59 protein-coding genes (2 of these 59 only partly in view) are annotated in these 54,949 nt (G+C 60.4%); 39 read left to right on the forward strand and 20 right to left on the reverse strand.

The window, feature by feature from the left end:
• A protein-coding gene (locus SC318_RS04505; protein WP_320429821.1) for an acyl-CoA dehydrogenase family protein crosses the window boundary here: on the forward strand, positions 1-738 show its 3' portion. It extends 399 nt beyond the left edge of the window; the window shows 738 of its 1,137 coding nt (coding positions 400-1,137); its start codon lies off the left edge, out of view; the stop codon is at positions 736-738.
• A 112-nt stretch (positions 739-850) separates the two neighbouring features.
• On the opposite strand, the gene SC318_RS04510 is transcribed toward SC318_RS04505, so the two are convergent.
• Positions 851-1,891 carry an NADP(H)-dependent aldo-keto reductase gene (locus tag SC318_RS04510; RefSeq protein WP_320429822.1) on the reverse strand — a complete coding sequence of 347 codons (1,041 nt, stop codon included), beginning with the start codon at positions 1,889-1,891 and terminating at the stop codon, positions 851-853.
• Between the two features lie 250 nt (positions 1,892-2,141).
• Here SC318_RS04510 and rplM point away from each other — a divergent pair, with 250 nt between their 5' ends.
• From rplM to SC318_RS04550, 8 genes are all read left to right on the forward strand, one after another.
• Entirely contained in the window at positions 2,142-2,570 is a 429-nt protein-coding gene (gene rplM, locus SC318_RS04515) for a 50S ribosomal protein L13 (protein ID WP_003188508.1), read from the forward strand.
• A gap of 14 nt (positions 2,571-2,584) precedes the next feature.
• Complete coding sequence (gene rpsI / locus SC318_RS04520; protein WP_002555064.1) at positions 2,585-2,977, forward strand: 30S ribosomal protein S9; 393 nt, start codon at positions 2,585-2,587, stop codon at positions 2,975-2,977.
• Positions 2,978-3,244: 267 nt separating this feature from the next.
• Positions 3,245-3,838, forward strand: coding sequence for a ubiquinol-cytochrome c reductase iron-sulfur subunit (petA, locus tag SC318_RS04525; RefSeq protein ID WP_034118089.1), 594 nt, complete (start codon positions 3,245-3,247; stop codon positions 3,836-3,838).
• Positions 3,838-5,049 carry a cytochrome b gene (locus tag SC318_RS04530; protein WP_003171746.1) on the forward strand — a complete coding sequence of 404 codons (1,212 nt, stop codon included), beginning with the start codon at positions 3,838-3,840 and terminating at the stop codon, positions 5,047-5,049. Before petA ends, SC318_RS04530 begins: the two co-directional genes overlap by 1 nt.
• Positions 5,049-5,828, forward strand: coding sequence for a cytochrome c1 (locus SC318_RS04535; protein ID WP_124422374.1), 780 nt, complete (start codon positions 5,049-5,051; stop codon positions 5,826-5,828). The genes SC318_RS04530 and SC318_RS04535 overlap by 1 nt, the downstream gene beginning before the upstream one ends.
• A 147-nt stretch (positions 5,829-5,975) precedes the next feature.
• Complete coding sequence (locus tag SC318_RS04540; RefSeq protein WP_320429829.1) at positions 5,976-6,593, forward strand: glutathione S-transferase N-terminal domain-containing protein; 618 nt, start codon at positions 5,976-5,978, stop codon at positions 6,591-6,593.
• Between the two features lie 17 nt (positions 6,594-6,610).
• Entirely contained in the window at positions 6,611-7,027 is a 417-nt protein-coding gene (locus SC318_RS04545; RefSeq protein WP_320429830.1) for a ClpXP protease specificity-enhancing factor, read from the forward strand.
• A gap of 158 nt (positions 7,028-7,185) precedes the next feature.
• On the forward strand, positions 7,186-7,935 hold the full coding sequence (locus SC318_RS04550; protein ID WP_320429831.1) for a FadR/GntR family transcriptional regulator: 750 nt from the start codon (positions 7,186-7,188) through the stop codon (positions 7,933-7,935).
• A 52-nt stretch (positions 7,936-7,987) separates the two neighbouring features.
• Here the strand turns inward: SC318_RS04550 and SC318_RS04555 are convergent, their stop codons facing one another.
• Positions 7,988-9,145: a phospholipase gene (locus SC318_RS04555; protein WP_320429832.1), complete on the reverse strand. Its 1,158-nt coding sequence runs from the start codon at positions 9,143-9,145 to the stop codon at positions 7,988-7,990.
• A gap of 235 nt (positions 9,146-9,380) precedes the next feature.
• Between SC318_RS04555 and kdgD the strand changes: the two genes are divergently transcribed.
• The 5 genes from kdgD (at position 9,381) to SC318_RS04580 (ending at position 16,008) form a co-directional block, all read left to right on the forward strand.
• Positions 9,381-10,292 (forward strand): 5-dehydro-4-deoxyglucarate dehydratase, encoded by a 912-nt coding sequence (gene kdgD, locus SC318_RS04560; RefSeq protein WP_104501658.1) that lies wholly within the window; start codon positions 9,381-9,383, stop codon positions 10,290-10,292.
• Positions 10,293-10,346: 54 nt separating this feature from the next.
• Entirely contained in the window at positions 10,347-11,792 is a 1,446-nt protein-coding gene (locus SC318_RS04565) for an aldehyde dehydrogenase family protein (RefSeq protein WP_320429833.1), read from the forward strand.
• A 168-nt stretch (positions 11,793-11,960) separates the two neighbouring features.
• A complete protein-coding gene (locus SC318_RS04570) occupies positions 11,961-13,325 on the forward strand; it encodes an MFS transporter (RefSeq protein ID WP_306491616.1) in 1,365 nt (454 codons plus the stop codon).
• 10 nt (positions 13,326-13,335) lie between these two features.
• The gene (garD, locus tag SC318_RS04575) at positions 13,336-14,889 is read left to right on the forward strand and encodes a galactarate dehydratase (RefSeq protein WP_320429834.1); all 1,554 of its coding nucleotides are present in this window, start codon (positions 13,336-13,338) and stop codon (positions 14,887-14,889) included.
• Positions 14,890-15,066: 177 nt separating this feature from the next.
• Positions 15,067-16,008: an AEC family transporter gene (locus tag SC318_RS04580; protein WP_124385143.1), complete on the forward strand. Its 942-nt coding sequence runs from the start codon at positions 15,067-15,069 to the stop codon at positions 16,006-16,008.
• Here SC318_RS04580 and SC318_RS04585 read toward each other — a convergent pair.
• From SC318_RS04585 to gatC, 6 genes are all read right to left on the reverse strand, one after another.
• On the reverse strand, positions 16,005-16,385 hold the full coding sequence (locus tag SC318_RS04585) for a carboxymuconolactone decarboxylase family protein (protein ID WP_320429836.1): 381 nt from the start codon (positions 16,383-16,385) through the stop codon (positions 16,005-16,007). The two genes, SC318_RS04580 and SC318_RS04585, sit on opposite strands and share 4 nt — an antisense overlap.
• The gene (locus SC318_RS04590) at positions 16,382-17,428 is read right to left on the reverse strand and encodes a calcium/sodium antiporter (RefSeq protein WP_320431190.1); all 1,047 of its coding nucleotides are present in this window, start codon (positions 17,426-17,428) and stop codon (positions 16,382-16,384) included. Before SC318_RS04590 ends, SC318_RS04585 begins: the two co-directional genes overlap by 4 nt.
• Positions 17,429-17,487: 59 nt before the next feature.
• On the reverse strand, positions 17,488-17,859 hold the full coding sequence (locus SC318_RS04595) for a septal ring lytic transglycosylase RlpA family protein (RefSeq protein WP_124385145.1): 372 nt from the start codon (positions 17,857-17,859) through the stop codon (positions 17,488-17,490).
• 158 nt (positions 17,860-18,017) lie between these two features.
• Positions 18,018-19,463 carry an Asp-tRNA(Asn)/Glu-tRNA(Gln) amidotransferase subunit GatB gene (gene gatB, locus SC318_RS04600; protein WP_320429837.1) on the reverse strand — a complete coding sequence of 482 codons (1,446 nt, stop codon included), beginning with the start codon at positions 19,461-19,463 and terminating at the stop codon, positions 18,018-18,020.
• 10 nt (positions 19,464-19,473) lie between these two features.
• Complete coding sequence (gene gatA / locus SC318_RS04605) at positions 19,474-20,925, reverse strand: Asp-tRNA(Asn)/Glu-tRNA(Gln) amidotransferase subunit GatA (RefSeq protein WP_320429838.1); 1,452 nt, start codon at positions 20,923-20,925, stop codon at positions 19,474-19,476.
• Between the two features lie 16 nt (positions 20,926-20,941).
• Positions 20,942-21,229: an Asp-tRNA(Asn)/Glu-tRNA(Gln) amidotransferase subunit GatC gene (gene gatC, locus SC318_RS04610; RefSeq protein ID WP_005784804.1), complete on the reverse strand. Its 288-nt coding sequence runs from the start codon at positions 21,227-21,229 to the stop codon at positions 20,942-20,944.
• A 210-nt stretch (positions 21,230-21,439) separates the two neighbouring features.
• Between gatC and mreB the strand changes: the two genes are divergently transcribed.
• From mreB to tldD, 8 genes are all read left to right on the forward strand, one after another.
• Positions 21,440-22,477, forward strand: a complete 1,038-nt coding sequence (gene mreB, locus SC318_RS04615; protein WP_002555108.1) for a rod shape-determining protein MreB — start codon at positions 21,440-21,442, stop codon at positions 22,475-22,477.
• A 139-nt stretch (positions 22,478-22,616) separates the two neighbouring features.
• On the forward strand, positions 22,617-23,711 hold the full coding sequence (mreC, locus tag SC318_RS04620) for a rod shape-determining protein MreC (RefSeq protein WP_320431191.1): 1,095 nt from the start codon (positions 22,617-22,619) through the stop codon (positions 23,709-23,711).
• On the forward strand, positions 23,711-24,199 hold the full coding sequence (gene mreD / locus SC318_RS04625) for a rod shape-determining protein MreD (protein WP_320429840.1): 489 nt from the start codon (positions 23,711-23,713) through the stop codon (positions 24,197-24,199). Before mreC ends, mreD begins: the two co-directional genes overlap by 1 nt.
• A gap of 50 nt (positions 24,200-24,249) precedes the next feature.
• Positions 24,250-24,846 carry a Maf family protein gene (locus tag SC318_RS04630; protein ID WP_320429841.1) on the forward strand — a complete coding sequence of 199 codons (597 nt, stop codon included), beginning with the start codon at positions 24,250-24,252 and terminating at the stop codon, positions 24,844-24,846.
• Between the two features lie 71 nt (positions 24,847-24,917).
• Positions 24,918-26,375 carry a ribonuclease G gene (gene rng / locus SC318_RS04635; protein ID WP_065885774.1) on the forward strand — a complete coding sequence of 486 codons (1,458 nt, stop codon included), beginning with the start codon at positions 24,918-24,920 and terminating at the stop codon, positions 26,373-26,375.
• A gap of 75 nt (positions 26,376-26,450) precedes the next feature.
• Positions 26,451-30,266, forward strand: coding sequence for a YhdP family protein (locus tag SC318_RS04640; protein WP_320429842.1), 3,816 nt, complete (start codon positions 26,451-26,453; stop codon positions 30,264-30,266).
• Between the two features lie 48 nt (positions 30,267-30,314).
• Complete coding sequence (locus SC318_RS04645; protein WP_320429843.1) at positions 30,315-31,163, forward strand: carbon-nitrogen hydrolase family protein; 849 nt, start codon at positions 30,315-30,317, stop codon at positions 31,161-31,163.
• A 16-nt stretch (positions 31,164-31,179) separates the two neighbouring features.
• Positions 31,180-32,622, forward strand: coding sequence for a metalloprotease TldD (gene tldD / locus SC318_RS04650; RefSeq protein WP_320429844.1), 1,443 nt, complete (start codon positions 31,180-31,182; stop codon positions 32,620-32,622).
• Positions 32,623-32,667: 45 nt separating this feature from the next.
• On the opposite strand, the gene yjgA is transcribed toward tldD, so the two are convergent.
• Entirely contained in the window at positions 32,668-33,189 is a 522-nt protein-coding gene (yjgA, locus tag SC318_RS04655) for a ribosome biogenesis factor YjgA (protein ID WP_025856302.1), read from the reverse strand.
• A gap of 108 nt (positions 33,190-33,297) precedes the next feature.
• Between yjgA and pmbA the strand changes: the two genes are divergently transcribed.
• From pmbA to SC318_RS04685, 6 genes are all read left to right on the forward strand, one after another.
• On the forward strand, positions 33,298-34,644 hold the full coding sequence (gene pmbA / locus SC318_RS04660) for a metalloprotease PmbA (RefSeq protein ID WP_320429846.1): 1,347 nt from the start codon (positions 33,298-33,300) through the stop codon (positions 34,642-34,644).
• A 148-nt stretch (positions 34,645-34,792) separates the two neighbouring features.
• On the forward strand, positions 34,793-35,188 hold the full coding sequence (locus SC318_RS04665; RefSeq protein WP_320429847.1) for a FagA protein: 396 nt from the start codon (positions 34,793-34,795) through the stop codon (positions 35,186-35,188).
• Positions 35,181-36,557, forward strand: a complete 1,377-nt coding sequence (locus tag SC318_RS04670) for a class II fumarate hydratase (RefSeq protein ID WP_320429848.1) — start codon at positions 35,181-35,183, stop codon at positions 36,555-36,557. Before SC318_RS04665 ends, SC318_RS04670 begins: the two co-directional genes overlap by 8 nt.
• Before the next feature lie 27 nt (positions 36,558-36,584).
• A complete protein-coding gene (locus SC318_RS04675) occupies positions 36,585-37,013 on the forward strand; it encodes a DUF2753 family protein (protein ID WP_320429849.1) in 429 nt (142 codons plus the stop codon).
• Position 37,014: 1 nt separating this feature from the next.
• Complete coding sequence (locus SC318_RS04680; protein WP_320429850.1) at positions 37,015-37,626, forward strand: superoxide dismutase; 612 nt, start codon at positions 37,015-37,017, stop codon at positions 37,624-37,626.
• Positions 37,627-37,658: 32 nt separating this feature from the next.
• Positions 37,659-38,552 (forward strand): ZIP family metal transporter, encoded by an 894-nt coding sequence (locus tag SC318_RS04685; RefSeq protein WP_320429851.1) that lies wholly within the window; start codon positions 37,659-37,661, stop codon positions 38,550-38,552.
• Between the two features lie 25 nt (positions 38,553-38,577).
• On the opposite strand, the gene SC318_RS04690 is transcribed toward SC318_RS04685, so the two are convergent.
• From SC318_RS04690 to SC318_RS04735, 10 genes are all read right to left on the reverse strand, one after another.
• Complete coding sequence (locus SC318_RS04690) at positions 38,578-38,850, reverse strand: HPr family phosphocarrier protein (RefSeq protein ID WP_306491632.1); 273 nt, start codon at positions 38,848-38,850, stop codon at positions 38,578-38,580.
• Between the two features lie 16 nt (positions 38,851-38,866).
• Positions 38,867-39,724: an RNase adapter RapZ gene (rapZ, locus tag SC318_RS04695; protein WP_320429852.1), complete on the reverse strand. Its 858-nt coding sequence runs from the start codon at positions 39,722-39,724 to the stop codon at positions 38,867-38,869.
• A gap of 2 nt (positions 39,725-39,726) precedes the next feature.
• A complete protein-coding gene (gene ptsN, locus SC318_RS04700) occupies positions 39,727-40,191 on the reverse strand; it encodes a PTS IIA-like nitrogen regulatory protein PtsN (RefSeq protein ID WP_320429853.1) in 465 nt (154 codons plus the stop codon).
• 10 nt (positions 40,192-40,201) lie between these two features.
• On the reverse strand, positions 40,202-40,507 hold the full coding sequence (gene hpf, locus SC318_RS04705) for a ribosome hibernation-promoting factor, HPF/YfiA family (protein WP_003171804.1): 306 nt from the start codon (positions 40,505-40,507) through the stop codon (positions 40,202-40,204).
• 75 nt (positions 40,508-40,582) lie between these two features.
• Positions 40,583-42,076 carry an RNA polymerase factor sigma-54 gene (locus SC318_RS04710; RefSeq protein ID WP_320429854.1) on the reverse strand — a complete coding sequence of 498 codons (1,494 nt, stop codon included), beginning with the start codon at positions 42,074-42,076 and terminating at the stop codon, positions 40,583-40,585.
• A 184-nt stretch (positions 42,077-42,260) separates the two neighbouring features.
• Positions 42,261-42,986 carry an LPS export ABC transporter ATP-binding protein gene (gene lptB, locus SC318_RS04715; protein ID WP_003171806.1) on the reverse strand — a complete coding sequence of 242 codons (726 nt, stop codon included), beginning with the start codon at positions 42,984-42,986 and terminating at the stop codon, positions 42,261-42,263.
• On the reverse strand, positions 42,986-43,519 hold the full coding sequence (gene lptA / locus SC318_RS04720; protein ID WP_320429855.1) for a lipopolysaccharide transport periplasmic protein LptA: 534 nt from the start codon (positions 43,517-43,519) through the stop codon (positions 42,986-42,988). The genes lptB and lptA overlap by 1 nt, the downstream gene beginning before the upstream one ends.
• A complete protein-coding gene (gene lptC / locus SC318_RS04725) occupies positions 43,506-44,078 on the reverse strand; it encodes an LPS export ABC transporter periplasmic protein LptC (RefSeq protein ID WP_320429856.1) in 573 nt (190 codons plus the stop codon). The genes lptA and lptC overlap by 14 nt, the downstream gene beginning before the upstream one ends.
• Positions 44,079-44,086: 8 nt before the next feature.
• A complete protein-coding gene (locus SC318_RS04730) occupies positions 44,087-44,611 on the reverse strand; it encodes a KdsC family phosphatase (protein WP_306491637.1) in 525 nt (174 codons plus the stop codon).
• The gene (locus SC318_RS04735; RefSeq protein ID WP_306491638.1) at positions 44,611-45,585 is read right to left on the reverse strand and encodes a KpsF/GutQ family sugar-phosphate isomerase; all 975 of its coding nucleotides are present in this window, start codon (positions 45,583-45,585) and stop codon (positions 44,611-44,613) included. Before SC318_RS04735 ends, SC318_RS04730 begins: the two co-directional genes overlap by 1 nt.
• Before the next feature lie 310 nt (positions 45,586-45,895).
• Here SC318_RS04735 and SC318_RS04740 point away from each other — a divergent pair, with 310 nt between their 5' ends.
• From SC318_RS04740 to hisC, 11 genes are all read left to right on the forward strand, one after another.
• Positions 45,896-46,705, forward strand: coding sequence for an ATP-binding cassette domain-containing protein (locus SC318_RS04740; RefSeq protein WP_320429857.1), 810 nt, complete (start codon positions 45,896-45,898; stop codon positions 46,703-46,705).
• Positions 46,705-47,502, forward strand: coding sequence for a lipid asymmetry maintenance ABC transporter permease subunit MlaE (gene mlaE, locus SC318_RS04745; RefSeq protein WP_124385165.1), 798 nt, complete (start codon positions 46,705-46,707; stop codon positions 47,500-47,502). Before SC318_RS04740 ends, mlaE begins: the two co-directional genes overlap by 1 nt.
• Positions 47,502-47,969 (forward strand): outer membrane lipid asymmetry maintenance protein MlaD, encoded by a 468-nt coding sequence (mlaD, locus tag SC318_RS04750; protein ID WP_003171814.1) that lies wholly within the window; start codon positions 47,502-47,504, stop codon positions 47,967-47,969. The genes mlaE and mlaD overlap by 1 nt, the downstream gene beginning before the upstream one ends.
• An 11-nt stretch (positions 47,970-47,980) precedes the next feature.
• Entirely contained in the window at positions 47,981-48,628 is a 648-nt protein-coding gene (locus tag SC318_RS04755; RefSeq protein ID WP_306491640.1) for an MlaC/ttg2D family ABC transporter substrate-binding protein, read from the forward strand.
• Positions 48,625-48,930, forward strand: a complete 306-nt coding sequence (locus tag SC318_RS04760) for an STAS domain-containing protein (protein ID WP_320429858.1) — start codon at positions 48,625-48,627, stop codon at positions 48,928-48,930. The genes SC318_RS04755 and SC318_RS04760 overlap by 4 nt, the downstream gene beginning before the upstream one ends.
• Before the next feature lie 115 nt (positions 48,931-49,045).
• A complete protein-coding gene (locus SC318_RS04765; protein ID WP_016974279.1) occupies positions 49,046-49,285 on the forward strand; it encodes a BolA family protein in 240 nt (79 codons plus the stop codon).
• A gap of 23 nt (positions 49,286-49,308) precedes the next feature.
• The gene (murA, locus tag SC318_RS04770) at positions 49,309-50,574 is read left to right on the forward strand and encodes a UDP-N-acetylglucosamine 1-carboxyvinyltransferase (RefSeq protein WP_320429859.1); all 1,266 of its coding nucleotides are present in this window, start codon (positions 49,309-49,311) and stop codon (positions 50,572-50,574) included.
• Between the two features lie 25 nt (positions 50,575-50,599).
• Positions 50,600-50,779: a hypothetical protein gene (locus SC318_RS04775; RefSeq protein WP_320429860.1), complete on the forward strand. Its 180-nt coding sequence runs from the start codon at positions 50,600-50,602 to the stop codon at positions 50,777-50,779.
• 8 nt (positions 50,780-50,787) lie between these two features.
• Complete coding sequence (gene hisG, locus SC318_RS04780) at positions 50,788-51,423, forward strand: ATP phosphoribosyltransferase (protein ID WP_083360118.1); 636 nt, start codon at positions 50,788-50,790, stop codon at positions 51,421-51,423.
• A gap of 379 nt (positions 51,424-51,802) precedes the next feature.
• Positions 51,803-53,122, forward strand: a complete 1,320-nt coding sequence (hisD, locus tag SC318_RS04785; protein ID WP_320429861.1) for a histidinol dehydrogenase — start codon at positions 51,803-51,805, stop codon at positions 53,120-53,122.
• A 3-nt stretch (positions 53,123-53,125) separates the two neighbouring features.
• Positions 53,126-54,178, forward strand: a complete 1,053-nt coding sequence (hisC, locus tag SC318_RS04790) for a histidinol-phosphate transaminase (protein ID WP_320429862.1) — start codon at positions 53,126-53,128, stop codon at positions 54,176-54,178.
• Positions 54,179-54,647: 469 nt separating this feature from the next.
• On the opposite strand, the gene SC318_RS04795 is transcribed toward hisC, so the two are convergent.
• On the reverse strand, positions 54,648-54,949 hold the 3' portion of the coding sequence (locus SC318_RS04795; protein ID WP_017138224.1) for a uracil-xanthine permease family protein. Its footprint extends 973 nt past the window's final position; 302 of the gene's 1,275 nt are visible here — the last part of the coding sequence; its start codon lies off the right edge, out of view; its stop codon occupies positions 54,648-54,650.

The raw sequence follows: 54,949 nt of genomic DNA on the forward strand, positions 1-54,949 counted from the left end.
GACCTGCAAGGGGTGAAAACCACGGCGGTCCTGGACGGTGACGAGTATGTGATCAACGGCTCCAAGACGTTTATCACCAACGGTTACCTGGCCGAGTTGGTCATCGTGGTGGCCAAGACCGATCCCAAGGCCGGCGCCAAGGGCACCAGCCTGTTCCTGGTCGAGGCGGCCACGCCGGGCTTCGACAAAGGCAAGCGCCTGGAGAAGGTCGGCATGAAGGCTCAGGACACCTCGGAGTTGTTCTTCCAGGATGTGCGCGTGCCCAAGGAAAACCTGCTGGGCCAGGCGGGTATGGGCTTTGCGTACCTGATGCAGGAACTGCCCCAGGAGCGGCTGACCGTGGCGATTGGCGCGCTGTCTTCGGCTGAAGCGGCGTTGCAATGGACGCTGGATTACACCCGCGAGCGCAAGGCGTTTGGCAAGGCAATTGCCGACTTCCAGAACACCCGGTTCAAGCTGGCCGAGATGGCCACCGAGATTCAGATTGGCCGTGTGTTCGTGGATAAATGCATGGCGCTGCACCTGGAAGGCAAGCTGGATGTGCCCACTGCGGCAATGGCCAAGTACTGGGCTACAGACCTGCAATGCAAGGTGCTCGATGAGTGCGTGCAGCTGCACGGCGGTTACGGATTCATGTGGGAATACCCGATTGCTCGGGCGTGGGCGGATGCGCGGGTGCAGCGCATTTACGCGGGAACCAATGAGATCATGAAGGAGATCATTGCGCGGGCGCTTTGATCTTTGCTGCTGCCGAGGGCCTCATCGGGGGCAAGCCCCCTCCCGCATTTGACTGTGTTCACAAGTCCAAGTGTGGGAGGGGGCTTGCCCCCGATAGCGGCTTAAGGATCAATCAAGGCGCCGGATTCGGATGATCCTTCTGAATCGCCTCGATCCCATCCAGCACTTCCTTGGACAGTTTCAGATCAGCACTGGCAATGTTGCTGTCCAACTGCTCAAGAGACGTGGCGCCAATGATATTGCTGGTCACGAACGGCTGTTGCGTCACGAAGGCCAACGCCATCTGCGCCGGGTCCAGGCCATGTTCTCGCGCCAACGCGACATAACGGCTGCAGGCTGCTTCCGACTGCGGGTTGAAGTAGCGACTGAAACGGCTGTATTGCGTCAGGCGCGCCTTGGCCGGGCGTGCACCGCCCTCGTACTTGCCGCTGAGCATGCCGAACGCCAGTGGCGAGTAGGCCAGCAAGCCGCATTGTTCGCGAATCGCGATTTCTGCCAGGCCCACTTCAAAGCTGCGGTTGAGCAGGTTGTAGGGATTCTGGATAGACACCGCGCGGGTCCAGCCACGGGCTTCGGCCAGGGCGAGGAATTTCATGGTGCCCCACGGCGTTTCATTGGACAGGCCGATGTGGCGGATCTTGCCGGCCTTGACCTGTTCGTCCAGCGCTTGGAGGGTTTCTTCAAGTGGCGTGAGGTCGTCTTCGTCCTTGTGCTTGTAGCTCAATTGGCCAAAGAAGTTGGTGCTGCGCTCGGGCCAATGCAACTGGTAAAGGTCGATCCAGTCGGTCTGCAGGCGCTTGAGGCTGGCGTCCAGGGCCTGAACGATGTGCTTGCGGTTATGACGCAGGTAGCCATCGCGGATGTAATCGATGGTGTTGCCCGGGCCTGCGATCTTGCTGGCCAGGATCCAGTCGGCGCGGTCGCCACGGCTCTTGAAGTAATTGCCGATATATCGCTCGGTGGTGGCGTAGGTGTCGGCCTTGGGCGGTACCGGGTACATTTCCGCCGTGTCGAGGAAGTTGATCCCCGCGGCCTTGGCCCGTTCGATCTGTGCGAAGGCCTCTGCCTCGCTGTTTTGCTCACCCCAGGTCATGGTGCCCAAGGCAATCGCGCTTACGTTCAGATCGGTCCGGCCCAGCTGTCGATAATCCATCGGGTACTCCTTCAGGGGAAAACAATCATAAAAGCAGGTTGAATTTTTTTTCGCAATCTGCATAATTGCCCACCTCTTTCTGCAGTGGAAGTGATGCGCCGCCTGCCGAAGAATCTTGCCGTTGAACGGACGCGCTGACCCGAGCCCCCGATAGCGTCTGTATCCGGCTGCCTTTGACCTTGTCAAAGTACGCACTATTCAGTAAGATCCGCCGTCTAAATTTACAGGCGGCCCCTGAGGCTATTAAAGAATGACAACTTTTACTGCAAAACCGGAAACAGTTCAGCGCGACTGGTTTGTCGTCGACGCCGCTGGTCAGACCCTGGGTCGTCTGGCCACTGAAGTCGCCAGCCGTCTGCGTGGCAAGCACAAGCCTGAATACACCCCGCACGTTGATACCGGTGACTACATTGTCATCATCAACGCTGAGCAGGTTCGTGTGACCGGCAACAAAGCAAGCGACAAAATGTACTACCGTCACTCCGGTTTCCCAGGCGGTATCAAGTCTTCCAACTTCGAAGGCCTGATTGCCAAGAAGCCTGAAGCCCCGATCGAAATCGCGGTCAAAGGCATGCTGCCTAAGGGCCCACTGGGTCGCGATATGTTTCGCAAGCTGAAAGTCTATGCGGGCGCTGTACACCCTCATGCTGCTCAGCAGCCCCAAGAACTGAAGTTTTAACGGAATAGTTCATTATGTCGGCGACTCAAAATTACGGCACTGGCCGTCGCAAAACCGCAACCGCACGCGTTTTCCTGCGTCCGGGCACTGGTAACATCTCGATCAACAACCGCTCCCTGGACAACTTCTTCGGCCGCGAAACTGCCCGCATGGTAGTTCGTCAGCCGCTGGAATTGACCGAGACCGTTGAAAAGTTCGACATCTACGTCACCGTTATCGGTGGCGGTGTAAGTGGTCAAGCTGGCGCAATCCGCCACGGTATCACTCGCGCTCTGATGCAGTACGACGAAACCCTGCGTGGCGCTCTGCGCAAAGCTGGCTTCGTAACTCGCGATGCTCGTGAAGTTGAACGTAAGAAAGTCGGTCTGCGTAAAGCGCGTAAGCGTCCGCAGTACTCGAAGCGTTAATTCGCTTTACGTTCCACAAAAACGCCCAGCCTCCTCACGGAGCTGGGCGTTTTTTATTGCCTGCGATTTATGCACATTTTTCGCCGTGACAACTTGCCACATCCGTAGACCCCCTATACTACAAGGGCTAGGGGTGGAGGCCCGGGCAATTCCCTTGTCATACGTGGGGCTTTTCATTACCATCCGGTCAAAATTTTTATAAGTAAAGATTCAATACTTAGTAGACGCCTGATTTAACAGGCCAAAAAGCTGATGGGAGAGGACTGAATGAGCAATGACGGCGTGAATGCAGGCCGGCGTCGCTTCTTGGTAGCAGCCACATCCGTGGTGGGTGCTGCAGGAGCGGTGGGGGCTGCGGTCCCGTTCGTGGGGTCATGGTTTCCCAGTGCCAAGGCGAAAGCCGCAGGTGCACCGGTGAAGGTGAATGTCAGCAAGATCGAGCCAGGGCAGCAGATGATTGCTGAATGGCGCGGCCAGCCAGTATTCATTGTTCGTCGTACCGAGGAAATCCTGGGGAATCTGAAGAAGATCGAAGGCCAGTTGTCTGACCCGAAATCCGAAAATTCCGACCAGCCCGCCTACGCCAAGAACGAAGTGCGCTCCATCAAACCAGAGATTCTGCTGCTGGTTGGCCTCTGTACCCACCTGGGTTGTTCTCCGACCTTTCGCCCGGAAGTCGCGCCCGTCGACTTGGGCAAGGATTGGGTCGGCGGTTATTTCTGCCCGTGCCACGGTTCTCATTACGACCTCGCCGGCCGTGTCTACAAATCCCAGCCCGCGCCCCTGAACCTGCCGGTTCCTCCGCATACCTACGAAACTGACGACCTTATTGTCATTGGCCTCGATAAGGAGAACGCGTGATGAGCAAGTTCATGGATTGGGTGGATGCGCGCTTCCCCGCGACCAAAATGTGGGAAGACCATCTCAGCAAATATTACGCGCCAAAAAACTTCAATTTCTTCTACTTCTTCGGTTCCCTGGCGCTGCTGGTGCTGGTCAACCAGATCGTCACCGGTGTGTGGCTGACGATGAGCTACACGCCGTCGGCGGAAGAGGCGTTCGCCTCCGTCGAATACATCATGCGTGACGTCGAATACGGTTCGATCCTGCGCCTGCTGCACTCCACCGGCGCGTCGGCGTTCTTCATCGTCGTCTACCTGCACATGTTCCGTGGTCTGCTCTACGGCTCCTACCAGAAGCCCCGCGAGCTGGTGTGGGTGTTCGGCATGCTGATCTACCTGGCGCTGATGGCCGAAGCGTTCATGGGGTATCTGCTGCCCTGGGGCCAGATGTCGTACTGGGGCGCGCAGGTGATCATCTCGCTGTTCGGTGCAATCCCGGTGATCGGCAATGACCTGACGCAGTGGATCCGCGGTGACTACCTGATCTCCGGCATCACCCTGAACCGCTTCTTCGCCTTGCACGTGGTCGCGTTGCCGATCGTGATTCTGGGCCTGGTGGTGTTGCACATCCTGGCGCTGCACGAAGTGGGTTCCAACAACCCGGATGGTGTGGATATCAAGAAGCACAAGGATGAGAACGGCATCCCATTGGATGGCATTCCCTTCCACCCTTACTACACCGTGAAAGACATTGTCGGCGTGGTGGTGTTCCTGTTCGTGTTCTGCTCGATCGTGTTCTTTTTCCCGGAGATGGGTGGGTATTTCCTGGAGAAGCCTAACTTCGAACAAGCCAACGCCTTCAAGACCCCCGAGCATATTGCGCCAGTGTGGTACTTCACACCGTTCTACGCGATCCTGCGGGCGATCCCCGACAAACTCATGGGCGTGATCGCCATGGGCGCGGCGATTGCGGTGCTGTTCGTGCTGCCTTGGCTGGACCGCAGCCCAGTCAAGTCCATGCGCTACAAGGGCTGGCTGAGCAAGATCTGGCTATGGGTGTTCTGCATCGCCTTCGTGATCCTGGGTGTGCTGGGCGTCTTGGCGCCGACCCCTGAGCGTACGTTGCTGTCGCAGGTCTGCACCTTCCTGTACTTCGCCTACTTCATTCTGATGCCGTTCTACACCCGGCTCGAGAAGACCAAACCGGTTCCGGAAAGGGTGACTGGCTGATGAAAAAATTATTTGTTGCACTCGTGCTTGCGGCGCTGCCGCTACTGTCCCTGGCTGCCGAGCATGGCGCCGAACTGGAAAAAGTCGACATCGACGTCTCCGATAAAGCCGCTCTGCAAGATGGCGCACGCACCTTCGCCAACTACTGCATGGGCTGCCACAGCGCCAAGTTCCAGCGCTATGAGCGGGTTGCCGATGACCTGGGTATCCCCCATGAGTTGATGCTGGAAAAACTGGTGTTCACCGGGGCCAAGATCGGCGACCACATGAACATCGGCATGAAACCGGCGGACGCCAAGGCCTGGTTCGGTGCAGCACCGCCTGATCTAACCCTGGTGGCGCGCGTGCGTGGCACCGACTGGCTGTATGGCTACCTCAAGTCCTTCTACGAAGACCCGGCCCGCCCCTGGGGCGTGAACAACAAAGTGTTCCCGAATGTTGGCATGCCTAACGTTCTGGTCGGCCTGCAAGGGCGCCAAGTGGTAGGATGCAAGCAGGTTCAGGTCGTTGAAGACGGCAAGAAGCAATATGATCCGTTGACCGGCACGCCGCTGACTCATGAAGCGTGCGACCAACTGACCATCGTGCCCAAGACCGGTACGCTGAACGAAGAGCAGTTCGACGAGAAGGTCAAGAATCTGGTGACCTTCCTGGCCTACTCGGCCAACCCGGTCAAACTGCAGCACCAGCGCATCGGTACTTATGTGTTGCTGTACCTGGCTTTCTTCTTCGTATTCGCCTATCTGCTCAAACGCGAGTACTGGAAGGACGTGCATTGATCCAACCGTAAGCAATTGCTGTTAATCTTGCGCGCCCAGCGGCATCTCTGAACACGTAGCGTCGGTTTTACCGCACGTTACAGAGATGCTCTCTGGGCGCGCTCGTTTTTGAGCTTTCGATAATTTCAACAAGCGAGGAGGACCGCCATGGGCGTGACCAATCGGTTGGCCTGTTACTCCGACCCCGCCGACCACTATTCCCACCGAGTACGCATCGTGCTCGCAGAGAAGGGTGTCAGCGCCGAGATCATCACTGTGGAGGCGGGCCGTCAGCCGCCGAAACTGATCGAAGTGAACCCTTACGGCAGCTTGCCCACCCTGGTCGATCGTGACCTGGCGTTGTGGGAGTCGACCGTGGTGATGGAATACTTGGATGAGCGTTACCCGCATCCGCCCCTGCTGCCGGTGTACCCGGTGGCGCGTGCCAACAGCCGCCTGCTGATCCATCGGATCCAGCGTGACTGGTGCGGGCTGGTGGATGTGATTCTGGATTCGCGTTCAAAAGAAGCTGCTCGGGTACAGGCGCGTAAGGAATTGCGCGAGAGCCTGACCGGTGTTTCGCCGTTGTTCGCCGATAAACCTTTTTTCCTCAGCGAGGAACAAAGCTTGGTGGATTGCTGCCTATTACCCATACTCTGGCGCTTGCCGATTCTGGGCATTGAACTGCCACGGCCGGCCAAGCCGTTGCTTGATTACATGGAGCGCCAGTTCGCGCGTGAGGCTTTCCAGGCGAGTCTGTCTGGTGTCGAACGCGACATGCGCTAAGGCTTAAGGAGCCGCTGATGAACTCCAGTCGACCCTACCTGGTCCGCGCGCTCTATGAGTGGATTGTGGACAACGATTGCACCCCGCACATGCTGGTCAATTCCGAATTTCCTGCGGTTCAGGTCCCGCAGGGTTTTGCCAGTGACGGGCAGATTGTCTTGAACGTATCGCCCAGCGCCGTGCGCCATCTGCACATGGACAACGAAGCGGTCAGCTTCGAAGGGCGTTTCGGCGGCGTGCCGCATACGCTGTTCGTGCCGATCGGCGCCATCCTCGGGATTTATGCCCGTGAAAACGGCCAAGGCATGGTGTTCGATCTGGAGTCGCCTTTCGAGGACGACGAAACGATCGAAGACGAAGGCGGCGATGATCTGCCACCGGACAATGAGCCGCCGCGCCCTACCGGCCGGCCGAGCTTGAAAGTGGTGAAGTAAGCGGCTGTTGCCTTCGGGCAAGCCTGAAAAATGCCTCGGCGGTTGCCGGGGCATTTTTTTGCCTGCCCCACAGAGATGAAAGTCACCACAGGAACGGTGATCGTACAACCGCCATGGGCTATGATGCATCTTTAGTTCGCCGAGAAAGATGATTCATCATGGAAAACGCCAACGCCGCCCCACGTCTGCCCCGCAAGCGTCGCAGCCTTGCCCAGGAATTGGTCACGGTGTTGTCCGAACAGATTCGCGACGGCCAGCTCAAGCGTGGCGACAAGCTGCCCACCGAGTCGGCGATCATGGATGCCCATGGTGTCAGCCGCACCGTGGTGCGCGAAGCCATTTCGCGCTTGCAGGCGGCAGGGCAGGTGGAGACGCGGCACGGTATCGGCACCTTTGTGCTGGATACGCCAAGCCCGAGCGGTTTCCGAATCGATCCGGCCACCGTCGTGACCTTGCGTGATGTACTGGCGATCCTGGAGCTGCGTATCAGCCTGGAAGTGGAGTCTGCCGGTCTGGCGGCTTTACGCCGCAGCGACGAGCAGCTCAGCGCGATGCGTGCGGCCCTCGATGCGCTTAATGAAAGCGCGGCCCACGCAGGCGATGCAGTCGCCTCCGACTTCGCCTTTCACCTGGAAATTGCGCTCTCTACCGGCAACCGTTATTTCACCGACATCATGACCCACCTGGGCACCAGCATCATTCCGCGTACCCGCCTGAATTCAGCGCGCCTGGCCCATGATGACCAGCAGCATTACATGGGCCGCCTGAGCCGCGAGCATGAAGAAATTTACGAGGCCATCGCACGCCAGGATTCGGACGCGGCGCGGGCGGCGATGCGGCTGCATTTGACCAACAGTCGCGAGAGACTGCGTCATGCCCATGAAGAGGCAGAGGCGCAGCGTGGCTGAAACATCGACCTGTAGGCGCGAGCAAGCTCGCGCCTACAGAAGATCTCAACCGTTAGCGGGTGGGTTGATTGGGTGTGTAGTCCTTGAGCAACAAATAGGTACTCCAGCCCCACCAGTCATTCGTCCAGCGCTTGTCGTTCAGATCATTCACCTCCTTGCGACGCAACACCTTGTCCCCCTCCATCTTGAACAGCGGCGAGAAGTTATTCGCCGGGTTCTGCACGGCATTCAGGTCCGGCACATACAGCGGTGCCTTGAAGGCGGCCGGTGAGGGCGCCACGCCGCTGAGGAATGTCTCGAAAATTTCATCGGCCGAGGCTTGTACCGCCTGCTTAACCTGAGCCCGGTTGTCCGCATCGATCGTATCGAAGTAGCGTTTATCGCCATAGGCGTGCCATTGAGCCCCCATGGCATTGCGCACCTTGAGGCCGAACTTGCTGTCTTCGTCATGCATGAAGCGACTGATCAGCGAGCCCAGCTCTCCAGGCGTGACCACCGCCGCCAGTTGCTTGCGTGGGACGCGCAAATGGCCGGCGGAAAACAGGTCGGTGAGGAAGTGATCGGCGAAGCTGTTCATGGCATACGCCAATTCCAGTGCCTGGTCGGTGCCGGTTTGGTGCGCGACGACCGCCTGCTGCAACGCCGCAGTGTGGCCCGCCAGGTAGGCGGACAATGCCCATTCGCCAAAATGGTCGGCATTGTCCGCCGCCAGTTTCAGGTAGCGCCCCAGCGGGATCAGTGCCGAAACCGCACTGCCGCCGCCTGTGATGCGGTTCCACTCCTCGGACAACGTATCACCCAGGGCGTCATACGCTTCGTGCGCTTGCTTGCCGTCCTTGATGGCCTGTTTGACCGCGTTGATCTCTTTTTGCATGACCGCCAGGATCTTGCCTGCTTCTTCTCGCGAAGCAGGCAGTACCGCCAGTGAATGGAAGGCTGCGGTGAAACGTTGCACGCGGTCGGCAGGGGAGGCGCCATCGCAGATAGGTTGGCCGGGAATGCCATAAAAGTCGCCTCCCAGGGCAATCACCTGGCCATAGGTCAGCGCCAGCCCGTTGGGCAAATGCAGTTCCACTTGCCGCGCAGGGATCGCCGCGGCGTCTTTGGCAAAACGCAACAGCGTATCGTCGCCGATAGCGGTGTGTTCACCCCCTTCGAAACGCAGGGTAGGGCGGTGATTGGTGGGTACGGCGTATTCAAGACCTGACATGTTAGCTCCTTGCTATGTCGTGAGAATCTTCCTTAATTGCTGTATGCATATACAGCTTAGGCGAGCATAGAGGGAAAATTTCTTACGTCAAGAAACGCATTTAAACGGCGAGCCTGGAGGAAGGTTGATGAATTGCAGTTGACGAATCTTTTTATAGTTGTACGATGACGTACGACATCAACTAAACCAACAACAACGCTTTCTCAAGAAAGTCTTCGCCCAGGGTGTTCGAATAATGAATCCACAAGAACTGAAGTCCATCCTCTCCCACGGTCTGCTGTCTTTCCCGGTGACCGATTTCAACGCCCAGGGTGACTTTCACCAGGCGGGCTATATCAAGCGTCTGGAATGGCTTGCCCCGTATGGCGCCACTGCGCTGTTCGCTGCAGGCGGCACCGGTGAGTTTTTCTCCCTGGCCGCCAGCGAATATTCCCAGGTGGTGAAGACCGCTGTTGATACCTGCGCCACCAGCGTGCCGATCCTTGCCGGTGTCGGTGGGGCCACCCGCCAGGCTATCGAGTACGCTCAAGAAGCCGAGCGCCTGGGGGCCAAAGGCCTGCTGCTGCTGCCGCACTACCTGACTGAAGCCAGCCAGGACGGCGTTGCCGCCCACGTTGAAGCCGTGTGCAAATCGGTCAAGATCGGCGTGGTGGTGTACAACCGCAATGTCTGCCGCCTGACCGCGCCGCTGCTCGAACGCCTCGCCGAGCGCTGCCCGAACCTGATCGGCTACAAGGACGGCCTGGGTGACATCGAACTGATGGTGTCGATCCGCCGTCGCCTTGGCGACCGTTTCAGCTACCTCGGCGGCCTGCCGACTGCAGAAGTTTACGCTGCTGCCTACAAGGCCCTGGGCGTGCCGGTGTACTCCTCGGCGGTGTTCAACTTCATCCCGAAAACCGCGATGGATTTCTACCACGCGATTGCCAAGGATGATCACGCCACCGTCTCCAAGATCATCGACGATTTCTTCCTGCCTTACCTGGACATCCGTAACCGCAAGGCCGGCTACGCGGTGAGCATCGTCAAGGCAGGTGCGAAGATCGCCGGCTACGACGCCGGCCCGGTGCGCACCCCGCTGACCGACCTGCTGCCGGAAGAATACGAAGCCCTGGCCGCGCTGATCGACAAGCAAGGCGCGCAATAACTTATCAACAAGGCCGCTGAGCAATCAGCGGCCTTTTGCGTCAGGAGAAGATTCGTGTCCCAAGCAAAGCGTTTCGAGAACTACATCAACGGCGAATGGGTAACCGGCGCTGACTACTGCAGCAATATCAACCCGTCGGATCTTTCCGATGTGATTGGCGAATACGCCAAGGCAGACGTCGCCCAAGTCAACGCCGCTATCGAGGCTGCCCGCGCCGCCTTCCCGGCCTGGTCCACTTCCGGCATCCAGGCGCGCCACGATGCGTTGGATAAAGTCGGCAGCGAAATCCTCGCCCGTCGCGAAGAACTCGGCACGCTGCTGGCCCGGGAAGAGGGCAAGACCCTGCCCGAAGCCATCGGCGAAGTGACCCGCGCCGGTAACATTTTCAAGTTCTTCGCTGGCGAATGTCTGCGCCTGTCTGGCGACTATGTGCCGTCGGTGCGTCCGGGCGTCAACGTGGAAGTCACCCGTGAAGCCCTCGGTGTGGTCGGCTTGATCACCCCCTGGAACTTCCCGATCGCCATCCCGGCCTGGAAAATCGCCCCGGCCTTGGCCTACGGCAACTGTGTGGTGATCAAGCCGGCCGAACTGGTACCCGGCTGTGCCTGGGCCCTGGCTGAAATCATCTCCCGCGCCGGTTTCCCGGCCGGGGTGTTCAACCTGGTGATGGGCAGCGGCCGCGTCGTCGGCGATGTGTTGGTCAACAGCCCGAAAGTCGACGGCATCAGCTTCACCGGCTCGGTGGGCGTGGGCCGTCAGATCGCGGTCAGTTGCGTGTCGCGCCAGGCCAAGGTGCAGTTGGAAATGGGCGGCAAGAACCCGCAGATCATTCTCGACGACGCCGACCTCAAGCAAGCCGTCGAGCTGTCGGTGCAGAGCGCGTTCTACTCCACCGGCCAGCGTTGCACCGCGTCGAGCCGCCTGATCGTCACCGCCGGCATCCACGACCAGTTCGTCGCGGCGATGGCCGAGCGCATGAAGTCGATCAAGGTCGGCCACGCACTCACCAGCGGTACCGACATTGGCCCGGTGGTTTCCCAGGCCCAGTTGGACCAGGACATGAAGTACATCGACATCGGCCAAAGCGAAGGTGCGCGGCTGGTCAGCGGTGGCGGTCTGGTGACCTGCGACACCGAGGGCTACTACCTGGCGCCGACGCTGTTTGCCGACAGCGAAGCCGCCATGCGCATCAGCCGTGAAGAGATCTTCGGCCCGGTGGCCAACGTGGTGCGGGTGGCCGATTACGAGGCAGCGCTGGCCATGGCCAACGACACCGAGTTCGGCCTGTCGGCAGGTATCGCCACCACGTCGTTGAAGTACGCCAACCACTTCAAGCGTCACTCCCAGGCCGGGATGGTCATGGTCAACCTGCCGACCGCCGGCGTGGACTACCACGTTCCTTTCGGTGGTCGTAAGGGCTCATCCTACGGTTCGCGTGAGCAGGGTCGCTATGCGCAAGAGTTCTACACCGTGGTGAAAACCAGCTACATCGGTTCGTAACCCGTAGGAGCGAGCTTGCTCGCGAAAAACTCAAGGGCACCGCGTGCATCCTGAATGCCTGCGTATTCGTTGACGTTTTTCGCGAGCAAGCTCGCTCCTACAAGACGCAGCATCAAGCAATACATAACTATTACCCGCAAAAAAAATAATTAGTGGGAGTACTTCTACATGCAAGCGACCAAGCCGACCCACGTCCGCTATTTGATCCTGCTCATGCTCTTTCTGGTGACCACGATCAACTACGCCGACCGTGCCACTATCGCCATCGCCGGCTCCAGCCTGCAAAAAGACCTCGGCATCGACGCGGTCACCCTTGGTTATATCTTCTCTGCATTCGGTTGGGCCTACGTCGCCGGTCAAATTCCCGGTGGCTGGCTGCTCGACCGATTCGGCTCGAAAAAAGTCTATGCCCTGAGCATCTTCACCTGGTCACTGTTCACCGTGCTGCAAGGCTATGTCGGTGAATTCGGTGTCTCCACCGCAGTCGTGGCGCTGTTCATGCTGCGCTTTCTGGTGGGCTTGGCCGAAGCGCCTTCGTTCCCGGGCAATGCGCGCATCGTGGCGGCGTGGTTCCCCACGGCTGAACGCGGCACGGCATCGGCGATCTTCAACTCTGCGCAGTACTTCGCCACCGTGCTGTTTGCACCGTTGATGGGCTGGATCGTCTACAGCTTCGGCTGGCAGCACGTGTTTATCGTGATGGGCGCGATTGGCATCGTCTTCTCGCTGGTCTGGCTGAAAGTTATCCACAGCCCGCGCCAGCATCCGATGATCAACGAGGCCGAGTTCAATCACATCGCCGCCAATGGCGCGATGGTCGACATGGACCAGGACAAGGGCAAGGGTAAGAAAACCGACGGTCCGAAGTGGGATTACATTCGCCAATTGCTGACCAATCGCATGATGCTCGGCGTGTACCTGGGTCAGTACTGCATCAACGGCATCACGTATTTCTTCCTGACGTGGTTCCCGGTGTACCTGGTGCAGGACCGTGGCATGACCATCCTCAAGGCCGGTTTCATCGCTTCGCTGCCAGCGATCTGCGGGTTTATCGGCGGTGTGCTCGGCGGAGTGATTTCCGACTACCTGCTGCGCAAGGGCCACTCCCTGACCTTCGCTCGCAAGGCGCCGATCATTGCCGGCCTGCTGGTCTCCAGCAGTATCATCGCGTGTAACTACGTGGACGTTGAATGGATGGTGGTGGGCTTCATGGCTTTGGCCTTCTTCGGCAAAGGCGTTGGCGCACTCGGTTGGGCGGTGGTTTCCGATACCTCGCCCAAACAGATCGCCGGCCTCAGTGGTGGCTTGTTCAATACCTTCGGTAACCTGGCCTCCATCACCACGCCGATTGTGATTGGCTACATCATCAGCACCACCGGCTCGTTCAAATGGGCCCTGGTGTTCGTGGGTGCCAACGCGTTGGTGGCGGTGTTCAGCTACCTGGTCATTGTCGGCCCGATCAAGCGCGTGGTGCTCAAGGAGCCGCCAAGCAAAGGGCCTGAGTTGACCAACCTTTCCCAAGCGCATTCTTGAGGTTCGTGTGATGCAGTTGATTGAACATGCCGACTCGCCGCGCTCGATTCGTTTGCACGAGCGCGACAATGTGGTGATCGTGGTGAATGATCAGGGCGTACCGGCCGGGACTGAATTCCCGGACGGCCTGGTCACGGTGGATTTCATCCCCCAGAGCCACAAGGTGACCCTGGAAGATATCCCCGAAGGCGGCCAGATCATTCGCTACGGGCAGACGATTGGCTACGCGCTGGCGCCGATCCCGCGTGGCAGCTGGGTGCAGGAAGACCAGCTGCGCATGCCCACCGCGCCGCCGCTGGACAGCCTGCCGTTGTCCACCGAGGTGCCTGAAACCCAGGCGCCGCTGGAGGGCTTTACCTTCGAGGGCTACCGCAACGCCGACGGCACCGTGGGCACACGCAACATCCTGGGTATCACCACCACGGTGCAGTGCGTGACCGGCGTGCTGGACCATGCCGTCAAGCGCATCAAGGACGAGTTGCTGCCCAAGTACCCCCACGTCGATGACGTGGTGGCGCTGACCCATAGCTACGGCTGCGGCGTGGCGATCACGGCGACCGATGCCTACATCCCGATCCGTACCGTGCGCAACCTGGCGCGCAACCCGAACCTGGGCGGCGAAGCCCTGGTGATCAGCCTGGGCTGCGAGAAACTGCAGGCCGGGCAGGTGATGCACGACAACGACAGCTCCGTCGACCTGAGCGAGCCCTGGCTGTACCGGTTGCAGGATTCCAGCCACGGTTTTACCGAGATGATCGAACAGATCATGGCGCTGGCCGAGGTGCGCTTGAAAAAGCTCGACCAGCGCCGCCGCGAAACGGTGCCGGCGTCCGAGCTGATCCTGGGCATGCAATGCGGCGGCAGTGATGCGTTTTCCGGTATCACCGCCAACCCGGCGCTGGGTTACGCGTCAGACCTGTTGCTGCGTGCCGGGGCGACGGTGATGTTTTCCGAAGTGACCGAAGTCCGGGACGCGATTTACCTGCTGACGTCTCGGGCTGAGAGCAAGGAAGTGGCTCAGGAACTGGTCAGGGAAATGGACTGGTACGACCGTTACCTGGCCAAGGGCGAGGCGGATCGCAGTGCCAATACCACGCCGGGCAACAAGAAGGGCGGGCTGTCGAATATCGTCGAGAAGTCGTTGGGCTCCATCGTCAAATCCGGCAGCAGCGCGATCAACGGCGTGCTGGGCCCCGGCGAGCGCTTCAAGGGCAAGGGCCTGATTTTTTGCGCAACCCCGGCCAGTGACTTCGTGTGCGGCACCTTGCAATTGGCGGCGGGCATGAACCTGCACGTGTTCACCACTGGACGTGGCACGCCTTACGGCTTGGCGATGGCGCCGGTGGTGAAGGTGTCGACGCGCACTGAGCTGGCGCAGCGTTGGCCGGACCTGATCGACATCGACGCCGGGCGCATCGCCACCGGGCGCGCGAGCATCGAGGAACTGGGCTGGGAGCTGTTTCACTTCTATCTGGATGTGGCCAGCGGCAAGAAGCAGACGTGGGCGGAGCGGCACAAGCTGCATAACGACATCACCCTGTTCAACCCGGCGCCGATTACCTGAAGACCGGGTCGCCTGCATCGGGGGCAAGCCCCCTCCCACATTTTGTCCGCGTTCAGCCTGCAGGAATGCGGTCGAGTGTGGGAGGGGGCTTGCCTCCGATAGCGGTCTATCAGGCACTCTCGAGCTGTATGGCTTATCATTAGCCCACTCACGACGCTCACCAAGGTTCTCCCCGGCATGCTGGCAATCTTCCTCACCACGCTCACCATCACCGCGCCGGTGTTCGCCATGCTGTTTCTCGGTGTGCTGCTCAAGCGCATCAACTGGATCAACGACAACTTTATCCACACCGCTTCGTCCCTGGTGTTCAACGTCACCATGCCCGCGCTGCTGTTTCTCGGCATCCTGCATGCCGACCTGCATTCAGCGCTCAAGCCGGGTTTGCTGATCTACTTTGCCGTGGCCACGCTGGTGAGCTTTGCCATGGCGTGGGGCTGGGCGATTCTGCGCTGCAAGCGCGAAGACCGGGGCATCTATACCCAGGGCGCGTTTCGCGGCAACAACGGGGTGATCGGCCTGGCGCTGGCTGCCAGCATGTACGGCGACTACGGCATTTCCCTCGGTGCGATCCTCGCGGCGTTGGTGATCCTGTTCTACAACACCTTGTCGACCATCGTGCTGGCGGTGTACAGCCCAGTGATCAAATCCGACCCGTGGAGCATTTTCAAGAGTGTGGTCGCCAACCCGCTGATCATCAGCGTGATCGTCGCTGCGCCGTTTGCCTATTTCCAGATTGGCCTGCCGGGCTGGCTGGAAAAATCCATGCAGTACCTGGCGGACACCACCTTGCCGCTGGCGCTGATCTGCATTGGCGGCACCTTGTCCCTGGCGGCGCTGCGCAAGAGCGGCAAGATGGCCTTGAGCGCCAGCCTGATGAAGATGGTCTGGCTGCCGGTGATCGCCACCTTGGGCGCATGGCTGCTGGGGTTCCGTGGTCCGGAGCTGGGCATTCTGTTTCTGTACTTCGGCGCGCCCACGGCCGCGGCAAGCTTCGTGATGGCCAGGGCGGCCGAGGGCAATCATGAACTGGCGGCGGCGATTATCGTGATCACCACGTTGATGGCGGCGGTGACCACGAACATCGGCATCTTCGTGTTGCAGGCGGGTGGCTGGATCTAAGCTTCTTTCTGATAGGTGTCGATGACTTCCTGCGCCGCCCGAAACGCATCAATCGCTGCCGGCACTCCGGCATACACCGCGCAATGCAGCAACGCTTCGCGGATCTCCTCTACGGTGCAGCCGTTGTTCAATGCGCCGCGCACATGGCCCTTGAGTTCCTGCGGGCATTTGAGCGCGGTCAGGGCGGCGAGGGTGATCAGGCTGCGCGTCTTGAGCGGCAAACCCTCGCGATTCCACACGCTGCCCCATGCGTGTTCATTGACGAAGTCCTGCAGCGGCTGGGTGAACTCGGTGGCATTGCCCAAGGCGCGGTCAACGAAGACATCGCCCATCACCTGACGGCGCACTTCAACCCCTGGTTTTTTCTGATCGGTCATTGCGACTCCCTCTTGTGTTGGCGGTGCCAGGCGCGCAGCGACGTGAACAGCAGCACCACCACTAACGCTGGCAGGACGTAAAACAGCATCAGTTGTTCCAGCCTGGCGGCCAGGGGCATGCCAGTGGTAAACGCCATCACATGCAGGCCGTACGCCAGGTAGAGCCCCAGCAACACCAGGCCTTCGACGCGCGTGACGCGGTAGCCGGTATAGAACACGGGCAGGCACAGGACGATGGCGCCGAGCATGACCGGCAGGTCGAAGTCCAGGGCGTTGGGTGAGACCGACAGCGGCGATGGTGCTACCAGCGCGGTAAAGCCCAGCACGCCAAGCAGGTTGAACAGGTTGCTGCCGATCACATTGCCCACGGCAATTTCCCGCTCGCCGCGCAAGGCGGCAATCAGCGAGGTCGCCAGGCAGGGCAGCGAGGTGCCGACTCCGATCAGCGTCAGGCCGATGATGCGCTCCGACAAGCCCAGGTCGCTCGCCACCTCCACGGCCGCGCCCAGCAGCAAGTGCCCGGCCACCACCAGCACCAGCAACCCGCCAAGCATCAACAGCACGCTGCTCAGCCAGGGCGCCCGGGTGACGGTGGCGAGGGTGCGTGGACGACGGGAGTGGCGTGTCTGGTAGTGCAGCACGCCGAGGTAGGCCAGCAGTGCAACCAGCAGCACCAGCCCGTCGAACGGCGTCAGTGCCTCGTTGGCCGCCAGGACGAACACCAGCAGGCCGGCGACGATCATGACCGGGATGTCCAGGCGTACCAGTTGCCGTGACACCCGTAACGGAATGATCAACGCGGACAAGCCCAGGGTGACGAGGATATTGAAGATGCTGCTGCCGATCACGCTGCCCACGGCAATGTCGGTGTTGCCGGCCAGGGTGGCCTGCAGGCTGACGGCCATCTGCGGCGCGCTGCTGCCGAAGGCCACGATGCTCAGGCCGATGATCAGCGGTCGCACCTTGAGGCTGGCGGCCAGGCGCACCGCAGCCCGCACCAGCACTTCGGCGCCGACGATCAACAGCAGCAAGCCGCTGACCAGCTCCAGCAGGCTCCAGGGCGAGAGGGCGTTCAATCCAAAAATGCTCAAGGCGGCCTCTATCAGTTGTTCAGGGCTTGCACACGCACCCGCGCGGTGCCGCTGCCCAGCATACGCAATTGCTCGGCGGCCTTGCGCGAAAGGTCGATCAGCCGCCCACGGGTATGCGGGCCGCGATCATTGATGCGCACCACGACAGAGCGGTTGTTGTCCAGATTGGTCACCTTGACCTGGGTGCCGAAGGGCAGGCGCCGATGGGCGGCGGTCAGGGCGTTCTGGTTGAAGGCTTCACCGCTGGCGGTTCTTTTGCCATGGTGCCTGGCACCGTAATAGGAGGCGGTGCCGGTTTCGTCGTAGCCGTTGGGGTCGATGACGCCGCTGGCGCAACCGGTCAGCAGGGAAAACAGGGCCAGGAGGCCGAGTAGACGCTTCATTGATCAGGGTACCCATAACAAATGTGGGAGGGGGCTTGCCCCCGATAGCGGAGCGTCAGTCACTGCTGCTTTGACTGAATCACCGCTATCGGGAGCAAGCCCCCTCCCACAGGGCGGCCGGGTCGAGCATGAAATCCCGTCCGGCCCGTTCATCGTTGTCAGCCTTCGAGCTTGCTTTTGAGCAGTTCGTTGACTTGTTGCGGGTTGGCTTTACCTTTGGATGCTTTCATCGCCTGGCCGACGAAGAAGCCGAACATCTTGCCGCGCTTGGCTTCGTCAGCCGCGCGATATTGTTCGACCTGCTCGGCATTCGCCGCGAGCATTTCATCGAGCACCGCGGAAATGGCGCCGCTGTCGGTGACTTGCTTGAGGCCGCGCTTCTCGATGATCTCGTCGGCGCTGCCTTCACCTGCGGCCATCGCTTCGAACACCGTCTTGGCGATCTTGCCGGAGATGGTGTTGTCCTTGATGCGCAGCAGCATGCCGCCCAGTTGTTCGGCGCTCACCGGTGCTTCGTCGATTTCCAGGCCTTGCTTGTTCAACAGGCTGCCCAGCTCGACCATGACCCAGTTCGCCGCCAGCTTGGCGTCGCCGGCAATGCTCACGACCTTTTCGAAGTAGTTGGCTTGCTCGCGGCTGGACGCCAGTACGCTGGCATCGTAGATCGACAGGCCGAACTGCTCCTGGAACCGTTCGCGTTTTTGCTGCGGCAATTCCGGCAGGGTGGCGCGGATGTCGTTGAGGAACGAATCTTCCAGCACCACCGGCAGCAGGTCCGGGTCGGGGAAGTAACGGTAGTCGTTGGCTTCCTCCTTGCTGCGCATGGCGCGGGTTTCGTCTTTGTTCGGGTCGTACAGGCGCGTTTGCTGGATCACCTTGCCGCCGTCTTCGATCAGTTCGATCTGGCGACGCACTTCGCTGTTGATCGCCTTCTCGATAAAGCGGAACGAGTTGACGTTCTTGATCTCGCAGCGGGTGCCGAACTCGACCTGGCCCTTGGGACGGATCGACACGTTGCAGTCGCAACGCAGCGAGCCTTCGGCCATGTTGCCGTCGCAGATGCCCAGGTAGCGCACCAGCGCGTGAATGGTCTTGACGTAGGCCACGGCCTCCTTGGCGCTGCGCATGTCCGGCTCGGACACGATCTCCAGCAACGGCGTGCCGGCCCGGTTCAGGTCGATACCGGTGGCGCCGGGGAATTCTTCGTGCAGGCTTTTGCCGGCGTCTTCTTCAAGGTGCGCACGGGTTACGCCGACGCGCTTGATGGTGCCGTCTTCCAGGGGAATGTCCAGGTGGCCCTTGCCGACGATCGGCAGTTCCATCTGGCTGATCTGGTAGCCCTTGGGCAGGTCCGGGTAGAAGTAGTTCTTGCGCGCGAATACGTTGTGCTGGCCGATTTCGGCGTCGATCGCCAGGCCGAACATCACCGCCATGCGCACCGCTTCCTGGTTCAGCACCGGCAGCACGCCGGGCATGCCCAGGTCGACCAGGCTGGCCTGGGTGTTGGGCTCGGAGCCGAACGTGGTGGCGCTACCGGAGAAAATCTTCGATTGGGTGGCGAGCTGGGTATGAATCTCCAGCCCGATCACAACTTCCCATTGCATAGTGTTCTCCTCAGAAGCCGGTAGGGGTGCGAGTGTGCCAGTCGGTGTTCAACTGGTACTGGTGCGCCACATTGAGCAGGCGGCCTTCCTGGAAATACGGGGCGAGCAATTGCACGCCGACCGGCAGGCCATCGACGAAACCGGCGGGCATGGACAAGCCCGGCAAGCCCGCGAGGTTGGCGGTGATGGTGTAGAGGTCTTCCAGGTACTCGGCGATCGGGTCGCCGGTCTTGGCGCCGATTTTCCAGGCCGGGTTCGGCGTGGTCGGGCCGAGGATCACGTCGACTTCTTCGAAGGCCGCCATGAAGTCGTTCTTGATCAGGCGACGGATCTTCTGCGCCTTGAGGTAGTACGCGTCGTAGTAGCCGGCCGACAGGGCGTAGGCACCGACCATGATCCGGCGCTGTACTTCCGGGCCGAAGCCTTCGCCACGGGAGCGCTTGTACAGGTCGGTGAGATCTTTGGGGTTTTCGCAGCGATAGCCAAAGCGCACACCGTCGAAACGCGACAGGTTGGAGGACGCTTCGGCCGGGGCGATCACGTAGTAGGCAGGGATCGCGTGCTGGTTGTTCGGCAGGCTGATTTCCTTGATCACCGCGCCGAGCTTTTCCAGCTCCTTGATGCTGTTGTGCACCAAGTCGGCGATACGCGGGTCCAGACCTGCGCTGAAGTATTCCTTGGGTACGCCGATGCGCAGGCCCTTGAGCGACGTATTCAGGCTGGCGCTGTAGTCCGGCACCGGCTCATCGATGCTGGTGGAATCCTGTTTATCGAAGCCGGCCATACCTTGTAACAATATTGCGCAGTCTTCAGCCGTGCGCGCCAGCGGGCCGCCCTGATCAAGGCTCGAGGCGTAGGCAATCATGCCCCAGCGGGAAACACGACCGTAGGTCGGCTTCAAACCGGTGAGGTTGGTGAACGCGGCGGGTTGGCGAATCGAGCCGCCGGTGTCGGTGGCCGTGGCGGCCGGCAGGAAGCGCGCGGCAACGGCAGCGGCCGAACCACCGGACGAACCGCCGGGTACGTGTTCCAGGTTCCAGGGGTTTTTCACGGCGCCGTAGTAGCTCGACTCGTTGGCCGACCCCATGGCGAACTCGTCCATGTTGGTCTTGCCCAGGGTCACGGCCCCGGCGGCGGCCAGCTTGGAGACCACGGTGGCGTCGTAGGGCGCCTTGAAGTTGTCGAGCATCTTCGAGCCGCAGCTGGTGCGAATGCCCTGGGTGCAGAACAGGTCCTTGTGGGCAATCGGGGCGCCTAGCAGCGCGCCGTTCTCACCGTTGGCGCGACGTACGTCGGCGGCCTTGGCCTGGCTCAGGGCCAGCTCCTGGGTGAGGCTGATGAAGCTGTTGACCTTTGGGTCCAGCTCGGCGATACGCGCCAGCAGGGTCGTGGTCAGCTCTTCGGAAGAAAACGTTTTGTCGGCGAGACCGCGGGCGATCTCGGCCAGAGTCATGTGATGCATGAAAGGCTCTTTCCCTTTAGTCGATGACTTTCGGAACCAGGTACAGGCCGTTTTCGACCGCTGGCGCGATGGACTGGTAGGCCTCGCGGTTATTGCGCTCGGTCACGACGTCGGCGCGCAGGCGCTGACTGGCTTCCAGCGGGTGAGCCAGGGGCTCGATGCCGTCGGTGTCGACGGCCTGCATTTGGTCAACCAGCCCGAGAATGCTGTTCAGGGCTGCGGTGGTCTGTGGAAGATCGGCGTCATTGAGGCCAAGCGAGGCCAGATGCGCGATTTTTTCCACGTCGGAGCGTTCAAGCGCCATGGGATTCTCCAGTGGAAAACAGAACGGAGGGCGTCCGTGTGTTAGATTGTCGGAACACTACCGCATTTCTACGGTCATAAGGCCGCGATTGTGGGGGTTGGTGCACAGAAAGTCGGCCAATTTAGCACATTGGCGCCTTGCCCAAAATCCCTGTCGTTGTTAGAGTTTGCCGCACTTTTTTACCCACGCGTTGCCTAGGGTCCCTTTCCCATGTTCAAGAAACTGCGTGGCATGTTTTCCAGCGATCTTTCCATTGACCTGGGCACTGCCAACACCCTTATTTACGTGCGCGAGCGCGGTATCGTTCTGAATGAGCCATCGGTTGTGGCCATTCGGACCCATGGTAATCAGAAAAGTGTCGTTGCCGTTGGCACCGAGGCCAAGCGCATGCTGGGCCGTACACCAGGCAATATTGCTGCCATTCGTCCGATGAAAGACGGCGTGATCGCCGACTTCAGTGTCTGCGAGAAGATGCTGCAGTACTTCATCAACAAGGTTCACGAAAACAGTTTCCTGCAGCCCAGCCCTCGTGTGCTGATCTGCGTCCCGTGCAAATCCACCCAGGTGGAGCGTCGTGCTATCCGTGAATCGGCCCTTGGCGCCGGTGCCCGCGAAGTGTTCCTGATCGAAGAGCCGATGGCCGCCGCAATCGGCGCCGGCCTGCCGGTTGAAGAAGCCCGCGGTTCGATGGTGGTGGATATCGGTGGCGGTACCACCGAAATCGCCCTGATTTCCCTGAACGGTGTGGTGTATGCCGAATCCGTGCGTGTGGGCGGCGACCGTTTCGACGAAGCGATCATCACTTATGTGCGTCGTAACTACGGCAGCCTGATCGGCGAATCCACCGCCGAGCGCATCAAGCAGGAAATCGGTACCGCTTACCCGGGCGGCGAAGTTCGCGAAGTCGATGTTCGCGGTCGCAACCTGGCCGAAGGTGTGCCGCGTGCTTTCACCCTGAACTCCAATGAAGTGCTGGAAGCTCTGCAAGAGTCCCTGGCCACCATCGTTCAGGCTGTGAAGAGCGCCCTGGAGCAATCGCCGCCGGAGCTGGCTTCCGATATCGCCGAGCGTGGCCTGGTGCTGACCGGTGGTGGCGCCTTGCTGCGCGACCTCGACAAGCTGCTGGCCCAGGAAACCGGCCTGCCGGTGATTGTCGCCGAAGACCCGCTGACCTGCGTGGCTCGTGGCGGTGGTCGTGCATTGGAAATGATGGATAAACACACCATGGACCTGCTCTCCAGCGAATAAGATTGCCTGGACGGTTCATGCTGGGTCGGCAGGCAGCACTTTGCAGTGCTGCCTGTTGGCGTTTATCTTCTTCAATCTGCATCCAGGCCGGTTTGATGCCGTATGAATAAAGAGAACATTTGCCTGGGAGGAGCGGCCTATTAAACCGCTCTTCGCCAAAGGCCCCTCATTGGGCGTGCGCTTGTTGGTGCTGACCGTGCTTTCGGTCGCGCTGATGGTGGTCGATGCCCGCTTTTCGCTGCTCAAGCCGGTGCGTAGCCAGATGTCGCTGGTGCTGATGCAGACCTACTGGATCACCGACCTGCCGCAACGTCTCTACCAGGGCGTGGCCAGCCAATTCGGCAGCCGCACCGAACTGGTGGCCGAGAACGAAAAACTCAAGACCGAAAACCTGCTGTTGCAGGGCCGCATGCAAAAGCTCGCCGCCCTCACCGAGCAGAACGTTCGGCTGCGCGAATTGCTCAATTCTTCGGCATTGGTCAACGAAAAGGTCGAAGTGGCCGAGTTGATTGGCATGGACCCCAACCCCTTTACCCATCGCATCATCATCAACAAGGGTGAGCGCGACGGCGTGGTTCTCGGTCAGCCGGTACTCGATGCCCGCGGCCTGATGGGCCAGGTGGTTGAATTGATGCCCTACACCTCGCGCGTGTTGCTGCTGACCGACACCACCCACAGCATTCCTGTGCAGGTCAATCGCAATGGCTTGCGCGCGATCGCCAGCGGCACCGGTAACCCGGAACGCCTGGAGTTGCGGCACGTGGCCGACACCGCCGACATCAAGGAAGGCGACCTGCTGGTCAGCTCTGGCCTGGGTCAGCGTTTCCCGGCGGGTTATCCGGTGGCGACGGTCAAGGAGGTCATCCACGATTCCGGCCAGCCGTTTGCCATCGTGCGTGCCGTGCCGACTGCCGCACTCAACCGCAGCCGCTATCTGCTACTGGTGTTCAGCGACAACCGCACGCCGGAAGAGCGCGCCAATGACGCCGCGCAGGCCCAGGAAGCGGAAGACAAGCAGAATGGCACCACGCCTGTGATTCCGGCCACCGTGCCGAAGCCTGCGTTTGTTGGGCCGCCCGCGCCTGTGGCTGCACCGGCAACCGCGGCGCCTGTGGCCACACCGGCCAAGCCGGCTGCCCATAACACACGCCCGGCGAAACCGGCTGCCACCACCGCGCCTGCCGCGAGGCCCGCGGCAACCGCCCCGGCCACTACGCGGCAGAGGGAGGAATAATGGCCAGTACTCATTCGCGCAATGGCTGGATTGTCTGGCTGACCTTTGCCGTCGGCCTGCTGCTCAGCGTTTCGCCCTTGCCGCAATTCATGGAAATCCTGCGTCCGCTGTGGCTGGCCTTGCTGCTGGCGTTCTGGTCGCTGAACCTGCCGCACAAGGTGGGCATGGTCACCGCCATGTGCCTGGGTTTGGCCGAGGATGTGTTGTATGGCACCTTGCTGGGCCAGAACGCGCTGATCCTGACCCTGATTACCTTCCTGGTGCTGTCGTTGCAGCAGCGTTTGCGCATGTTCCCGATGTGGCAGCAGTGCCTGGTGATCCTGGTGATCTTCGGCCTGGCGCAGTTGGTTCAGCTCTGGCTCAGCGCCTTGACCGGCAATCGCCAACCTACCCTGGCGCTGGTGCTGCCGGCGCTGGTCAGCGCCTTGCTGTGGCCCTGGATCAGTTTCGGCCTGCGTGGGTTGCGTCGTCGCTATAAAATCAATTGATGGATTGCGAGGCTCTGCCTGGTTATCGAACCCTACAGGGAGAGTCTGCAATGAATGTGCTTTATCTGGCCTCGGGCTCACCGCGGCGACGCGAGTTGTTGACCCAGATCGGCGTGCCTTTCACCGTGGTCAGCGCCGCTATCGATGAAACGCCTCTTACTGACGAAACCCCCGTTGCCTATGTCGAGCGCCTGGCTCGAAGCAAGGCGGCGGCGGGCTTGGCTGCGCTCGAACAAACCGCTGGCGTCTGCGTATTGGGTGCCGACACCGCCGTTATCGTAGACGGCAAGATTCTTGGCAAACCAGTGGACCAGGCCGATGCCTTGGCCATGTTGACGGCCTTGGCGGGGCGCGAGCATGAAGTCTTCACGGCCATTGCCCTCACCGATGGCCAGCGCTGTGAATGCCGATGCGTAAGCAGTCGTGTCGCTTTTCGCGAAATCTCTGTCGAGGAAGCTACGACTTACTGGCACAGTGGTGAACCCGTGGACAAGGCGGGCGGCTACGCTATTCAAGGGCTTGGCGCGGTGTTCGTGGCCGGACTCAATGGCAGCTATTCCGCTGTGGTCGGCCTGCCGGTGTGCGAAACCGCACAACTGCTGGGCCAATTCGGCATACCTTGTTGGCAAAACCTTACCGCGCGCTGAACGCCTTTACTTTCGCGCCAAGCCCTAAGTGATCGGTCACTACTGTGAAAACGCCTGAACGAGACCCAGCCATGAGCGAAGAGATTCTGATCAATATCACGCCGATGGAATCGCGCGTGGCGGTGGTAGAGAACGGTGTTCTGCAAGAAGTGCACGTAGAGCGCACCCAGAAGCGCGGGATCGTCGGCAATATCTATAAAGGCAAGGTGGTGCGCGTATTGCCGGGCATGCAGGCGGCTTTTGTCGACATCGGCCTGGACCGCGCCGCGTTTATCCATGCTTCGGAAATTTCCCTGCGCGAAGGCCCGGCGGTGGAAAGCATCAGCGCGCTGGTGCATGAAGGGCAGAGCCTGGTGGTGCAAGTCACCAAGGACCCCATCGGTTCCAAGGGCGCGCGGCTGACCACCCAACTGTCGATTCCTTCGCGCTACCTGGTGTACATGCCGCGCACCGCCCATGTCGGCATTTCCCTCAAGATCGAGGATGAGGCCGAACGCGAGCGCCTGAAGAAAGTGGTCAGCGACTGTGTCGCCGCCGAGGGCATCAAGGAAGCCGGCGGGTTCATCCTGCGCACCGCCGCCGAGGGCGCGGGCGCCGATGAAATCCTGATGGATATTCGCTACCTGCGACGCCTGTGGGACCAGATCGCGGCGCAGATCCAGACCATTGGCGCGCCAAGCGTGATCTATGAAGACCTTGGCTTGGCGCTGCGTACCTTGCGCGACCTGGTCAGCCCGAAAATCGAGAAAATTCGCATCGACTCGCGGGAAACCTTCCAGCGCACAACGCAATTTGTCGCCGAGCTGATGCCGGAAATTGCCGACCGCCTTGAGCACTATCCCGGCGAGCGCCCGATATTCGACCTGTATGGCGTCGAAGACGAAATCCAGAAAGCCCTGGAGCGCAAGGTCCCGCTCAAATCGGGTGGCTACCTGGTGGTGGACCCGGCGGAAGCCATGACCACCATCGACGTCAACACGGGCGCGTTCGTGGGGCACCGCAACCTCGAAGAGACCATCTTCAAGACCAACCTCGAAGCGGCCACTGCGATTGCGCGCCAGCTGCGCCTGCGCAACCTGGGTGGCATCATCATCATCGACTTCATCGACATGGAAGACGGCGAGCATCAACGCCAGGTGCTGCGCACCCTCGAAAAACAGCTGGAGCGCGACCACGCCAAGACCAACATCATCGGCATCACCGAGCTGGGCCTGGTGCAGATGACCCGCAAGCGCACCCGAGAAAGCCTTGAGCAGGTGCTGTGCGAACCCTGCAGCAGTTGCCAGGGGCGCGGTAAGTTGAAAACCCCGGAAACGGTTTGCTACGAGATTTTCCGTGAAATCCTACGAGAGGCACGCGCTTACCAGGCCGAAGGTTATAGAGTGCTGGCCAACCAGAAAGTGGTCGACCGCCTGCTGGACGAAGAGTCCGGCAACGTCGCCGAGCTGGAGGGGTTTATTGGTCGCACTATTCGTTTTCAGGTCGAAACCATGTATTCCCAGGAACAATACGACGTGGTGCTGCTCTGATCCCCATTCGTTTTTCCTTTCCGCGATCGACAGGCACTGACCTGTCATCGACTACCGCTTTGAGGGTCGCCTGACATGGAGCGTCTGATACGCTTTTTTGCCGCTTTGACCCGTTGGGGGCTGGGCCTGTGTGCGTTGCTGCTGGTATTGGCGGCGGTGTACGTGAGCCTGGGGCGCGAATTGACCCCGCTGGTGGCCGAATACCGCGCTGAAGTCCAGGACAAGGCCCAGGCTGCGGTGCAGATGCCCGTGCACATCGGTAGCCTCGAAGGCCGCTGGAGCGGGTTTGCCCCTGTGTTGCTGGCCCATGACGTAATGATCGGCGAGGGCAACAGTGCCTTGCGCCTGGATCAGGTCGAAGTCGTGCCCGACCTGTGGGCCAGCCTCACCGCCCGTGAAGTGCGCATCGCCCATCTGCAGGTCAGCGGCGTGCAGTTGAGCGTCAAGGAAGACAAGGACGGCCATTGGGCGCTGCAAGGCTTGCCAATACAGGACGACCAGCCCCTGGACCCGCAACAGCTGCTCACGCGTATGCAGATGGTCAAGCGCGTGTCGGTGCTGGACAGTCAGGTGACCCTGCAACCGTATGACCGGGCGCCGGTGACCGTGACTTATGTCGGCCTGAGCCTGCACACCGGCATGAGCCAACAACGCCTGGACGCGCGTCTGACCTTGCCCGACGGCCAACCACTCGCCTTGAGCCTGCGCAGCCGCATCCGTGCCAGTCAATGGAAGGATGCCGAAGTCGACGCCTACCTGAGCCTTCCACAAAGCGACTGGGCCAAGTGGATTCCGTCCAGGCTGACTCAGCAATGGAAGCTCACCCAGCTCAAGGCCGGCGGCGAGTTCTGGCTCAACTGGGCCAACGGCACCGTGCAAAGCGCGGTGGTGCGCCTCAACTCGCCGCAGGTAAAAGGCAGCTACGCCGAGCGCAAGCCGGTGCAGATCGAAAACCTGGCCCTGACGGCCTATGTGCAACGTAGCGACGGCGGCCTCAAGGTGCTGTTCGATTCGCTGGCGATGAACATCGGGGAAACCCGCTGGGAATCGCGCCTGCAACTGCAGCAGAGCCTGGCGACCGATAAAGATCTGGAAGTGTGGAAACTGCAGGCCGACCGGCTCGACCTGACGCCCATCACGCCATTGCTCAATGCCCTGGCACCGCTGCCGGAAGGCTTCGCCAAGGCCGTTGAGCAGTTGAAAGCCACTGGCCGGTTGCGCAATGTGCTGGTCGACTTCCGTCCGCAGGACACCACCGATCAAAAGGTCAGTTTTGCCGCCAACCTTGAGCGCGTCGGTTTTGATGCGTACTTCGGCGCGCCGGCTGCGGGCAATGTGTCCGGCAGCATCAGTGGCGACCTGGGCCATGGCGAGTTGCGCATGGACAGCAAAGACTTTTCCCTGCACCTGTTCCCTATCTTCGCCAAGCCATGGCAGTACATTCAGGCCAATGCGCGCCTGACCTGGACGCTGGACAAGCAGGGCTTCACCCTGGTCGCGCCGTATATCAAGGTGCTGGGCGAAGAAGGCAACGTCGCGGCGGACTTCCTGATTCGCCTGCATTTCGACCATAGCCAGGAGGACTACATGGACCTGCGCGTCGGCATGGTCAATGGCGATGGTCGTTTTACCCCCAAGTACTTGCCGGCGGTGTTGAGCCCGGCACTGGATGAGTGGTTGCGCACGGCGATCCTCAAGGGCGCTGTAGATGAAGGTTTTTTCCAGTACCAAGGCTCCTTGAGCCACAACGCGCTGCCGGCCTCGCGCAATATCAGCCTGTTCTTCAAGGTGCATGATGCCGAGCTGGCGTTCCAGCCGGGCTGGCCCCATGTGAACAAGGTCAACGGTGAGGTGTTCGTCGAGGAGAGCGGTGTGCGCATCCTGGCCAGCAAGGGCCAATTGCTCAATACCCAGGTCAAGGACGTCTACGTCAACATCCCCCACGCGCCAGCCGGCAAGGACAGCCACCTGCTGCTCACCGGCGGGTTTTCCGGTGGGTTGGGCGATGGTTTGAAAATCCTCCAGGAAGCCCCTATTGGCACTGCATCCACCTTCGCCGGCTGGAAGGGCGAGGGCGACCTGCAGGGCAGCCTGGATCTGGACGTGCCGCTGGCCAAGGGCACCGAGCCCAAGATCGTGGTCGACTTCAAGACCGACAAGGCGCGCCTGCAACTGGCGGAGCCTACGCTGGACCTGACCCAGCTCAAGGGAGACTTCCGTTTCGACAGCGCCAAGGGCTTGAGCGGCCAGAACATATCGGCCCAGGCGTTCGATCGCCCGATCAGCGCGCAGATCTTTGCCGAGGGCAAGCCCGGCGCCATCAGCACCCGTGTGACCGCCAAGGGGCAAGTGACGGTCAAGCGGCTCACGGACTGGTTGAAAGTCAGCCAGCCGCTGCCGGTGTCCGGCGATATTCCGTACCAGCTGCAGGTGATTCTGGACGGTGCGGACAGTCAACTGATGGTCAACTCCAATCTCAAGGGCGTCGCGGTGGATCTGCCGGCGCCGTTTGGCATGCCGGCAAGTCAGGGCCGTGACAGCACGTTCCGCATGACCTTGCAGGGCGCGGAGCGCCGTTACTGGTTTGATTACGGCGAGCTGGCGAATTTCACGTTTGCGGCACCGGCGGATAACTTCAATGAAGGGCGCGGCGAACTGTTCCTCGGCGATGGCGATGCAGTGCTGCCCGGCGCGAAGGGCCTACGGGTTCGCGGGGTACTCTCCGAGCTGGATATCGATCCGTGGAAACAACTCGCGAACCGCTACGCGGGTAATGATCCCGGTGGTAGCGCCAAGCAATTGCTCAGCGGTGCCGATTTCAAGGTAGGCAAGCTGACCGGTTTTGGTACGCAGTTCGACCAGGTCAAACTGCAGCTGGACCGCAAGCCCGTGGCCTGGGGCCTGCAGTTCGACAGCCAGCAAGCCAAGGGCACGGTGAATCTGCCGGACGCCAAGGGCGCGCCTATCGCCATCAACCTGCAGTACGTCAAGTTGCCCGCGGTCGATCCGACCGTACAGGCGGACGAGAATGCCCCGGACCCGCTGGCCGATATCGACCCCAAGGATATTCCGGCAATGGATATCGCCATCAATCAACTGTTCCAGGGGCCGGATTTGGTGGGCGCGTGGTCGCTGAAAATCCGCCCGACCGCCAAGGGCCTGGCCTTCAATAACCTGGACCTGGGCCTCAAAGGCATGCAGCTCAACGGTGCCGGTGGCTGGGAAGGGGTGCCGGGGGCCAGCAGCAGTTGGTACAAAGGCCGGCTGGACGGCAAGAACATTGCCGACGTGCTCAAGGGCTGGGGCTTTGCACCCACCGTGACCAGTGAGGATTTCCATCTGGACGTGGACGGTCGTTGGCCGGGTTCGCCTGCCTGGGTCGGACCCAAGCGGTTCTCCGGTAGCCTGGATGCAGCGTTCCGTAAAGGCCAGTTCGTGGAAGTGGAAGGTGGCGCTCAGGCGCTGCGGGTGTTTGGCCTGCTTAACTTCAACTCCATCGGCCGTCGTTTGCGCCTGGACTTCTCCGACCTGCTCGGCAAGGGCCTGAGCTACGACCGGGTCAAGGGCCTGCTCGCCGCCAGTAACGGCGTGTTCGTGACCCGTGAACCCATCACCATGACCGGGCCGTCCACCAACCTTGAACTCAATGGCACCCTGGACCTCGTGGCCGATCGCGTTGATGCCAAGTTGCTGGTGACGCTGCCGGTCACCAACAACCTGCCCATCGCGGCGTTGATCGTCGGCGCACCGGCCATTGGCGGCGCGTTGTTCCTGATCGACAAGCTGATCGGCGACCGGGTATCGCGCTTCGCCAGCGTGCAGTACACCGTGCAAGGCCCTTGGAAGGACCCGAAAATCACCTTCGACAAGCCATTTGAAAAGCCAAACTGAGAGGCTGTGGAGTAGCATGGTCCCATGCCCTTTACGGAGTGTCGGCCCATGTCCTTTGCGGTAATCCAAATGGTCAGCCAGAGTGACGTGCTGGCCAACCTGGCCCAGGCACGCCGCCTGCTGGAACGAGCGGCGGCGGATGGCGCCAGGCTTGCGGTATTGCCGGAGAACTTCGCCGCCATGGGCCGCCGGGACATGGCCGACATCGGTCGCGCCGAGGCCTTGGGTGAAGGTCCGATCCTGCCATGGTTGAAACAGACCGCTCGCGACCTCACCTTATGGATAGTGGCCGGCACCGTGCCGTTGCCCCCAGCGGACCAACCGAACGCCAAACCCAACGCCTGTTCGCTGCTGGTCGACGACCGTGGTGAATTCGCCGCTCGTTACGACAAGCTGCACTTGTTCGATGTGGATGTGGCGGATGCCCGGGGTCGTTATCGCGAATCCGACGACTATGCTTTCGGAAGCAACGTGGTGGTGGCAGATACGCCAGTGGGGCGCCTGGGGCTGACGGTGTGTTACGACCTGCGCTTTCCTGAGCTGTACAGTGAGTTGCGTGCGGCGGGGGCTGAGTTGATCAGCGCGCCCTCGGCGTTTACGGCGGTGACGGGGGCTGCGCATTGGGATGTGCTGATTCGTGCACGGGCCATCGAAACCCAGTGTTACCTGCTGGCGGCTGCCCAGGGCGGTGTGCATCCGGGGCCCAGGGAAACCCATGGGCATGCAGCGATTATCGACCCCTGGGGACGTGTGTTGGCCCAACAGGATCAAGGCGAAGCGGTGTTAGTGGCCGAACGCGACAGCAATGAACAGGCGTCGATACGGGCGCGCATGCCGGTGGTCAATCACCGGCGCTTTTTCTCGCAGGGCGCGCAGCGACCTGCTTCAGAACGATGAATTTAAGGCCAAACCTATGAGCGAGTTGTTGTCCTCAGTCAGTGAACACCTCCTGGCACCCGGTGGCGTGACCATCGAAAATCTGCAAACCGTGCTGGGCGATCTGGCCGGACCAGGTATCGACGCGGCCGACCTGTACTTCCAGGGGCAGATTTCCGAGTCCTGGGCGTTGGAAGATGGCATCGTCAAGGAAGGCAGTTTCAACCTTGACCAGGGCGTAGGCGTACGCGCGCAATCCGGGGAAAAGACCGGTTTTGCCTACAGCAACGCGATTACCCTGGAAGCCTTGGGGCTGGCCGCGCGCGCGGCGCGCTCGATTTCCCGCGCCGGCCAGAACGGCACGGTGCAGGCGTTCAGCACCCAGGACGTGGCGCAGTTGTATGCGCCGGACAATCCATTGGAAGTGATCAGCCGCGCCGAAAAAGTCGAGCTGCTCAAGCGTGTTGACGCGGCTACCCGCGCTCTGGACCCGCGTATTCAGCAAGTCACCGTGAGCATGGCCGGTGTGTGGGAACGCATCCTCGTAGCCTCTACCGATGGCGGGCTGGCGGCAGATGTACGGCCACTGGTGCGTTTCAACGTCAGTGTGATCGTCGAGCAGAACGGTCGCCGCGAGCGCGGCGGCCATGGCGGCGGCGGGCGTACCGACTACCGTTATTTCCTCGCCGAAGACCGTGCCATGGGCTATGCCCGTGAAGCGCTGCGCCAGGCGCTGGTCAACCTGGAAGCGATTCCCGCGCCGGCCGGCACCTTACCGGTGGTGCTGGGCTCGGGTTGGTCCGGTGTGCTGCTGCACGAAGCCGTGGGACATGGACTGGAAGGCGACTTCAACCGCAAGGGCAGTTCCGCCTACAGCGGGCGCATGGGCGAGATGGTCGCGTCCAAGCTGTGCACCATCGTCGACGACGGCACCCTGGCCGGTCGCCGTGGTTCGTTGAGTGTGGACGACGAGGGCACGCCGACCGAGTGCACCACCCTGATCGAAAACGGTGTGCTCAAGGGCTACATGCAAGACAAGCTCAACGCCCGCCTGATGGGCGTGGCACGCACCGGTAACGGTCGCCGTGAATCCTATGCGCACTTGCCCATGCCCCGTATGACCAACACCTACATGCTCGGCGGCCAAAGCGATCCGGCAGAAATCATCGCCTCCGTGAAGCGCGGCATCTACTGCGCCAACCTGGGCGGCGGGCAGGTGGATATCACCAGCGGCAAGTTCGTGTTCTCCACCAGCGAGGCGTACTTGATCGAAGACGGCAAGATTACTGCGCCGGTCAAGGGCGCGACGTTGATTGGCAATGGGCCGGAGGCCATGAGCAAGGTGTCGATGGTCGGCAACGACTTGTCGCTGGACAGCGGCGTGGGTACGTGCGGGAAGGACGGACAGTCAGTACCGGTGGGCGTGGGCCAGCCGACGTTGAAGATCGATGCGATCACCGTGGGTGGCACGGGGTCGTAAGCCCGAGAGCTTCGGGTGGCGAAGGCCGCCACCCGGGGAAGAGGATCAGCGCAGGCCGCGTTGAGTCTCGTCCAGCTCACGGATGTATTTGAAGATTTTACGGCTGGTGGCCGGCGCCTTGTTATGCGCCAGTTCGTGTTGGGCCTGACGGATCAGGGAGCGCAATTGCTGGCGGTCCGCGTCCGGGTAGTCCAAGACGAATTTTTCCAGCACGGCGTCATCGCCCGAGATCAGGCGGTCACGCCAGCGCTCCAGGTTATGAAAGCGTTCGTTGTACTGGCGAGTGGAGGCATCGGTTTGATCGAGCAGGGCCAGAATGGCGTCAGTGTCCTGATCGCGCATCAGCTTGCCGATAAACATGATGTGCCGTTTGCGCGCGATATTCGCGGTGTGCTTGGGCGCATCGGCCAGAGCCCGGCGCATTTCGTCGGTCAGTGGCAGTTTGGCAATCAAGTCCTTTTTGAGCGTTGTAAGGCGCTCGCCAAGGTCAACCAGAGCATGCAGCTCACGTTTGACCTGGGTTTTGCTTTTCTCCCCATCGAGGGAGTCGTCGTAAGAATCAACCATGGTGGCAGTCCGCAAAGAAACGCCGCCATGATAACCAGTCGGGGGCCGCTTGTCCGGCCCGGTCGCTCGATGGCCTTAACCGAGAGCAGAATTTGAGTGGAGAAAACCATGAGTGCAGCCCAAAGCGTCGGTCCGCAAGCGTTACCGGCACTGCAGGAACAAGTCGAGCAGATCCTTGCCGAGGCCAAGCGCCAGGGCGCCAGCGCCTGTGAAGTCGCGGTGTCGCTGGAGCAGGGGCTGTCGACTTCGGTGCGTCAGCGGGAAGTTGAGACCGTAGAATTCAATCGCGACCAGGGGTTTGGCATTACCTTGTATGTGGGCCAGCGCAAAGGTTCGGCCAGTACGTCGGCCAGTGGCCCGGAAGCGATTCGCGAAACCGTCGCCGCCGCGTTGGCCATCGCCAAGCACACCTCCGAAGATGAAAGCTCAGGCTTGGCCGACAAAGCATTGATGGCCAAGGATTTGCAGGATTTCGACCTGTTCCACGCCTGGGACATCACGCCAGAGCAAGCCATCGAGCAGGCACTGACCTGCGAAGCAGCGGCGTTCGACGCCGATGCCCGCATCAAGAACGCCGATGGCACCACCCTGAGTACTCACCAGGGCTGCCGTGTCTACGGCAACAGCCATGGTTTTATCGGTGGCTACGCCTCCACGCGTCATAGCCTCAGTTGCGTGATGATCGCCGAAGCCAACGGCCAGATGCAGCGTGATTACTGGTACGACGTGAACCGTCAAGGCGAGTTGCTGGCAGACCCGGCAAGCATTGGCCAGCGTGCTGCGCAGCGTGCAGCCAGCCGTCTGGGTGCTCGCCCGGTGCCCACGTGCGAAGTGCCGGTGCTGTTTTCCGCCGAATTGGCCGGTGGCTTGTTCGGCAGTTTTCTCGGGGCGATTTCCGGTGGCAACCTATACCGAAAATCGTCATTCCTGGAAGGTGCGATTGGCCAGAAGCTGTTTCCTGAGTGGCTGACCATTGATGAGCGTCCGCACCTTATGCGCGCCATGGGCAGCGCCTCGTTCGACGGCGATGGCCTGGCCACGTATGCCAAGCCGTTCGTCGAGAAGGGCGAGCTGGTGTCTTATGTGCTGGGCACCTACGCGGGCCGCAAGCTCGGCCTGCCCAGCACCGCCAACTCCGGCGGCGTGCATAACCTGTTCGTGACCCACGGCGATGAAGACCAGGCGGCGCTGTTGCGTCGGATGGGGCGCGGCTTGCTGGTGACCGAATTGATGGGCCATGGCCTGAACATGGTGACCGGTGACTATTCCCGCGGCGCGGCGGGGTTCTGGGTGGAAAACGGTGAGATTCAGTTCGCCGTCCAGGAAGTGACCATCGCCGGCAACATGCGCGATATGTTCAAGCAGATCGTGGCTGTGGGTAACGACCTGGAGCTGCGCAGCAACATCCGCACGGGCTCCGTGTTGATCGAGCGGATGACGGTCGCCGGCAGCTGACCCGCGACGCTTCACCGAAAAAGGCGCGCCATCTGAATGATGGCGCGCCTTTTTTTATGGTTCCGATAGAAAGGATTCATTCCGCCATCCTTGTTTTGATTCTTAATATCATTTAATAATGAATCTCATTACTGGATGAGTGTGGATCATGAGTTCTGTCTTGCATGAGGACCCGTACCTTGAGAGTTGGCGGTGGATGAGTCGCCAGATCCGCTGCGGGCTTGATCCCGATGAACCTCGCCTGATCGAACATTACCTCAGTGAGGGGCGATACCTGGCGTGTTGCACCGCGACCCACCCGTGGACCATCGCCGAAACGTCATTTCGCCTGCTCGTCGACACCGCCAACGACATCGCGCTGCCCTGGCATTGGCGCTCCCTGTGCCTGGACCAGGCCTGGCGCCCGCTGCGCGACCTGGAAAAACTCGCTCACTGCGCCTGCCGCCTCAAGCGCTGGCAGGCCTTTGCCTGGCAACTGGCGACGTGCCAATTGCTGCCATCCCTCTCTCACTCCGACTTGGTGCAAGGATCTAACGATGAGTAATAGCCGTATCGAACGCGACAGCATGGGCGAACTGCAAGTCCCCGCCGAGGCCCTGTACGGCGCGCAGACCCAACGCGCGGTCAACAACTTTCCTATCAGTCATCAGCGCATGCCGGCGCAGTTCATCCGCGCGCTCATCCTGGCCAAGGCCGCTGCTGCCAGGGCCAATGTCGACCTCAAGCAGATCAGCGAAGGGCAGGGCAAGGCCATTGTCGATGCCGCCCAAGGCTTGCTGGAAGGCGATTATATGCAGCACTTCCCGGTGGATATCTTCCAGACCGGCTCCGGCACCAGCTCCAACATGAACGCCAACGAAGTGATTGCCACCCTGGCCAGCCGTTTGCTGGGCGAGGTGGTGAACCCCAACGACCACGTCAACTGTGGGCAAAGCAGCAACGACATTATCCCAACCACCATTCACGTCAGCGCGGCGCTGGTGCTGCACGAGCAAACACTGCCGGCCTTGCTGCACCTGGTGCAGGTGATCGAGCAAAAGGCCGAGGCGGTTCACCCGTTCATCAAGACCGGTCGTACCCACCTGATGGATGCCATGCCGGTGCGCATGAGCCAGGTGCTCAACGGCTGGGCGCAGCAGCTCAAGGCCAATATCGGCCATTTGCAAGACCTCTTGCCGGCTCTGCAGGCGTTGGCCCAGGGCGGCACGGCGGTAGGCACCGGCATCAACGCGCACCCTGAGTTTTCCACACGCTTCTGCCAGCACCTGAGTCAACTGACCCAGGTGAAGTTCACGCCGGGCAAGAACCTGTTTGCGTTGATCGGCTCCCAGGACACCGCCGTCGCCGTCTCCGGCCAGTTGAAAGCGACCGCTGTATCGCTGATGAAGATCGCCAACGACCTGCGCTGGATGAACTCCGGCCCGCTGGCCGGCCTCGGCGAAATAGAGCTGGAAGGCCTGCAACCGGGTTCATCGATCATGCCGGGCAAGGTCAACCCAGTGATTCCGGAAGCCACGGCCATGGTGGCCGCCCAGGTCATCGGCAACGACACGGTGATCACCGTTGCCGGCCAATCAGGCAACTTCGAACTGAACGTGATGCTGCCGATCATCGCCCAGAACCTGCTCAGTAGCCTGCAATTGCTGGCCAATACCAGTCGTTTGCTGGCGGACAAGGCCATTGCCAGCTTCAAGGTCAACGAAGCGAAGCTTAAGGAAGCACTGTCACGCAATCCGATTCTGGTCACTGCCCTCAATCCGATCATTGGTTACCAAAAGGCCGCGCAAATCGCCAAGCAGGCGTATCAGCAGGGTCGTCCGGTAATCGATGTCGCCCTTGAACACACCGACTTGCCTCGCAGCCAACTGGAAGTCCTGCTGGACCCGGAAAAGCTCACGGCGGGCGGCGTGTAATCATCATCCCTGCTTTGGAGGCTCATCATGGAGCACTGGAAACGTACGATCGAACGGGCCAATCGCTGCTTTATGGCGGGAGAGCTGGTTGACGCCCGCGAGGCCTACCTGCAAGCCCTGGCCCTGGCCCAAGTGTTGTTCGAACGCTGGGCGGATGCCGACGAAGCAGTGGCGGCTTGCGTCATTTCCCACCACAACCTGGCAGACCTGCACCTGCGCCTCAACCAGCCTGAGGAAAGCGCGCAATACCTCTGCGCCATTCACCAGCGCCTGCTGCAAACCATGCAGGACTCTCGCCTCAGCCCGCAGCTGCGCGAGGCAGCGTTGCGCCAGAGCAGCAAAACCTATGTCGAGCTGTTGAATTTCATCAGCGATCACGGCGAATACCCACGCACCCATCGCTTGCTGGGCGCTGCCGCTACGCAACCGGCCACCTCTTACTATGGAGCACATTGATATGACCTACACCCTGCCGGCGTTGCCTTATGCCTACGATGCGCTTGAACCCCATATCGACGCGCAAACCATGGAAATCCATTACACCAAGCATCACCAGACTTACATCAATAACCTTAATGCTGCAGTCGAGGGCACTGAGTACGCTGGCTGGCCGGTGGAGAAGTTGGTTTCCAGCGTTGAAAAATTACCGGAGCAATTACGCGCTGCTGTGGTCAACCAAGGAGGCGGTCATGCCAACCACTCGCTTTTTTGGGCGGTCATGTCGCCGGCAGGTGGCGGTAAGCCCGAGGGGGTTCTGGGCAATGCTATCGACGAACAGTTGGGTGGCTTCGACCGTTTCAAGGAGGCCTTTACCAAGGCGGCGCTGACCCGTTTCGGTAGCGGCTGGGCCTGGTTGAGTGTCACCCCGCAAAAGACCTTGGTAGTGGAAAGCAGCGGCAACCAGGACAGCCCGCTGATGAGCGGCAACACGCCGATCCTGGGGCTGGACGTCTGGGAGCACGCCTACTACCTGCTGTACCAAAACCGACGACCGGAGTACATCAATGCATTCTATAGCGTCATCAATTGGCCGGAGGTTGCCGCACGCTACCAGGCTGCCTTGGCCTGACATTCAACCTATAACAAGATCTAAGGCCGACTATGGGTACTGAAACACTGGCGATTAGCAGCGTGCGACTCTTTCGCTACGCGTTTGGCTCCCTGCTTCTCTTAGTCGGTACGGCATTGCTGGTGGCCAATGGGTTGGCCTGGCTCGACTTGGAACCGCGCATCCTGCGTGCGCTGCAGGGCGGGTCGATCTGCGCACTCGGCACCGCACTGGGCGCGGTGCCGGTGTTGGTGATTCGCCGGATGCCGGCGGCGTTGAGCGATACCTTGCTGGGTTTTGGCGCCGGGGTCATGCTGGCGGCGACCGCCTTTTCGCTGGTGGTGCCGGGTATTGCTGCCGCTGAAAGCCTGGGGCTCTCGCGTTGGGGCGCGGGCGGCTTGATCAGCTTCGGCATCATGCTGGGGGCATTCGGGCTGTATCTGGTGGACCTCAAGGTCTCCGGCGCCAGCCCGGAAATGCTGGTGGGTACGCCGGATAAACCGGTTATCCCGCCGCGCATCTGGCTCTTCGTGTTTGCCATCATCGCCCATAACATACCCGAAGGCATGGCCGTGGGCGTCTCTGCTGGCGGCGGCATGGCGGATGCGGACAGCCTCGCCATGGGCATTGCCCTGCAGGACGTACCGGAGGGCTTGGTCATCGCGCTGGTATTGGCGGGGGCGGGGATGTCGCGGATCAAGGCGTTTCTGATCGGCGCTGCATCGGGTTTGGTGGAGCCCGTATTTGCCGTGCTGTGCGCTTGGTTGGTAAGCCTTGCCGAAGTGCTGTTGCCCTTGGGGCTGGCGCTGGCGGCGGGCGCAATGCTGTTGGTGGTGACCCATGAGGTCATCCCCGAGTCACGCCGAAACGGTCACGATAAGCTCGCCAGCCTGGGGTTGTGCATCGGGTTTTGCTTGATGATGGTGATGGATACGGCGTTGGGGTAGGGCTTACTCCTACAGAGCGAGCGGGTTATTCGCCTTCATCAAAGTAGTTATTGATCAGCGCGACTAATGCGTCCATCGCTTCCTGTTCTTGTTCGCCCTCGGTTTTGAGGTGGATCTTGGTGCCCTTGCCTGCGGCAAGCATCATCATTGCCATGATGCTTTTACCGTCGACCATCGATTCCGGACTGCGCCCGGCGCGTATCTGGCAGGGGAACTTACCGGCGACACCGACGAATTTGGCTGACGCCCGGGCATGCAAGCCCAGCTTGTTGATGATTTCAATTTCCAGAGCGGGCATCGCGGGGGTGTTCCTTTCAGCTAAGGTCGCGGTGGCGAACCTGGACGTTCTTGAGGGTTTGTTGCAACACTTGGCCGAGTCGTTCCGTCAGGTAGACAGAGCGGTGGTGACCACCGGTGCAGCCAATGGCAATGGTGACGTAGGCGCGATTGCTCGCGGCAAAGCGTGGCAGCCATTTGAGCAGGTAAGTGGAGATATCCTGGAACATCTCTTCCACGTCCGCTTGTGCCGCCAGGTAGTCGATCACCGGCTGATCGAGCCCTGACTGATCACGCAGCTCCGGCTTCCAGTAAGGATTGGGCAGGCAGCGCACGTCAAATACAAGGTCGGCATCCACCGGCATGCCACGCTTGAAGCCAAACGATTCGACCAGAAATGCGGTGCCAGGCTCCGGCTGGTTGAGCAATCGCAGCTTGATCGCGTCGCGCAGTTGGTAAAGGTTCAGGTTGGTGGTGTTGATTTTCAGGTCGGCCAGATCAATGATCGGCCCCAGCAACTTGGTCTCGTCCTCAATGGCTTCCGCCAACGAACGGTTGGCGGTGCTGAGCGGGTGGCGTCGGCGGGTTTCGGAGAACCGCTTGAGCAGGGTTTCTTCGTCGGCATCCAAATACAACACGTCGCAATGAATATGCTTGGCGCGCACTTCCTCAAGCAGTTCGGGGAACCGCGAGAGATGGCTGGGCAGGTTGCGAGCGTCGATCGACACGGCGACCAGTGGCTGCGGCAGCTCGGTGTGGATCAGGGCGCGTTCCGCCAATTCCGGCAGCAGCCCGGCGGGCAGGTTGTCGATGCAGTAGAAACCGCTGTCCTCGAGAACGTTGAGAGCAGTGCTTTTACCCGAGCCGGAACGGCCACTGACGATGATCAAACGCATGATTATTGCCCGCTTTGTTCATCCAGGACGACCTGATACAACGCCTCATTGCTGGTGGCGCTGCGCAGTTTTTCGCGTACTTCCTTGCGGTCGAGCATGCTGGCGATCTGCCGGAGCAGTTCCAGGTGCGCATCGGTAGCCGCTTGCGGGACCAGCAGAACGAACAGCAGGTCGACCGGGGCGCCGTCGATGGCATCGAAATCGATGGGGGATTCCAGGTGCAGCAGGGCGCTGACGGGTGTGTCGCAGCCTTTGAGGCGGCAGTGAGGAATGGCTATGCCGTTACCAAAACCGGTCGAACCGAGTTTTTCACGGGCAATCAGCGCGTCGAACACGTCCTGCATTTCCAGACCCGGCACTTCGCGCGAGATCAGGTTGGCAATTTGTTCGAGGGCTTTTTTCTTGCTGCCGCCCGGCACGTTCACGAGGGAACGGCCGGGGGTCAGGATGGTTTCAAGTCGGATCATGGGGGGAGAGTTAACGACCTGTACCTTGCATCAGGTGCAGATTCTTTTCCTTATGCTTTATGAGTTGGCGGTCGAGCTTGTCGTAGAGCGAGTCGATCGCCGCGTACATGTCTTCATGTTCCGCATTGGCGACGAGCTTGGCATTCGGTACGTGCAGGGTGGCCTCGATTTTCTGCTTGAGCTTGTCGACCTCCATGATGACCTGCACGTTGGTGATCTTGTCAAAATGCCCCGCAAGCTTGTTCAGCTTGCTCTCGGTGTACTCACGCAGGGGTTTGGTGACTTCCAGCTGGTGTCCACTGATGTTGACTTGCATACAGCTTCTCCTTCGTTGCCAGTGCATAAAGCGGTGGGCAGAAATACCCACCACTGGAACGCTGTGGCCCGCCCGTCACATCAAACGCTTTCGCTCGCTGGAAGGCGCGATCCCAAGGGATTCGCGGTACTTGGCGACGGTTCGACGGGCGACCTGAATGCCTTGTGCCTCCAGTAAACCAGCGATCTTGCTGTCACTCAACGGCTTTTTCTGATTTTCCGCGGCAACCAGTTTTTTGATGATCGCGCGGATCGCCGTGGACGAGCATTCACCGCCTTCGGAGGTGCTTACGTGGCTGGAGAAAAAGTATTTCAGCTCATAAATACCCCGTGGGGTATGCATGAACTTTTGCGTGGTCACCCGTGAAATCGTCGATTCGTGCATGCCCACCGCCTCAGCGATGTCATGCAGTACGAGGGGCTTCATCGCTTCGTCGCCGTATTCCAGGAAACCGCGCTGGTGCTCGACGATCTGGGTCGCCACTTTCATCAGGGTTTCGTTGCGGCTTTGCAGGCTCTTGATGAACCAGCGGGCTTCCTGCAACTGGTTGCGCATGAAGGTATTGTCAGCGCTGGTGTCGGCGCGGCGCACGAAGCCGGCGTATTGCGGGTTGACCCGCAGGCGCGGCACCGATTCCTGGTTCAATTCCACCAGCCAGCGTTCGTTGTCCTTGCGCACGATCACATCAGGGACGACATATTCGGCTTCGCTGGACTCGATCTGCGAGCCCGGACGCGGGTTGAGGCTCTGAACCAGCTCGATGACCTGGCGCAGTTCGTCTTCCTTGAGCTTCATGCGACGCATCAGTTGGCTATAGTCGCGGCTGCCCAGCAAGTCGATGTAGTCGCTGACCAGGCGCTTGGCCTCAGCCAGCCAGGCGGTCTTGGCCGGGAGTTGGCGCAGTTGCAGCAACAAACACTCGCTGAGCGAGCGCGCGCCAATGCCGGCGGGCTCGAATTGCTGGATGCGGTGCAGGACGGCTTCGATCTCGTCCAGCTCGATGTCCAGTTCCGGGTCGAAGGCTTCGAGGATTTCTTCGAGCGTTTCGTCCAGGTAGCCCTGGTTGTTGATGCAGTCGATCAGGGTGACGGCGATCAAGCGATCGGTGTCGGACATCGGCGCCAGGTTCAATTGCCACAACAAGTGGCTCTGCAGGCTCTCGCCGACAGACGTACGGGTGGTGAAATCCCATTCGTCATCATCATTGCTGGGCAGGCTGCTGGCGCTGGTCTGGTAGACGTCTTCCCATGCCGTGTCCACGGGAAGCTCGTTGGGAATGCGTTCGTTCCATTCGCCGTCCTCAAGGTTGTCCACCGTAGGGGCGGTTTCCTGATAGGACGGTTCCTGTACGTCGGGATTGGGCTTTTGCTCGATGTTGTCGGCCAAGGGGTCGGTATTGTCGAAGTCGTCGCCTTCTTCCTGGCGTTCGAGCATCGGATTGGACTCCAGGGCCTCCTGGATTTCCTGTTGCAGGTCCAGGGTCGACAATTGGAGCAGGCGGATGGCCTGTTGCAGCTGCGGTGTCATCGTCAGCTGCTGGCCCATTCTCAGGACTAGCGATGGTTTCATGGCAGGGGCTTAACACCTTATTCGCCGGCGCAATGCGCCATCCACGACAGGGCGCGTGAGCGCCAAACATAAGCAAATTATATGCCTGATATCGGGGCCTTTGCCTAGAGTGCGGTAACAATAAAAAGGCTGAGGTTTTTATTGACGCGCTCGCGCTCTCGCAAATGGCCCGATATCACCGTGCTTACAGGCGGAACTCGTGACCCAGGTAAACTTCTTTAACCAGTTCGTTGGCCAGGATCGTCGCGGAATCACCTTCGGCAATCAGTTGCCCATCGTTGACGATGTAGGCGGTTTCGCAGATATCAAGCGTTTCACGGACGTTGTGGTCGGTGATCAGCACGCCAATGCCCTTGGCCTTGAGGTGATGAATGATCTGCTTGATATCGCCCACCGAAATCGGGTCAACACCGGCGAACGGTTCGTCCAGCAGGATGAACTTGGGGGCGGTCGCCAGGGCGCGGGCGATCTCCACACGGCGACGCTCGCCACCGGACAAACTCATGCCGAGGTTGTCGCGAATGTGGTTGATGTGGAATTCCTGCAGCAGGCTTTCCAGCTCCTTGCGGCGGCCGTCGCGGTCGAGCTCCTTGCGGGTCTCGAGAATCGCCATGATGTTGTCGGCCACCGAAAGTTTGCGGAAGATCGACGCTTCCTGCGGAAGATAGCCGATACCGGCGCGTGCGCGACCGTGCATCGGCTGGTGGCTCACGTCCAGGTCGTCGATCAATACGCGGCCCTGGTCCGCCTGGACCAGCCCGACGATCATGTAGAAGCATGTGGTCTTGCCGGCGCCGTTGGGGCCGAGCAGGCCGACGATCTGGCCGCTGTCGATCGACAGGCTGACATCGCGTACCACCTGGCGGCTTTTATAGGCCTTGGCCAGATGCTGGGCTTTCAGGGTTGCCATTACTCGGCCTTCTTCTTCGGCTGGATGACCATGTCGATACGTGGGCGAGGCGCGGTGACCTTGTTGCCATTGGCGCGACCCGCCTGGGCGACCTGGGTCTGGGTGTTGTAGACGATCTTCTCGCCTTCGGTGGAGTTGCCGTCGGCACTGAGCACCTTGGCCTGATCAATCAGTACGATGCGATTTTGCTGTGCATGGTACTGGATGGTCTTGCCATAGCCCTTCATCGGGCCCGGGTCTTCTGCCTTTTGCTTCTGTTCGAAGTAAGCCAGGTTGCCCACGGAAGTCACGACATCGATATCGCCGGTGGCCGTGCGAGTCAGGGTCACGGTATTGCCAGTGATCTTCATCGAACCTTGGGTGATGATCACGCCACCGGTGTAGGTCGCAACGCCTTGCTTGTCATCAAGCTGCGCATCGTCGGCCGAGATGTGGATCGGTTGCTGGCTATCGTTCGGCAGAGCCCAGGCGCTCACGCTTCCCAGTGCTGCGCCCAGACCGAGCAAAATAGGGAGGGTTTTAATGAGCCTCATACTGTCCTCTTACGTTCGATAGCAGGTGTATCCTGCTTTCTTTCAAATACGCTTTCATTCCCTTGCCAGTCGATACACCGCCAGCGCCGTCGATTCTAACGTCTTGCTCGGTCTGCGCATATTCCTTCTGTGGGAATACGGTCATGCGACTGCTGGTAATGATGGTGTCGCGGTTCTGTGTGTCTGTACGTGCGACGCGTACCGAGTCGATCAGTTCGATTTCGGTGCCGTCCGGATTGACCTCGCCACGCAGGCTGGTGACGTGCCAGGGCTGTTCGGTGCCACGGTAGAGGTTCAGGTCCGGGTTGGTCAGCAGGCTGACTTCCGAAGCTTTCAGGCGCTCGACCTTATCGGAGACCAGCACATACTGCACCTTGCCATCGGGCAGGAACTGCACGGTGTGGGTGTTGGTGGCAAAGTTGTCGATGATGCTTTCATCCACCTGCACGACAGGTTTGTCGAGAAAGCGCTCCGGGCTGATATTCCAGTAGCCCACCGCGAGGAGCAGCGCGGCGATGACCCCGAATAGCAGGAAATTGCGAATCTTTTTGCTCAGCATATAACGCTCTATAAGTAGGCGGCGTGGGCCGCTTCAAGGCTGCCTTGGGCGCGCAGGATCAATTCGCAGAACTCGCGGGCGGCACCTTCGCCGCCGCGGGCGGTGGTAATGCCATGGGCATGTTCACGCACAAACGCTGCGGCATTGGCCACGGCCATGCCCAGGCCGACCCGGCGGATCACCGGCAGGTCAGGCAGATCGTCACCCAGATAGGCAACCTGTTCATAGCTTAGGTTGAGTTGGCCAAGAAGCTCGTCCAATACCACCAGTTTATCCTCGCGCCCCTGATACAGGTGAGGAATCCCCAGGTTTTGTGCGCGGCGTTCCACAACCGGTGTCTTTCGACCGCTGATAATCGCGGTTTGCACGCCTGCTGCCATCAACATCTTGATGCCCTGGCCGTCGAGCGTGTTGAAGGTCTTGAACTCGCTGCCGTCTTCGAGGAAGTACAGGCGGCCATCGGTCAGCACGCCATCGACGTCGAATATCGCCAGCTTGATGTTTTTACCGCGTTGCAACAGGTCGCTGTTCATTACATCACTCCCGCACGCAACAAGTCGTGCATGTTCAGGGCGCCAATCGGGCGGTCATCCTCATCGATCACCACCAGTGCGCCGATCTTGTGGTCTTCCATGATCTTCAGGGCTTCGGCGGCAAGCATCTCGGGACGGGCGGTCTTGCCGTGGGGCGTCATTACCGCATCGATGGTTGCGGTATGAATGTCGATGGTGCGGTCCAGGGTGCGACGCAAGTCACCGTCGGTGAACACGCCGGCCAGTCGCCCGTCGGTTTCCAGGATGACGGTCATGCCCAGGCCCTTGCGGGTCATCTCCATCAACGCGTCCTTGAGCAAGGTGCCGCGCGGTACGTGAGGCAGCTCATCGCCGGCATGCATGACATTTTCCACTTTCAGCAGCAAACGACGGCCCAGGGCACCGCCCGGGTGGGAAAAGGCGAAATCTTCAGCCGTGAACCCGCGAGCCTCCAGCAGTGCGACGGCCAGGGCGTCGCCCATGACCAGCGCAGCGGTAGTGGAGGAGGTGGGTGCCAGGTTCAGCGGGCAGGCTTCGTGGGCGACATGCACGTTCAGGTTCACTTCGGCGGCCTTGGCCAGGGTCGACTCAGGGTTGCCGGTGACGCTGATCATCTTGATGCCCAGGCGCTTGATCAGCGGCAACAGGGTCACGATCTCGTTGGTGGTGCCGGAGTTGGACAGGGCCAGGATCACGTCATCCTTGGTGATCATGCCCATGTCACCATGGCTCGCTTCGGCCGGGTGCACGAAGAACGCCGTGGTTCCGGTGCTCGCCAGCGTAGCGGCGATCTTGTTGCCGACGTGTCCGGATTTACCCATGCCAACCACGACAACGCGGCCCTTGCTGGCCAGAATCATCTCGCAGGCGCGTACGAAATCCGCGTCGATATGGGCCAGTAAACCTTCTACGGCTTCCAGCTCGAGGCGGATGGTGCGTTGTGCGGATTGAATAAGGTCGCTGGATTGGCTCATGTCTGAAATCGTATAGCCTGACGAAAAGTCGGCGATTATAGCGGTAATGATCAATTCCCTCACGCAAGTTCGTCAGGCTTTATTCAGTACACGTCCAGGATTTGTCTCAATAACATGCCCGGCAACGGTTTTTCGCTGTCCTGAATCTGAACAAGCGCTGTTCCGGCCTTGGGGGCTCTGTACCAGCAGTGATATAGTTCGCGGCCAGTTCGGTCCGGCCCACCCATGGTGCCAACTATTGCGCATCCCTGTGCAAACGAAAGTCGCATGCATGGTGTCTGAGTGAAAGGCTGCATCCCAAGGAGATTAGATGAGTGCCGATAACGCCTACGCGGTCGAGCTGAAGGGCCTTTCCTTCAAGCGCGGTGCGCGCAGCATCTTCAATAACGTCGATATTCGCATTCCTCGCGGAAAAGTCACGGGCATCATGGGGCCTTCCGGTTGCGGCAAGACCACCTTGCTGCGCCTGATGGGCATGCAACTGCGCCCAAGCGCCGGTGAAGTGTGGGTCAACGGCCAGAACCTGCCGACGCTGTCGCGCAGCGATCTGTTCGATGCGCGCAAGCACATGGGCGTGCTGTTCCAGAGCGGCGCGCTGTTTACCGACCTCGATGTGTTCGAAAACGTAGCGTTCCCGCTGCGGGTGCATACCCAGCTGTCTGACGAGATGATTCGTGACATTGTGTTGCTGAAACTGCAGGCCGTAGGGCTTCGCGGGGCCATCGACCTGATGCCGGACGAATTGTCCGGTGGCATGAAGCGCCGTGTCGCCCTGGCGCGAGCCATCGCCCTCGACCCGCAGATCCTCATGTACGACGAGCCTTTCGTGGGCCAGGACCCAATCGCCATGGGCGTATTGGTGCGCCTGATCCGCCTGCTCAACGACGCACTGGGAATCACCAGCATCGTGGTGTCTCACGACCTGGCCGAAACCGCGAGCATCGCTGACTACCTTTATGTAGTGGGTGATGGTCAGGTACTGGGGCAGGGTACGCCGGAAGAACTGATGAACGTCGATAACCCGCGCATTCGCCAGTTCATGACCGGCGATCCCGATGGCCCGGTGCCTTTTCACTTTCCGGCAGCGGACTACCGCGCAGATCTTCTGGGGAAGCGCTGATGCGCAAAACATCTCTTGTCGAAAAGGTTCGCCTTTTCGGTCGCTCAGGCATCGACATCGTCGAAGTCCTGGGACGTTCGACCATTTTCCTGTTCCACGCCTTGCTCGGCCGCGGCGGCATAGGCGGCGGCTTTGGCCTGCTGCTCAAGCAACTGCATGCGGTCGGCGTGATGTCCCTGGTGATCATCGTGGTCTCCGGGGTGTTCATTGGCATGGTGCTGGCGCTGCAGGGCTTCAACATCCTGTCCAGCTACGGTTCCGAGCAGGCAGTAGGGCAGATGGTTGCCCTGACGCTGTTGCGCGAATTGGGTCCGGTGGTCACCGCCTTGTTGTTTGCCGGGCGTGCCGGTTCTGCGCTGACGGCTGAAATCGGTAACATGAAGTCCACCGAACAGCTGTCCAGCCTGGAAATGATCGGCGTGGACCCGCTCAAGTACATCGTTGCCCCGCGCCTGTGGGCCGGCTTCATTTCCCTGCCGCTGCTGGCGATGATCTTCAGCGTGGTCGGGATCTGGGGCGGTTCGTGGGTGGCGGTGGACTGGTTGGGGGTCTATGACGGCTCCTACTGGGCCAACATGCAAAACAGCGTGACCTTCACGGGCGACGTGCTCAACGGCATCATTAAGAGCATCGTCTTCGCCTTTGTAGTGACCTGGATCGCCGTATTCCAAGGCTATGACTGTGAACCCACCTCAGAAGGGATCAGTCGCGCCACCACCAAGACCGTTGTGTACGCCTCGCTGGCGGTACTGGGCCTTGACTTCATTTTGACCGCCTTGATGTTTGGAGATTTCTGATGCAAAACCGCACTGTGGAAATCGGTGTCGGCCTTTTCTTGCTGGCTGGCATCCTGGCTTTACTGTTGCTGGCCCTGCGGGTCAGTGGCCTGTCGGCCAGCCCCACCGCCGACACTTATAAACTTTATGCGTACTTCGACAATATCGCCGGTTTGACGGTCAGAGCTAAAGTGACCATGGCCGGTGTGACCATCGGCAAGGTCACGGCAATCGATCTGGATCGCGACAGCTTCACCGGTCGGGTGACGATGCAACTGGACAAGAAGGTGGATAATCTGCCGACCGACTCCACGGCGTCTATCCTCACCGCGGGCCTGCTGGGCGAGAAGTACATCGGTGTCAGCGTGGGCGGGGAAACAGCCCTGCTCAAGGATGGCTCGACCATCCACGACACGCAGTCGTCGTTGGTACTTGAAGACCTGATCGGTAAATTCCTGCTCAATACGGTCAATAAAGACGCCAAATGAGGAATCTGTTCATGATCTCTACCTTGCGACGCGGCCTTCTGGTCCTGCTTGCAGCGCTGCCGTTGATGGCCAACGCAGCCGGTTCTGCCCACGAACTGGTGCAGGACACGACCAACAAAATGTTGGCTGACCTGTCGGCCAACAAGGAAAAGTACAAACAAGACCCAAGTCAGTTCTACGACGCGCTCAATACCATCGTCGGTCCGGTGGTCGATGCCGAAGGTATCTCCCGCAGCATCATGACCGTCAAGTATTCGCGCAAGGCGACCCCTGCGCAGATGCAGCGTTTCCAGGAAAACTTCAAGCGCGGGCTGTTCCAGTTCTACGGCAACGCCTTGCTTGAGTACAACAACCAGGGCATCACCGTCGCTCCGGCCGGTGACGAGTCGGGTGATCGCACCAGCGTGAACATGACCGTCAAGGGCAACAATGGCGCCGTCTACCCTGTGCAGTACACGCTGGAGAAGGTCAACGGCGAGTGGAAACTGCGCAACGTGATCATCAACGGCATCAACATCGGCAAGCTGTTCCGTGATCAGTTCGCCGACGCGATGCAGCGCAACGGCAACGACCTGGACAAGACCATCAATGGTTGGGCCGGCGAAGTGGCCAAAGCCAAGGAAACTTCCGACAAGGAAGCCGGGAAGTCCGCACAATGACCGAGTCGGCTGTTCGTATCGGCGAAGCCGGCGAGCTGTTCTTAAGCGGCGTGCTGGACTACCGCACCGGGCCTGACCTGCGCAAGCAGGGCCAGGCGCTGATCAAGGCCAGCGCGGCGCCTGCGCTGGTGCTCGATTGCTCGGCGGTGACCAAGTCCAGCAGCGTCGGCTTGTCGTTGCTGCTGTGCTTTATGCGCGATGCCCAAGCGGCCAACAAACCGTTCAGTATCCGTGCAATGCCTGAAGACATGCGCGAGATCGCCGAGGTTTCCGGCTTGACCGAGCTGCTGGCACATCCTTAATACACATTTATCAGAGAAGCCCCCCGTCAGAGTCCTGCTATGCGGGGTTCGCAGGCGCGGGGCTTTTTTGTATGATGTGCGACCCGTGCGCACTGGGCGCCGATAGAGGTTGAGCATGCAGGCCCTAGAAGTTAAGAGCTTCCTTGAAGGAAAGCTGCCGGAAACGATTGTTGAAGTTGAAGGCGAAGGCTGCAATTTCCAGCTGAACGTGATTAGCGATGAACTGGCGGCATTGAGCCCGGTCAAGCGTCAGCAGCAGATCTATGCCCATTTGAACCCGTGGATCACCGATGGCAGCATCCATGCGGTCACTATGAAATTTTTCAGCCGCGCGGCCTGGGCCGAGCGCACCTGAGCCCCCAAGGCGTCGAGATTCTTATGGATAAATTGATTATTACCGGCGGTGCCCGCCTCGATGGCGAGATCCGCATCTCCGGTGCGAAAAACTCCGCCTTGCCGATCCTGGCAGCGACCCTGCTGTGCGATGGCCCTGTGACTGTGGCCAACCTGCCGCACTTGCACGACATCACCACCATGATCGAGCTGTTCGGTCGCATGGGCATTGAGCCTGTGATCGACGAGAAGTTGTCCGTCGAAATCGACCCGCGCACCATCAAGACCCTGATCGCCCCGTACGAGCTGGTGAAAACCATGCGTGCGTCGATCCTGGTGCTCGGCCCGATGGTTGCGCGTTTCGGCGAAGCCGAAGTCGCCCTGCCTGGCGGTTGCGCCATTGGTTCGCGTCCGGTCGACCTGCACATCCGTGGCCTCGAAGCCATGGGCGCTGTCATCGACGTCGAAGGCGGCTACATCAAGGCCAAGGCGCCGGAAGGCGGTTTGCGTGGTGCGAACTTCTTCTTTGATACCGTCAGCGTGACCGGTACCGAGAACATCATGATGGCCGCTGCCCTGGCCAATGGCCGCAGCGTCCTGCAAAACGCCGCGCGCGAGCCGGAAGTGGTCGATCTGGCCAACTTCCTGATCGCCATGGGCGCCAACATCAGCGGTGCGGGCACCGACACCATCACCATCGACGGTGTAAAGCGTCTGCACTCGGCCACCTATAAAGTGATGCCGGACCGTATCGAGACCGGCACCTACCTCGTCGCCGCCGCCGTTACCGGTGGTCGCGTCAAGGTCAAGGACACCGATCCGACCATCCTCGAAGCCGTCCTCGAAAAACTCAAGGAAGCCGGCGCCGAAATCACCACCGGTGAAGACTGGATCGAGCTGAACATGCACGGCAAGCGGGCCAAAGCCGTTAACGTGCGTACCGCTCCGTATCCGGCATTCCCGACCGACATGCAGGCGCAGTTCATTTCCCTGAACGCGATTGCTGAAGGCACCGGTGCCGTGATCGAGACCATCTTCGAAAACCGCTTCATGCACGTGTACGAGTTGCACCGCATGGGCGCCAAGATCCAGGTCGAGGGCAACACCGCTATCGTGACCGGCATCGACAAGCTCAAGGGCGCGCCAGTGATGGCGACCGACCTGCGTGCGTCGGCCAGCCTGGTGATCTCGGCACTGTGCGCCGAAGGCGATACCCTGATCGACCGCATCTACCACATAGACCGTGGCTACGAGTGCATCGAAGAAAAGCTGCAGATGCTCGGCGCTAAAATCCGCCGCGTTCCGGGCTAATCCCCGCTGCATTGTAGGAGCGAGCTTGCTCGCGAAAAACGTCAACGATAACGCGTTTATCCAGTATCAACGCGGTGCCCATGAGTTCTTCGCGAGCAAGCTCGCTCCTACACACACCAGTTTGTTTCAAATCGAGGCTGTAAAGGCCTCGATCTGTGTCTGGCGCCGTTTGCGACCGGACAGCAATAGCCTGATGAAGGACTGACATTTCCCATGTTGACCATCGCACTGTCCAAGGGCCGCATCCTTGACGACACGTTGCCGCTTCTGGCTGAAGCGGGCATCGTGCCGACCGAGAATCCGGACAAGAGCCGCAAGCTGATCATCCCCACGACCCAGGACGACGTTCGCCTCTTGATCGTGCGGGCTACCGACGTGCCGACCTACGTTGAACATGGCGCTGCCGACCTGGGTGTCGCCGGCAAGGACGTGCTGATGGAATACGGTGGCCAGGGTCTCTACGAGCCACTGGACCTGCGTATCGCCCTGTGCAAGCTGATGACCGCTGGCCGTGTCGGCGATGTCGAACCCAAGGGCCGCCTGCGGGTGGCGACCAAGTTCGTCAACGTCGCCAAGCGCTACTACGCCGAACAAGGCCGTCAGGTCGATATCATCAAGCTCTATGGCTCGATGGAGCTGGCGCCGCTGATCGGCCTGGCTGACAAGATCATCGACGTGGTCGACACCGGCAACACCTTGCGCGCCAACGGGTTGGAACCGCAGGATTTCATTGCCGACATCAGCTCGCGTCTGGTGGTCAACAAAGCATCGATGAAGATGCAGCACGCCCGTATCCAGGCGTTGATCGACACCCTGCGCAAGGCAGTGGAGTCGCGACACCGCGGTTGACTCACCCGCGTAGCTGAAACGCTGCGCTCGTCTATCCGCCTCATAGCCAGAATTCTCAGGTGCCCAAGCGGAAACGACTGCTGGGAAGGTGCGCTGACGTTCAATAACGAATCGCGCCTTACCCCAAAAGGCAAGTTATGTTAGTAGAAGATTCTTTTTCCATCATTAGCGCCGCGTAGCAGCCTGCCTTTTGAGGTAAGGCCCTGCGGGTTGGCACTGTGGTCGCGCCATGCTGCGTTGCGGGACTTGGTAAGGAAACAACCCTTACCAGCGTCCCGCGCCTTGCCTGGCGCGACCACAGTACCAACGCGCTTCGTTATTGAACGTCAGCGCACCTTCGGGCGCCTGAGTTTTTGCCAATTCTATTGAGGCCCTCGCTATGACTACGTCCACTGCAATTGCCCGACTCAACGCTGCCGACCCGGATTTCGCCCATCATCTGGATCATCTGCTGAGCTGGGAAAGCGTGTCCGACGACTCGGTCAACCAGCGGGTGCTCGACATCATCAAAGCCGTGCGCGAGCGCGGCGACGCGGCACTGGTGGATTTCACCCGTCAGTTCGACGGCCTGGACGTGCAGTCCATGGCGGACCTGATTCTGCCCCGCGAACGTCTGGAGCTGGCCCTGACGCGCATCACTGCGCCCCAGCGTGAAGCCCTGGAAGTGGCGGCGGCGCGGGTGCGCAGCTATCACGAAAAACAGAAGCAGGATTCCTGGAGCTACACCGAGGCCGACGGCACCGTGCTGGGCCAGAAGGTCACGCCGCTGGACCGCGCCGGCCTCTACGTTCCGGGCGGCAAAGCCTCGTACCCGTCGTCGGTATTGATGAACGCGATTCCAGCCAAAGTGGCTGGCGTGACCGAAGTGGTCATGGTGGTGCCGACCCCTCGTGGCGAAATCAACGAGCTGGTGCTGGCTGCGGCCTGCATCGCCGGGGTCGACCGGGTATTCACCATCGGTGGCGCCCAAGCGGTTGCCGCGCTGGCCTATGGCACCGAAAGCGTGCCGAAGGTCGACAAAGTGGTGGGTCCGGGCAATATCTACGTCGCCACCGCCAAGCGTCACGTGTTTGGCCAGGTCGGCATCGACATGATCGCCGGCCCCTCGGAAATCCTCGTGGTGTGTGACGGCCAGACCGATCCGGACTGGATCGCCATGGACCTGTTTTCCCAGGCCGAGCACGACGAAGACGCCCAGGCGATCCTGGTCAGCCCCGATGCTGCGTTCCTCGATCAGGTCGCCGCCAGCATCGATAAGCTGTTGCCGACCATGGAGCGCGCCGAGATCATCGAGAAATCGATCAATGGCCGTGGCGCGCTGATTCTGGTCAGCGACATGGAGCAAGCCATCGAAGTGGCCAACCGTATCGCGCCGGAGCACCTGGAGTTGTCTGTTGCCGACCCACAAGCCTGGCTGCCATCGATCCGTCATGCCGGTGCGATCTTCATGGGCCGTCACACCAGTGAAGCCCTGGGCGACTACTGCGCCGGCCCCAATCACGTGCTGCCGACCTCCGGCACCGCGCGTTTTTCATCGCCGCTGGGGGTGTATGACTTCCAGAAGCGTTCGTCGATCATCTTCTGTTCGCCCCAGGGCGCGTCCGAACTGGGCAAGACCGCCTCGGTGCTGGCCCGCGGCGAGTCGCTGAGCGCCCACGCGCGCAGCGCTGAATACCGCATTCTTGAAGAGGGGAAATGAGGCATGAGCAAATTCTGGAGCCCTTTCGTCAAGGACCTCGTGCCTTACGTACCCGGTGAACAGCCGAAACTGACCAAACTGGTCAAGCTCAACACCAACGAAAACCCCTACGGCCCATCGCCTAAGGCGCTGGCGGCAATGCAGGCCGAATTGAACGACAACCTGCGTCTGTACCCGGACCCGAACAGCGACCTGCTCAAGCAGGCCGTGGCCAGCTATTACGGGATCGATGCGGGCAAGGTATTCCTCGGCAACGGTTCCGACGAAGTCCTGGCGCACATTTTTTACGGCTTGTTCCAGCATGACCTGCCGCTGCTGTTTCCGGACATCAGCTACAGCTTCTATCCGGTGTACTGCGGCCTCTACGGCATCACCTTCGACGCCGTGCCGTTGGACGAGCGCTTCCAGATTCGCGTGGCTGACTATGCGCGGCCCAATGGCGGGATCATCTTCCCCAACCCGAACGCGCCGACTGGCTGCGTGCTGGCGCTGGACGCGGTGGAGCAGATCCTCAAGGCCAGCCCGGACTCGGTGGTGGTGGTCGATGAAGCCTATATCGACTTCGGTGGCGAAACCGCCATCAGCCTGGTGGATCGCTACCCGAACCTGCTGGTGACGCAGACCCTGTCCAAGTCGCGCTCACTGGCCGGGCTACGCGTCGGGTTGGCGGTAGGTCACCCGGACCTGATCGAAGCGCTGGAGCGAGTCAAGAACAGCTTCAACTCCTATCCGCTGGATCGGCTGGCGATTGTCGGTGCGGCGGCGGCGTTCGAGGACCGTGAGTATTTCGAGAAAACCTGCCAACGGGTGATCGACAGCCGCGACAAGCTCGTCGCGCAACTGGAAGGCAAAGGGTTTGAGGTGTTGCCGTCAGCGGCCAACTTCATCTTCGCGCGCCATCCACGGCACGACGCTGCTGGCCTCGCGGCCAAACTGCGTGAGCAAGGGGTGATCGTGCGGCACTTCAAGCAAGAGCGGATTGCTCAGTTCCTGCGGATCAGCATCGGTACGCCGGAGCAGAACCAGGCGCTGATCGATGGGCTTGGCGAGCTCTAAGCCACACTGAAGATCAAAAAAATGTGGGAGGGGGCAAGCCCCCACATTGTTTTGCAGCGTTGCTTCGATGATCGTTCCCACGCTCCCGCGTGGGAATGTAGCCCGTGACGCTCTGCGTCGCCTGTGCACAGTAATCGAAATTCGCCGCGGTTGGCGAGACGCGGAGCGTCTCAGGAGGCATTCCCACGCAGAGCGCGGGAACGATCAACATGACTTCTGAATTGAGTCCAATAAGACAGTTGCTCCCACATTGGGTTCTGCGGTGTTGGTTCGAGTAGCGTCTCCGGCCAGTACGCCGCAGCAGAACCTGGAGCTGATTGATGGGTTTGGCGAGCTTTAAGCCACACTGAAGATCAAAAAAATGTGGGAGGGGGCTTGCCCCCGATGGCGGTGTCTCAGTCGATACATCAGTGACTGACACGGCGCTATCGGGGGCAAGCCCCCTCCCACATTGGTTTTGCGTTGACCGTTAGATCAGCGGTTCATCGGGCTTTTTGTTCTTCCAGCCATCGTTGCCCGGCAGCAGCAGGTTCAAACCAATCGCTACCACCGCGCACAGGGCGATGCCCTTAAGGCCGAAATCATCCGGGCCGGTGCCGGTACCCACCAGCACGCCGCCAATTCCGAATACCAGGGTCACCGACACAATCACCAGATTGCGCGCTTCACCCAGGTCGATCTTGTGGCGAATCAGCGTGTTCATCCCCACCGCTGCAATCGAGCCGAACAGCAGGCACAGGATCCCGCCCATCACCGGCACTGGAATGCTCT

This window comes from Pseudomonas sp. MUP55 (assembly GCF_034043515.1).
Lineage (GTDB): Bacteria > Pseudomonadota > Gammaproteobacteria > Pseudomonadales > Pseudomonadaceae > Aquipseudomonas.

What these genes read in the sequence shown, in the direction of transcription:
- SC318_RS04510 (WP_320429822.1), bottom strand. Translation starts at nt 1,891, where the DNA reads ATGGATTATCGACAGCTGGGCCGGACCGATCTGAACGTAAGCGCGATT.
- rplM (WP_003188508.1), top strand. Translation starts at nt 2,142, where the DNA reads ATGACAACTTTTACTGCAAAACCGGAAACAGTTCAGCGCGACTGGTTT.
- rpsI (WP_002555064.1), top strand. Translation starts at nt 2,585, where the DNA reads ATGTCGGCGACTCAAAATTACGGCACTGGCCGTCGCAAAACCGCAACC.
- petA (WP_034118089.1), top strand. Translation starts at nt 3,245, where the DNA reads ATGAGCAATGACGGCGTGAATGCAGGCCGGCGTCGCTTCTTGGTAGCA.
- SC318_RS04530 (WP_003171746.1), top strand. Translation starts at nt 3,838, where the DNA reads ATGAGCAAGTTCATGGATTGGGTGGATGCGCGCTTCCCCGCGACCAAA.
- SC318_RS04535 (WP_124422374.1), top strand. Translation starts at nt 5,049, where the DNA reads ATGAAAAAATTATTTGTTGCACTCGTGCTTGCGGCGCTGCCGCTACTG.
- SC318_RS04540 (WP_320429829.1), top strand. Translation starts at nt 5,976, where the DNA reads ATGGGCGTGACCAATCGGTTGGCCTGTTACTCCGACCCCGCCGACCAC.
- SC318_RS04545 (WP_320429830.1), top strand. Translation starts at nt 6,611, where the DNA reads ATGAACTCCAGTCGACCCTACCTGGTCCGCGCGCTCTATGAGTGGATT.
- SC318_RS04550 (WP_320429831.1), top strand. Translation starts at nt 7,186, where the DNA reads ATGGAAAACGCCAACGCCGCCCCACGTCTGCCCCGCAAGCGTCGCAGC.
- SC318_RS04555 (WP_320429832.1), bottom strand. Translation starts at nt 9,145, where the DNA reads ATGTCAGGTCTTGAATACGCCGTACCCACCAATCACCGCCCTACCCTG.
- kdgD (WP_104501658.1), top strand. Translation starts at nt 9,381, where the DNA reads ATGAATCCACAAGAACTGAAGTCCATCCTCTCCCACGGTCTGCTGTCT.
- SC318_RS04570 (WP_306491616.1), top strand. Translation starts at nt 11,961, where the DNA reads ATGCAAGCGACCAAGCCGACCCACGTCCGCTATTTGATCCTGCTCATG.
- garD (WP_320429834.1), top strand. Translation starts at nt 13,336, where the DNA reads ATGCAGTTGATTGAACATGCCGACTCGCCGCGCTCGATTCGTTTGCAC.
- SC318_RS04580 (WP_124385143.1), top strand. Translation starts at nt 15,067, where the DNA reads ATGCTGGCAATCTTCCTCACCACGCTCACCATCACCGCGCCGGTGTTC.
- SC318_RS04585 (WP_320429836.1), bottom strand. Translation starts at nt 16,385, where the DNA reads ATGACCGATCAGAAAAAACCAGGGGTTGAAGTGCGCCGTCAGGTGATG.
- SC318_RS04595 (WP_124385145.1), bottom strand. Translation starts at nt 17,859, where the DNA reads ATGAAGCGTCTACTCGGCCTCCTGGCCCTGTTTTCCCTGCTGACCGGT.
- gatB (WP_320429837.1), bottom strand. Translation starts at nt 19,463, where the DNA reads ATGCAATGGGAAGTTGTGATCGGGCTGGAGATTCATACCCAGCTCGCC.
- gatA (WP_320429838.1), bottom strand. Translation starts at nt 20,925, where the DNA reads ATGCATCACATGACTCTGGCCGAGATCGCCCGCGGTCTCGCCGACAAA.
- gatC (WP_005784804.1), bottom strand. Translation starts at nt 21,229, where the DNA reads ATGGCGCTTGAACGCTCCGACGTGGAAAAAATCGCGCATCTGGCCTCG.
- mreB (WP_002555108.1), top strand. Translation starts at nt 21,440, where the DNA reads ATGTTCAAGAAACTGCGTGGCATGTTTTCCAGCGATCTTTCCATTGAC.
- mreD (WP_320429840.1), top strand. Translation starts at nt 23,711, where the DNA reads ATGGCCAGTACTCATTCGCGCAATGGCTGGATTGTCTGGCTGACCTTT.
- SC318_RS04630 (WP_320429841.1), top strand. Translation starts at nt 24,250, where the DNA reads ATGAATGTGCTTTATCTGGCCTCGGGCTCACCGCGGCGACGCGAGTTG.
- rng (WP_065885774.1), top strand. Translation starts at nt 24,918, where the DNA reads ATGAGCGAAGAGATTCTGATCAATATCACGCCGATGGAATCGCGCGTG.
- SC318_RS04640 (WP_320429842.1), top strand. Translation starts at nt 26,451, where the DNA reads ATGGAGCGTCTGATACGCTTTTTTGCCGCTTTGACCCGTTGGGGGCTG.
- SC318_RS04645 (WP_320429843.1), top strand. Translation starts at nt 30,315, where the DNA reads ATGTCCTTTGCGGTAATCCAAATGGTCAGCCAGAGTGACGTGCTGGCC.
- tldD (WP_320429844.1), top strand. Translation starts at nt 31,180, where the DNA reads ATGAGCGAGTTGTTGTCCTCAGTCAGTGAACACCTCCTGGCACCCGGT.
- yjgA (WP_025856302.1), bottom strand. Translation starts at nt 33,189, where the DNA reads ATGGTTGATTCTTACGACGACTCCCTCGATGGGGAGAAAAGCAAAACC.
- pmbA (WP_320429846.1), top strand. Translation starts at nt 33,298, where the DNA reads ATGAGTGCAGCCCAAAGCGTCGGTCCGCAAGCGTTACCGGCACTGCAG.
- SC318_RS04665 (WP_320429847.1), top strand. Translation starts at nt 34,793, where the DNA reads ATGAGTTCTGTCTTGCATGAGGACCCGTACCTTGAGAGTTGGCGGTGG.
- SC318_RS04670 (WP_320429848.1), top strand. Translation starts at nt 35,181, where the DNA reads ATGAGTAATAGCCGTATCGAACGCGACAGCATGGGCGAACTGCAAGTC.
- SC318_RS04675 (WP_320429849.1), top strand. Translation starts at nt 36,585, where the DNA reads ATGGAGCACTGGAAACGTACGATCGAACGGGCCAATCGCTGCTTTATG.
- SC318_RS04680 (WP_320429850.1), top strand. Translation starts at nt 37,015, where the DNA reads ATGACCTACACCCTGCCGGCGTTGCCTTATGCCTACGATGCGCTTGAA.
- SC318_RS04685 (WP_320429851.1), top strand. Translation starts at nt 37,659, where the DNA reads ATGGGTACTGAAACACTGGCGATTAGCAGCGTGCGACTCTTTCGCTAC.
- SC318_RS04690 (WP_306491632.1), bottom strand. Translation starts at nt 38,850, where the DNA reads ATGCCCGCTCTGGAAATTGAAATCATCAACAAGCTGGGCTTGCATGCC.
- rapZ (WP_320429852.1), bottom strand. Translation starts at nt 39,724, where the DNA reads ATGCGTTTGATCATCGTCAGTGGCCGTTCCGGCTCGGGTAAAAGCACT.
- ptsN (WP_320429853.1), bottom strand. Translation starts at nt 40,191, where the DNA reads ATGATCCGACTTGAAACCATCCTGACCCCCGGCCGTTCCCTCGTGAAC.
- hpf (WP_003171804.1), bottom strand. Translation starts at nt 40,507, where the DNA reads ATGCAAGTCAACATCAGTGGACACCAGCTGGAAGTCACCAAACCCCTG.
- SC318_RS04710 (WP_320429854.1), bottom strand. Translation starts at nt 42,076, where the DNA reads ATGAAACCATCGCTAGTCCTGAGAATGGGCCAGCAGCTGACGATGACA.
- lptB (WP_003171806.1), bottom strand. Translation starts at nt 42,986, where the DNA reads ATGGCAACCCTGAAAGCCCAGCATCTGGCCAAGGCCTATAAAAGCCGC.
- lptA (WP_320429855.1), bottom strand. Translation starts at nt 43,519, where the DNA reads ATGAGGCTCATTAAAACCCTCCCTATTTTGCTCGGTCTGGGCGCAGCA.
- lptC (WP_320429856.1), bottom strand. Translation starts at nt 44,078, where the DNA reads ATGCTGAGCAAAAAGATTCGCAATTTCCTGCTATTCGGGGTCATCGCC.
- SC318_RS04730 (WP_306491637.1), bottom strand. Translation starts at nt 44,611, where the DNA reads ATGAACAGCGACCTGTTGCAACGCGGTAAAAACATCAAGCTGGCGATA.
- SC318_RS04735 (WP_306491638.1), bottom strand. Translation starts at nt 45,585, where the DNA reads ATGAGCCAATCCAGCGACCTTATTCAATCCGCACAACGCACCATCCGC.
- SC318_RS04740 (WP_320429857.1), top strand. Translation starts at nt 45,896, where the DNA reads ATGAGTGCCGATAACGCCTACGCGGTCGAGCTGAAGGGCCTTTCCTTC.
- mlaE (WP_124385165.1), top strand. Translation starts at nt 46,705, where the DNA reads ATGCGCAAAACATCTCTTGTCGAAAAGGTTCGCCTTTTCGGTCGCTCA.
- mlaD (WP_003171814.1), top strand. Translation starts at nt 47,502, where the DNA reads ATGCAAAACCGCACTGTGGAAATCGGTGTCGGCCTTTTCTTGCTGGCT.
- SC318_RS04755 (WP_306491640.1), top strand. Translation starts at nt 47,981, where the DNA reads ATGATCTCTACCTTGCGACGCGGCCTTCTGGTCCTGCTTGCAGCGCTG.
- SC318_RS04760 (WP_320429858.1), top strand. Translation starts at nt 48,625, where the DNA reads ATGACCGAGTCGGCTGTTCGTATCGGCGAAGCCGGCGAGCTGTTCTTA.
- SC318_RS04765 (WP_016974279.1), top strand. Translation starts at nt 49,046, where the DNA reads ATGCAGGCCCTAGAAGTTAAGAGCTTCCTTGAAGGAAAGCTGCCGGAA.
- murA (WP_320429859.1), top strand. Translation starts at nt 49,309, where the DNA reads ATGGATAAATTGATTATTACCGGCGGTGCCCGCCTCGATGGCGAGATC.
- hisG (WP_083360118.1), top strand. Translation starts at nt 50,788, where the DNA reads ATGTTGACCATCGCACTGTCCAAGGGCCGCATCCTTGACGACACGTTG.
- hisD (WP_320429861.1), top strand. Translation starts at nt 51,803, where the DNA reads ATGACTACGTCCACTGCAATTGCCCGACTCAACGCTGCCGACCCGGAT.
- hisC (WP_320429862.1), top strand. Translation starts at nt 53,126, where the DNA reads ATGAGCAAATTCTGGAGCCCTTTCGTCAAGGACCTCGTGCCTTACGTA.